Below are 57,671 nucleotides of genomic sequence, written 5' to 3'. Positions count from 1 at the left end.
AAGGTATTGATATCAAGAAAGCTATTGATTACAGAAATAGTAATAATGGAACCTTAGAGGGATTTGATGGAGCAGAGAAAATCGATGGAAAAGAAATATTGACTTTAAATGTGGATGTTTTAATTCCGGCTGCTATGGAAGATGTAATTACCCATGAAAATGCCAGTAGAATTCAAGCTAAATTGATAGTGGAAGGTGCTAATGGTCCGACCTCAGCAAGAGCCGATAATATCATTAACGAAAAAGGAATTATGGTAGCCCCAGATATTTTGGCAAATGCTGGTGGTGTTACAGTATCATATTTTGAGTGGGTACAAAACAGATTAGGATATAAATGGACTCGCGAGCGTGTGAACAGACGTTCTGATAGGATTATGAAAGACGCTTTTGAAGCCGTTTACAAGACCTCTCAAGATTATAATGTTCCAATGAGAATTGCGGCTTACATTGTAGCTATCGATAAAGTAGCACAAACTTATAAATATCGTGGGGGATATTAATTTATAATTCTAACCCATCTAATGATATTCAAAAGCGCAGTTTCCTGCGCTTTTTTTATGAATTGTAAATTTTCTATTTGCTTCGTTCTTTGCGTCATCACTTTGAAGAAAGGGATCTCTGTAAATTGAAGCTTTGTAACAATCATCTTTTTTCCTTGCGAGCAGTAAATTTGCTTTTTGCAAAAAAAGCCAATGGTTCCCTTCCTTCGGAGTATTGACGTCCTCATCTAATTTGGCAGTTAAAAATCATAGAATAATGGTTTCTGCATGAATTTTCCACATATTTATCAATTACCAATGAAATGAATTCATTAGTAATTATATTTGATTGTTTTTTAGCCGAAAGTAAGGCTTTTCAAAAAGGAGTAGGAGAGATTTTATTTTTCTCATTGATATTGTTTGTTGCTATATATTTGGGTTTTTATTAGCTGCTCCAAAGTGGATAATTGATTCTTTCTTAGTAGCACTACTCGTACTTTATCTGGTGATTTTACAATTTTTCTTAGTCCTAAATATATGGTAAAGGAAATGCTTTGGACCAGCCAATGGTGAAGTATTAGTTGTTGATAACACCGATGAGTAAGAATATTTTAATAGGAAAAAGTAGTTGTCCATTTTTATGTCACCAGTGAATGTTCGTGTGAATCCTAGCCATGTTTCTGGGGTAGTATAATTCTGCATATACCATCTAGGAAAACTTGGCGGCATGGCTAGAATAGAAAACGAAAGAAGCACCATAATTGTGGAAAACGAAAATGCTGTGGAAGTACTTTTTTGACAGAATGCTGGTCTAATGACCTGAAGAATAAAGTGTTTTTTAATAAAGTTGATCTGATCGAACTTGGAGGAGAATTTTCTTTCATCAGATTTAGTTCTCTTGTTGAGATATACTAACTATTAGCGTGTGGGAAAAGTGAATATTGGAAATAAAACTAAAGGCGGTACTACTGTTATTAAAGAGTTGAAATTATAATTTATTTTTTTTGAAGAAACAAAGACTGATAGGCAGAATTGATAAACTAGATTTACCCGAATTGAGCTTAGATAAAGTCCAGGCAAAAATTGATACGGGTGCTTACACCTCGGCTATCCATTGTTCAAAAATTCATATTGAAAAAGCTAAAGATGGGACTGAATTTTTGGTCTATACTATTAGTGGTAAGAGGCTCGGGCAAGGTATGAAAGCCAAAAAGTTTAAAACTTCTGAATTTAAATTAAAAAAAATCAAAAGCTCCAATGGACAAGTCCAGGAGCGTTATGTAATCAAGACCAAAATCAAGATTTTCAATAAAGTTTACAATACGGAATTTTCCCTATCTGATCGAAGTCACATGAAAAACCCGATTTTATTGGGTAGAAAATTATTGAGTGGTAGATTTGTAGTAGATGTAGCGGAAGAATACCTTTCTTATCAGTATCATCAAAAACAATCGGAACTAAGGACAAAATGAATATTAGAATCGGTACCCGGGGAAGTAAATTGGCTTTATGGCAGGCAGAATATGTTAAAGATAGGATTGAAAAAGCCGGACATACAGCTACCATAGAAATAATCCAAACGAAAGGAGACAAGATATTAGATGTAGCCATATCTAAAATAGGAAGCAAAGGCGTTTTTACGGAGGAAATTGAGGTGCAATTGGCAGAAGGAAACATCGATATTGCGGTGCACAGTGCTAAGGATATGCAATCTGAATTGCCAGAGGGATTTGAATTGATTGCCTTTACTGAAAGGGAAAAAGTGAATGATGTTTTGGTTTCTCATAAAGATTCCATTGATATCAGTGATAAAGAAAGCCCTATCATTATTGGAACTTCCTCTACTAGAAGGATTGCCACTTTAAAGCATTTTTATCCGCATGTTAAGACTGTGGATATTCGAGGAAATCTACAAACCCGAATCAGAAAAATGGAGGAAGGCTTATGTGACGCCATTTTACTGGCCTATGCGGGTGTTCATAGAATGGAATATGATGAAAAAATTAAGCTAGAACTTCCTACAAAGGAATTTGTACCAGCAGTAGGTCAAGGTTCAGTAGCTATCGAAGTACATAATAGCATCACATCAGAGAAAATAGATATGTTGCGATTTGCACTCAATCATAGAAATACGGAAGTTTGCTTAAAAGCAGAGAGGGCCTATTTGCGTTATTTGCAAGGTGGGTGTAGTATTCCTGTTTTTGGATTAGCTAAACTCAATACCAATTCTATTGAAATGGAGGCAGGAATAATTAGTTTGGACGGTCAGGAAAGAATTTCTATGAAGTTAACGGATGAAACTTCTAGAGCAGAGGAATTAGGAACTCTATTAGCACGACAGGTATTAAAGAAAGGCGGAGATAGAATATTAAAACAAATTAGGGAACAACTTTCAGAATAATAGTAAATATGAAAAATAAGAACAGTTTAATTTTAGCATTTTCAATTTTAATGTTTTTGGCTTCTTGTCAAACTTCAAAAGACTCAGTGGTAGTTTTCCATACACAATATGGTGATATGAAAGCCATTTTGTATGATGAGACCCCAAAGCATAAAGCTAATTTTATAGAGTTGGTAGAATCTGGAAAGTATGATAGTACCATTTTTCATAGAGTCATCGAAAACTTTATGGTTCAGGGTGGTGATGTCAATCAAAAAGAAGGGCTAGAGGAGGAAGATAAAATCAAATATACTATTGATGCCGAGATTGTTCCTGACTTTTGGCATGTAAAGGGCGCTTTGGCGGCTGCACGTCAAGGCGACCAAGTGAATCCTGAAAAAAAATCTAGCGGCTCACAATTTTACATTGTTCATGGACAAACTTTTGAAGAAAGTGACTTAACGCAAATGGCAGATGGTAGGGTGTTTCAGGAAATGCAATTAAAGCTGCGTGAGTGCTTAGCCATGAAAAAATATGCTCATATTAGAAATGAAGTAATGGAAATGCAGAAAGCTCAAGATATGGAAGGTCTACAAAATTTCATGGAGACTACTGCGGATTCTTTGGTAGAAAAGGAATTTGGTGAGATTGAAGCTTACACATTTTCTGATGCCCAAATTGAGGACTACAAAACCATAGGGGGTGCTCCACATTTGGATGGAGAATATAGTGTATTTGGTAGGGTAGTAGAGGGCTTAGCTGTAATAGACTCCATTGCTGCAGTAAGAACGGGGGGAGCCGATAAACCAGTGAAAGATATTTTTATGACCGCGGAAATAGAAAAGTTGTCAAAGAAGAAGATAACTGAGCAATATGGCTACGAATATCCTGAAGAAGAAAAATGAAAATTTTAATAACAGGTTCTAATGGATTATTAGGGCAGAAACTGGTTCAACTAATTACGCAAGAAAGTAATCATCAGCTTATTGCCACAGCAAAGGGAAAGAATAGACTTCCCTTTGAAGAAGGTTACATCTTCGAAAATCTTGATATCACAAATAAAACTCAAGTTGACAGCATAGTTGAAAAGTATCAACCTGAGGTTATCATCAACACTGCTGCTCTGACTAATGTTGACCAATGCGAAACCGAAAAAGAAGACTGTTGGAAATTAAATGTGACTGCAGTAGAATACCTTATTGAAACTGCTGCCAGGCATAATGCTTTTTTGTTACAACTTTCAACTGATTTTATTTTTGATGGGGCAGATGGCCCTTATCTCGAAGAGGCAACGGCTAATCCTATAAGCTACTACGGAGAAAGTAAGTTAGCGGCCGAGAAGCTGATAGTCGAAAGTAATATCAACTGGGCTATAGCTAGAACTGTATTGGTTTATGGAATTGCCCATGATATGAGTAGATCTAATATTATCCTATGGGTTAAAAAATCTTTGGAAGAGGGAAAAGAAATCCAAGTGGTGGATGATCAATGGAGAACTCCAACTTTGGCAGAAGATTTGGCAAAAGGTTGTTTGCTGATTGCAGAGAAAAAAGCAAAAGGGATATTTAATATTTCTGGAGATGATTTATTAACCCCTTATGAAATGGCAGTGAAAACAGCTGAATTTTTTAAATTGTCTCAGTCAAGTATGACCAAAACAGATAGCACCAAATTCAAGCAAACAGCTAAAAGACCTCCAAAAACAGGCTTTATTTTAGATAAAGCGAAAAAAGAGTTAGGCTACAGGCCGCATACTTTTGAAGAAGGAATAAAGATATTGGCAGAGCAGCTAAAATAAAAGCCCTAGCTATCACCAAATTATTTTTTGATCGCGCATAAAAACATGGAGAAAATTGGTACACACATATGGTATACCAGCTATGGTTCCAACATTTCTGAAGACAGATTCATGTGCTACATTCGAGGAGGTAAACCGGAAGGTGCTACAAGAACTTATGTCGGATGTAATGATAAAAATGCACCGATTGATCAAAAGCCAATTAATGTCCCTCACGAATTGTATTTTGCAAAAGAAGCACAGGTCTGGAATGGAGGAGGAGTCTGCTTCATTAATCCGGAACGAGAGGAGCAGGCAAATACACTCGGCAATATGTATTTAATCACTCAAGAGCAATTCTTAGAAGTCGTGCAGCAAGAAAATAATATTGCAGATCCAATCAAAATTGATTTTAATAAGACCTACAAAAACGAATCATCAATTGCACGAGAAAATAGCTGGTACGGCAACATACTGTATCTCGGCCAAGAAAATAACGCCCCTATTTTTACTTTTACAAATCAGCATTACCTAAAAAATGAGATCAATTTCCCTAATGAGCAGTACCTGAAAACCATCATGAAAGGATTGATTAAATCCCATAAACTGAAGTACTCAGAATTAGAGGCATATTTTCTCAATAAAACACCCACAAATCCCTCGATCATCAATAACGCAATCCGAAGTTTGCAAAAATAAAGTTAAATTACTGAACTATTTATGTTACTAATTCGTATAATAATACTATATTAGTAACATTAATTAAAATTAGTAACACTCTAAATGACTAAAAGTCAAAAAGCGATATTAGAAAGTGCCAAAGCTTTATTTTGGAAGTATGGTTTAAAGAAAGTAACCGTGGAGGAAATTTGCGAGCAGGCAGACGTAAGCAAAATGACCTTTTACAGGCGCTTTGTAAACAAAGAACATGCAGCGGAAGAGATTTTAGAAAGCATTTTAGAGGATAATTTACGGAGATATTCAGCCGTAATGAGCCAGAAGAAATCATTCCCAGAGAAGATCAGCGAGATTTTAAAGCTTAAACATCAAGAATCTAAAAATATAAGTAGGGAATTCATCGATGAAATCTTGACTGAAGATGGCTCGGCTTTAAGTGAGCTCATTCAGAAGCATACCTTAAAATCTTATAAAGTAATGATAGCTGATTTTGAAAAAGCTAAAAATGAAGGATGGGTCAGAAAAGATTTAAAAGCTGAATTTATTATGGATATGTTGGGCGTGATTCGAACTAAAATGCAAGATGAACATTTCCTGAAAATGTTTAAGAGCATCGATGAAGCTATAATGGAATTAAGCAATTTCTTTTTCTATGGGATTTTTGTCAAAAGATGACACATGAGGTGCACACTTATCATATTGCTAATGTTCGGCCCTTTTCTATTGAAAAGCCAGATTTCCTGGGATGGACAAGTATCTGCTTTTGGTAATATCAGCCCGAGTAATCAGTATTATTTATTCACGGGTGGGCGCTATATTCCCGAAGTCAATTACACTCATTCTTTAGATTCAGGACGAAGCTTTGATATTTTAGCTTCTGCTAATATCAGTGGCTCCATTCTTTCTGATCCTTTTCAAGATAATCAAAATGATGGAAATTTAGCACCATACCGACTCTGGGCTCGCTATGCAGGGCAAAATTATCAAATGAGAGTTGGCTTGCAAAAGCTAGATTTCGGGGTGGCGACTTTGCTCCGACCATTACAATGGTTCAATCAAATTGACCCTCGCGATCCTTTGGCTTTAACAAATGGAGTATATGGGATTATGGGAAATTACTATTTTCAAAATAATGCTAATATATGGCTTTGGGGTCTATATGGGAATAATAAAAGAAGAGGTTTTGATGTGGTTGCTACAAATGATAAAGTCCCTGAATTTGGAGGACGTGTTCAATTTCCACTTCTCACAGGAGAAATCGGCTTCACTTATCATCATAGAAAAGCGGATGCTAGTGAAGTTTTTAATGATAATACCTATGATAATATAGACGAAAATAGATGGGCGATAGATGTTAAATTAGATTGGGTAGTCGGACTTTGGCTAGAATCTACTTATATTCATAAAGCTGAAAATATTGGTGGTTTGACTAATCAAAATCTAATAAATCTCGGAGCTGATTATACATTAGGCTTAGGTAATGGACTCACAGTTATTACTGAGCATCTATTAATTGGGAATAGTGATAGTGGCTTTTCTGATAACTATGCTAATATCACGGCTACCAGTTTAAGTTATCCTTTAGGTTTTTTTGATAGCTTCAGTGGCTTGGTTTACTACAGCTGGGAAACGGAAAGCACTACCTTCTTTCTAAATTATCAGCATCAATTTAAAAGAATTATCGGCTATCTTATGGGATATTATAATCCTTCTGAATTTCAAGGGATTCAGCAAAACGAATTAGTCAATAACTTTTCTGGACCGGGAATTCGTATAATGCTGGTCTTTAATCACTAAATTAACTGCTTATGGAACCTATCATCAAAATTGAGAATGTCACCAAGAAATTTCCAGAAGGAGAAGGAGAATTTGTTGCACTTAAGGACATTAATCTTGAATTTCAGAAAGGGGAGTTTACGGGTGTAGTAGGACCAAGCGGTTCGGGAAAAACCACATTACTGAATATCATTGGTTCTTTAGATCAGCCAAGTAGTGGAAATGCCTGGGTGATGGATAAAAACGTTGCAGAATTAAGTCATAAAGAATCTGCTCAATTGAGAAATCTTCATTTAGGGTTCATTTTTCAGGTATACAATTTGTTACCTGTCTATACGGTTTTTGAGAACGTAGAATTTGCTTTACTCTTGCAAAACAAAACCAAGGAGGAAAGAAGGAAAGCAGTGATGCAAGCATTGGAATGGGTGGGTGTGGAAAATATACCTAATAAAAAGCCCTCAAAACTTTCAGGTGGAGAAGGCCAAAGGGTAGCCATTGCCAGAGCCATGGTAAAGGAACCTAAAATTGTTTTGGCAGATGAACCTACGGCCAATTTGGATGCAACTAATGCGCATGCGATCATTCAGACCATGAAGAAGCTCAATGAGGAGTTGGGGACTACTTTTTTGTTTTCCACGCATGATGAAAAGGTAATGCAGTACTTGAATCGAATCATTCATTTGAAAGGTGGTGAGGTTGAAAAAGATGAAATCATAACCGCTCAAAATTCAAAGTCATGAAATGAGCATAAATCTAGATTCCCTAATTTACCAACAGAGGGATGAATAGATTTATGGGAATTCCATGTGACAATTTAAAAACAAACACTATACACATGAAACTTGCATTTCAATTAGCATATAAAAATTTAGTCGGTGCGGGTTTGCGCAGCTGGTTAAATGTTGGAATTCTGGCTTTCACTTTTATTGTTATTATATTTTTTAATGCTTATCTGGATGGCTGGAATTTACAAGCACAGAGAGAAAGTATAAAATGGGAATATGGCCATGGTCAGTTGCGGCATCAAGATTACGATCCCCTTGACCCCTTTTCCATAAACGAAGCACATGGAAAATTAAATGCTTCCCAAAGTGAAAATTTAACAACTGTTTTGATCCAACAGGCATCACTTTATCCTGAAGGAAGAATGGTTTCTGTTTTGATGAAAGGAATAGATTCAGATCAGAAAATATTGGAATTGCCAACTGAAGCATTCGCCAAGTCCGATGCCAATATTCCAGCTTTGATCGGTAAAAGAATGGCCTCATCAAATAAACTGGAAGTTGGAGATCAACTGCTATTGAGGTGGCGAGATAAAAATGGGACCTTCGATGCCGCAGAAATTACAATTGCTGATATTTTTGAAACCGATGTCACTTCTGTTGACGCGGGTCAGATTTGGGTTCCAATTGAGAGGCTGTGGAACATGACCGGATTAAGGGGAGAGGCTACCTACTTTATAGCGAGTGAAAACTATTCTCATTCGCCCCTGGACAAGTGGTATTTTAAATCACAAGCAGAATTATTAAAGCAGTTACAGGAAATCATTGAAATGAAAAGTGCTAGTAGTTCTATCCTGTATTTTCTGCTCTTAGGAATAGCCTTGCTCGCTATTTTTGATACTCAAGTGCTATCGATTTTTAGAAGGCAAAAAGAAATAGGAACCTATATTGCATTGGGGATGACACGCTGGCAAGTCGTTCAATTATTTACAGTGGAAGGAAGTATGTATAGCATTTTGGCTAGCATAGTAGGTACAATAATTGGTATTCCGATATTTTGGTATTTTTCAACCTTTGGGATAGGGATGCCTGAATATGTTACACAGCAAGATATGGGGGTTACGATCGCGCAGCGCATATACCCAGCCTTCACTATCGGGCTTATCATGGGTACTATCGCACTAGTGGTATTATCCGCAACCATTGTTAGTTTCATTCCATCGAGGAATATAGCAAAAATGGACCCTGTAGATGCACTTAAAGGTAAAGTCCAATGATACAGTTTATTTTAAAAGGAATAGTAAGAGATAAGAACAGAAGCCTTTTACCCATAATCATTGTGGCATTAGGGGTTACTTTAACGGTATTTTTAAGCGGTTATTTAGCAGGCGTTTTTCAAGATGTTATTCAGCAAAATGCTCGATTTGAAACTGGCCATGTCAAAATAATGAGCAAAGCCTATGCTCAAAATAAGGATCAGCTGCCAATAGACCTAGCTCTTTTGGAAACAGACAAACTAAAGGATGAATTACAGGCTGAATATCCTGATATGCAATGGGTTCAAAGAATAAAGTTTGGAGGCCTGCTAGACGTTCCTGATGATGAGGGCAATAGTAGAAGTCAAGGCCCTGCTGCGGTGATGGCTGTTTCTCTTCTTTCAGAAAATACTCAGGAATTAGACCGACTAAATATCAGAAACTCCATTATAAAAGGTAATCTCCCTAAGGAGAATGGTGAGGTGCTGATTTCCAATGATTTTGCAGATAAATTAGAAATAGAGATTGGAGACGAAATCACCTATGTTGGCGCTACTATGTATGGTAGCATGGCATTTCAGAATTACACCATTTCCGGCACCGTGAAATTCGGGAACATTGGTTTTGATAGAGGTGCCGTTATCATGGATATATCAGATGCGCAGCAAATCCTAAATATGGAAAATGGAGCTACTGAAATATTAGGCTTTTTCAATAATGAGCAGTATCAAAGTGAAAGTGCGGAAGACATCGTCAAAAAGTTTAATGCTCAATATGAAAACACCGGGGATGAATTTGCTCCTGAAATGCAAAGCCTTGAAGATCAAAATGGATTAGGTGAAATACTAGCATATAGTAATTATATGTCGCAAATCATTGTAACAGTACTAATATTAGCAATGTCTGTAGTGCTATGGAATACAGGTTTATTAGGGGGACTCAGAAGATATAAGGAATATGGAATACGCCTCGCATTAGGAGAATCTAAAGGTAGTATCTACAGAAAATCGATAATTGAAGCCATTTTGATAGGAGCAATCGGAAGCATCTTTGGAACCCTTTTTGGTCTGCTCGCTACTTATTATATGCAGGAAGTCGGTCTTGACATCAGTGATTTATTAAATCAATCCAGTATGATCATGCCATCCACCATACGGGCTAAAATTATTCCAAGTCAACTATATATTGGCTTTATTCCTGGTCTGGTAGCTATGGTTTTAGGCAATATGCTATCTGGAATGGGAATTTACAAAAGAGAAACCGCTCACTTATTTAAAGAATTGGAAGTATGAAAACCTTGCTAAAAATATCACTGATTGGATTATTAATTTTGATTAGCTTCTTTGCCCAAGCTCAGATTACGGCAGATCAAGTATTGGATAAGGTTAAAGACAATATGAACGCTAACTCCACTATTACGGAATCTAAAATGGTCATTAGAGGAAAGCGGAATACCAGAGAAATTGTATCAAAAGGATATGCGGAAGGAAATGAGAAATCATTTACTGAGTACCTCTCTCCTGAAAGAGAAAAAGGCACAAAAATGCTAAAATTGGAGGATAAATTATGGATTTATAATCCCTCCACTGACAGGACTATTCAGTTATCAGGACACATGTTAAGGCAATCTGTGATGGGTTCCGATTTATCGTATGAAGATATGATGGAAGACAGAGAATTGAAGGAAATATATGAGGCGACAATTGTTGGCGAAGAAAAAATTGGTGATCGTAATTGTTATGTACTTGAACTAAATGCGATTGTAGAAGATGTTAGCTATCAAATAAGAAAAACCTGGGTAGATACTGAACGATTTGTTCCGCTCAAGGAAGACCTCTTTGCCAAAAGTGGGCAATTATTAAAAAGAGTTAAGCTGGAGGATGTAAAAGAAATCGATGGGCGTTGGTACCCAACAAAAATCAATTATAAAGACATGTTGATGAGTGGAGAAGGTACTGATTTTATCGTATTAGATATTCAATTTAATCCTGAAATTCCAGATTACATTTTTAATAAGGCTTCTTTGAAGAGGTGATTATAAATTAGCTTGATTTTTCAGAATGCCTTAGGTAATGTATTATTTTATCAATTGATTTCGGCTTTCCTCTTGCCTACACTATATATTCAGAGATGGAAGTATTAAATTACTAAACTTAGGTAAAAGGTTTATTTTACTTGCTGAGTTCATTAATAGCTAATTCCTCAATTTCGCCAGAAGCGAAAAAGCGGGTTGGAGAGTAAAAAGGCGGGCCTGCTTTTGCAGACAAGCCAGCGTTGGCAGTTGCGAGAAGAAGCATCATTTTACTTAGATTTTTTGCATACTTTTTTATCATTGGAAAAAGTATGAATGCTAAAGGAATACATATAATCTTGATTTTACTCTTTGAGGCATCAGAAACCAAAGAAAAAGTACTACTAGCCAATCAAACGCTCATTTAAACTTGACAGCGGAAAATGGAAGGTGATGATAAGATAGCCTAATTTCAACTAAATAAGGCTATCCTCATACTAACAACTAATCTTATCCACTCTTCTTCCATGTCTTCCACCTTCAAATTCAGTAGTTAAGAAAGTTTTAACGATTGATTGCGTTTTATCATAATCAATAAAACGAGCTGGGATACAAATGATATTGGCATTATTATGCTGACGAGTAAGTGCAGCTAGTTCATCTTCCCACGCAATACCTGCTCTGATTCCTTGATGCTTGTTGGCAGTCATAGCAACTCCGTTGGCACTTCCGCAAATTAAAATTCCTAATTCATACTCTCCTTTTTCAACAGCTTCTGACAAGGGATGCACATGATCTGGATAATCAACAGAGGCATCAGTATCCGGACCGAAATCTTTTACTTCATGTCCTTCTTTCTTAAGGAATTCAACTAATTTTTTTTTGTATTCAAATCCGGCATGATCGCCACCTATCGCTAATTTCATCTTGTTTTTAGTAAGTTTTAATTATTTATGCAAGACCTGACAGGTCTCATCTTTAATCACTATTTAATTTTTCTCCCAAATCCTGTCTGCCTTGCTTTCCTCAAAATGCTCAGTCAGGATTTTTTGTTCCACTTCATCCAATGCTTTATCTCTTCTCTGCATCACTTTATCCGCTACATCAAAAGCCTTTTTCAATTGGAAAGTGCTGAATCCTGCTGCTCCTCCCCAGGAAAAGGAAGGAATGAAATTTCTAGGAAAACCGCTTCCGAAAACATTAGCACTAACACCCACTACAGTTCCTGTATTGAACATGGTATTGATTCCGCATTTGGAATGGTCGCCCATCATCAATCCACAGAATTGTAAGCCTGTATCTTTAAATCCTCCTTTAGCATAATCCCATAGTTTTACGTTAGCGTAATTATTTTTCAGATTGGAGGTGTTAGTGTCTGCTCCTAAATTACACCACTCACCTACTACGGAGTTCCCAATAAAGCCATCATGCCCTTTGCTGGAATAGCCAAAGAAAACCGAATTGCTGACTTCTCCGCCAACTTTACAATAAGGACCTATTGTAGAATCTCCTTTTATTTTGGCGCCCATATTCACATGAGAATTATCCAGCATAGCAAACGGGCCTTTGATGATTGCGCCCTCGTGGATTTGAGCATTTTTGCCGATGTAAATCGGACCGTTTTCAGCGTTTAAAATAGCGGCTTTAATAGAGGCACCTTCTTCAATGAAAATATTTTTTTCTCCATAAATGGAAGTGTGTGGATCATTCACATGCTGTGAATTTCTTCCTGCAGTGATTAACTCAAAATCGCTTCTGATTTCAGCTGCATTTTTTTGAAAAATGTGCCAGCTCTGCGTGATCATGGTGATGTCACCATCATATTCAGCAGCTTCTTCCAATTTCTGCTTTGGGTCAAAAAAACCTATTTCTTCTTCTGTGGCTGCAGCAGATATTAAGATACCCTCCTTTTTTAAGCTTGCGCCAAGCTGAATTGCTTTTACTAGCTCAGGATTAGGGCAAACTGAACTATTGATTAAGATATTCTGTGATTCAGTATTTGCCGGATATTTCTCACTTAAAGAAGGAGTAGAAATATGAGACAAGGAAGCGTCTAAATGTTTTTCCCACTTTTCACGAATAGTTAAGATTCCCACTCGAATCTCCGAAATCGGACGAGTGAATGTGAATGGTTTAAGTTGATTTCTAAAATCGGCTTGTTCTATGAGCAAATAGTTCATTTTGCAAAATTACAAGCTTCCATGAAATATCAGTCAATTAATATAGGAAATTCAATTCGGTAATTTTTTTAAACATAAAAAAAGCCCTTGAATTTTTAATTCTAAGGGCTCATGAATATTAATGGATCTTATTGTTTACTCATTTACAAATTGCTGCAATAATGCCCTTACTTCCTCATTATTCTCCACTGCATATTTAGCATAGGAAAAACCACTGCCCACTTTTACGGTAAGAGCGCTATCAGGCAAGGCCTCAAAAGTATCTTCATCTGTTCTGTCATCTCCAAAAGCCATTACAAAATCAGTTTTCTCGCCTTTCAGTCTTTCAATTGCTGCTTTTCCTTTGTTGATTACTGAAGGTTTTACTTCCACTACGTGATCACCTTCAATCACATCTAAACCCTTATTAGTCATGAAATGCTTCAAATGACTTGATAATTCGCTAGACCTCAAATCTCCTAATCCTTTTTCCACTTTTCTGTAATGCCATACCAAGGTATGTTCCTTTTCTTCTAAGAATGAGCCCGGGGTTCTTTGGATATAGAACTCTAAAATGTCCCTAGCTTCATTTTTCCATTTATCATCTTGCAAATCGCCATTAACTTCCCATTTGGCACCAGCTCTTTTGGTTTTAATACCATGCTCTGCTATCAAATCTATATTGAATTCATCAAGCCATTCTTCCAATGTAGCGGCTTTCCTTCCACTTATAACCACTAATTTTGCTTTTACTGCTAGCTGATGTAGTATTTGCGATAATTCTGGATCAGGATTACAATCATCAGGGTTTTCATTAAATGGCATTAAAGTTCCGTCATAGTCTAGGAAAATAACAGGGTTCTTTGCCTTTTTGAAATCTTTGGTGATGGATTTTTTAAGGTCTTCATCTAGTCTTTTCGTTGCCATGGATTGCTGTCGGTCTTTTAGGTCTTTTAGGTTATTCATAAACAGATCCACCCATTGGAAGATAGTATATTTCTTAACTGTCTTTTGCATGATTTTCATCCTGCGCTTTTGTTCTGCCAACGGCATTTCCAGGGCTCTTTTTATAGCTTCCACCATCTCATTCTCATCATTTGGATTAACCAAGATAGCATCAGAAAGCTCTTTGGAAGCGCCAGCCATTTCGCTGAGAATTAAGACTCCATCCTCATTTTCGCGACTGGCTATAAATTCCTTACAGACTAAATTCATTCCATCACGCTTAGGCGTAATCATAGCGATTTTACACATTCTGTAAAAAGCTGATAAATCATCCAATGGAAAGCTTCTATAGTAGAAGTGAACCGGTACATAATTAATAGTCCCATATTTACCATTGACATGCCCAACCAAAAATTCTACCTTCTCCTTTAATGCTTTGTAACTAGCCACCTGATCACGTGAGGGCACAACTATAAGGAATAATGATACTCTACCTTGATATTCTGGATATCGCTCCAAAAACCTATCAAAAGCTTGCAGTCTGCCAGGAATTCCTTTGGAATAGTCCAATCTATCCATTGACAAAATAAGCTCTTGCTTGCCAAGCGAATCCCGGTATGAAATTTCCTTTGCTTTGGCCAGCTGGCTAGTGGCGGATTCTAAATATTTGTCATAATCGATTCCCATAGGAAGAGAATCTGCTTCAACCAATCTGTTTTTGACCAATATCTGATTTCTTTCATAGCTATAACCCGCCAATCTGTGGCAACTACTCAGGAAATGGCGCATATCATCGTAAGTATGAAAACCAATATAATCTGCACCTAGCACACCATTTAATAGTTTTTTCCTCCAGGGAATCATTCTGAAAACCTCGTAAGAAGGAAAGGGAATATGTTGGAAAAAGCCAATAGTGACATTCGGAAATTGCTTTCTCAACATATTGGGGACTAACATCAATTGGTAATCGTGTACCCAAATAATATCGTCTGGTTCCAGCCATTTTGAAATGGCATCGGCAAATTTTCTATTAGCATTATAATAGGCTTCCCATTCTTGATCCTTAAAACGCATGTGATGAATAAAGTAGTGGAATGCAGGCCATAAAGTCTGGTTGCTAAAGCCTAAATAAAACTCTTCTACGTCATTGTCAGTAAGAAAGACGGGGCGCATATTTCTATCAATAAGTTCCTTTTCAACCTCCTCTTCCTCTTCATGAGTTAAAGAAATCCCCGGCCAACCGATCCAAATATTATTGCCTTCTTTGTAAATTGAACCTAAGCCGGTGGCCAAGCCTCCTTCACTGGTTTTATATACTTTTTTCCCATCTTCCATCTCAATTCTGATGGGCAGTCTATTCGATACTATGATAGTTTTTGCCATTGTGTAAGAGTTTAACATTCAATTTAATTGATATGCCTTTTAATTCATAAGAGAAGAGGAATAGATTTACAGTAAAATTTGGATTTAAGTCAAATTTGTAGATACTTCAAAAAATCATTTCATCAAGAATTTGATCATTTTCATGCTATTTTGGTCGAAAGGAGGATACTTTTTCCTTAAATCGAACCAAGTTCCTGATTTTAGTATTGATTTTTCGTGTGAAAAAGCCATAAATCCTGATTTTCCGTGGTAATTGCCACTTCCACTATTTCCTACTCCTCCAAAGGGCAATTCTGGATTTGCCAAATGCACGATCGTGTTATTAATTGCTCCGCCCCCAAATCGAACTCTATCTAAGAAGAATTTTTCCGTTTTAGTATTAGAGGTAAAAAGATAGAATGCTAAAGGGTCAGGATTTTTTTGGATAATCTCTACAGCTTCTTCATTTTTAGAGTAAGTGAAAATAGGCAAGATTGGCCCAAATATTTCTTCTTGAAACAATCGATCATTTTCAGTAATCCCTTCAACTAAAGTGGGTTCAATTTTTCTTTTCTCATCATCAAAAGCACCTCCAAAAATCACTTTGCCTTCCTTCAAATAGGATTTTAGGGTGTCATAACGTTTTTGATTAACGATTTGAGTTAGATCTTTGCTTTCCGTTGGTGAGATTCCATAAAATTCCATAATAGTAGCCCTAAGCTCATCTAAAAAATCTTCTTTTATTTTTTTATGAACTAATAGGTAATCGGGTGCTACGCATGTCTGTCCTGAATTAATCAGCTTTCCAAAAGTAATCCTTCTTGCAGCGACTGTTAAATTTGTATGCTCATCTATTACTGCTGGTGATTTCCCTCCTAACTCAAGTGTTACTGGTACTAATTGTGGAGCGGCCAGTTGGGCTATAATTTTCCCCACAGGCACACTACCAGTAAAGAAAACGTGATCGAAGCGGTTATTTTCCATTAACTCAGGCACTACAACTCTTCCTTCTCCCATGATTACAGCTAAAAACTGCTCATCAAAATTTTGGCTAATTAAATCATGCACCAAATTGGAAATATGAGGAGTTTCTTCTGGGGGTTTTATCATACAGGTGTTTCCCGCTGAAATGGAGGCAATTACAGGAGCCAAAAGCAATTGAAATGGATAATTCCACGGCCCTATAATTAAGGTTACGCCTTTAGGCTCATAAATAATTTTACTTTTGGAAGGAAAATGAACCAATGATGTACTCACTTTTTTAGGCTTCATCCATTTTTTAAGGTTTTTGAGTGAGAAATTTATCTCATCATATAAAAACCCGATTTCCGTCACATAACTTTCAAATGGAGGCTTACCGAAATCATTGGCCAATGCATCCATTATAGCTTGCTCATTTGCCTTTATTAAGGATTTTAGCTTGAGCAATTGCGTTTTTCTAAACTGATAATCTTTTGTTTTTTGTCTATTGAAAAAATCTTTCTGAGCATTAAATACTGCCTTTTGTTTATCGATAGGGGTATTTTTTATTTCTATTGTATTAATCATGTCAATTTAAAATCTTAAATAATGAAAGTGCCGTTAATTCCTTTGTACGAATAAAATAGCGATTTGTACGTGATTTTTTTTAAAAACCAATATACAATAAAGTCCTATAATGAACTTTAGTTTTTAGCAAAAGCATTGATCATCCGAATTATTAAACTCAAACTAGCGCATGGGTTCTAGTCAGCAACTTCAAATAGATTTGTAATAGAGCCATTCAAACTTTTTTTTGATTATGAAAGCTTGATTCACTTAAGCCATTAACTTTGTGATATGAGTATTTTGAAAATATCAGGTTTTTTTATCATCGTTTCGATTTTCTTTATGTCGTGCGAATCAGATTATTATCCGAAACCAAAAGGATTTAATAGAATAGATTTGCCAGCGCATCAATATCAGGCATTACCTGATTCTTTTCCATTTAGCTTTGAGCATTCAGCTCATGCTAAAATTTTACCGGATTCTTCATATATACGCGAGAGATATTGGTTTGCTTTGTTTTATCCTGAATTTATTGCTGAAATCCATATTACCTATAAACCATTGCATAATAATCGTGATTCGCTTAGGTCAAATATAGATGATGCTTACAAACTGACTACTAAGCACCAAATTAAGGCTAGTTCCATTCAAGAAACGATAATGATCACCCCAAATGGAAAAAAAGTATCACTGGCCGAATTAAAAGGAGATGTCCCCAGTCAATTTCAATTCTATACCACAGATTCAAGCACTCATTTCTTGAGAGGTGCGCTTTATTTTAGGACTGCTACCGAAAATGATTCTTTAGCGCCCGTCATAGAATATGTCAAAAAAGATATTATCCACAGTTTAAATACTTTGGAGTGGAAATAGGATGGCTTCATTCTTTAAAACACCTATAGAGTTCTTGAAAGGAGTTGGCCCCCAAAAGGCCATCTTATTGAATAAGGAATTACAGATATTCACTTATGCTGATTTATTACAGCATTACCCTTTTCGCTACGAAGATCGCACTAAGTTTTATAAAGTTGGTGAGTTACATCAGCAGATGTCCAATGTTCAAATAAAAGGGCAAATCCGTTCTAAGCAGATCGCTGGGACCGGCAGAAAGCAACGGCTGGTTGCGCAGTTTGCAGATGATAGCGGTACTATGGAACTCACTTGGTTCAGTGGCATCAATTGGATTAGTCCCAAATTAAAATCAGGAGTTGATTACGTGGTTTTTGGACAACCAAACCGTTTCGGCAGCAAATTCAGTATTGCTCATCCGGAAATAGAAGTTTTGACCCCTGCTTTGGCTCAGCAGCAATTTTTACAGCCCGTATACTCCACGACTGAAACATTAAGAAGAAAATTCCTGGACAGTAAAGCTATTTTCAAGCTCCAAAAACTGTTGTTGAAAGAAGCTTACAATAGGATACCAGAAACACTTCCTGAGCATATTATTAAGCAGTATGCCTTCCTTTCTAAAAAAGATGCGGTGGCGCAAATTCACGTCCCGAAAAATCAGCAAGTGCTTCAAAAAGCTCGTTTTCGAATGAAGTTTGACGAGTTCTTTTTTATGCAATTACGTTTGCTGATGCAGAAGAAGATTAGACTCGAGAAGTTTAAGGGTCAACTTCTTCAAAAAACCGATCTCCTTACAGAGTTTTACCAAAATCACCTTCCTTTTGACTTGACCGGTGCTCAGAAAAAAGTAATCAAAGAGGTATTTTCAGATTTCAAAAGCGGGAAGCAAATGAACCGACTTTTGCAAGGAGATGTGGGGAGCGGTAAAACCATAGTAGCCTTTATTGCTTCGCTTATTGCTATTGATAGTGGAACTCAAGTGGCCTTAATGGCACCTACGCAAATTTTAGCTAATCAGCATTATGAAGGCTTAAAAGAGTTTGCTGATAAAATAGGAGTTAGGATTGCTTTGCTCACGGGCTCAACTAAAACTAAGGCAAGAAAAATTATCCATGAAGATTTAAAAACAGGGGAATTAAAGATTTTGGTGGGAACTCATGCCCTATTGGAGGAGGTTGTGCAATTTCAAAACTTAGGTTTGGCCATTGTGGATGAACAACATCGATATGGCGTGGCACAAAGGGCTAGACTTTGGAAAAAGAATGAAAATTTTGTTCCTCATGTGCTGATTATGACCGCAACGCCAATCCCAAGAACGCTGTCCATGTCCGTCTACGGTGATTTAGATATTTCTGTAATTGATGAGCTACCGGCAGGCAGAAAAGAAATTAAGACCTTGCATCAATACGATGCCAATCGACTAAAATTAAATGGATTTATAAAAAAAGAGGTAGAAAAAGGAAGACAAGTTTATGTTGTCTATCCTTTAATAGAGGAGTCCGAGAAATTAGATTTGAAAGATTTAATGGACGGCTATGAGAGTATTGCAAGAGCTTTTCCCGAATACCCGATTAGTATAGTCCACGGTAAAATGAAGCCAGCTGATAAAGATTTTGAAATGGCTCGATTTGTGAGAGGGGAGACCAAAATTATGGTGGCCACCACAGTAATAGAAGTTGGGGTAAATGTTCCTAATGCCTCGGTTATGGTAATAGAAAATGCAGAGAGATTTGGTTTGGCTCAATTGCATCAGCTAAGAGGCCGAGTAGGGAGAGGAGCTGAACAGTCCTATTGTGTACTGGTAACTAGCTATAAATTAAGCAAAGAAGCAAGAACTCGCGTAGAAACGATGGTACGAACCACCGATGGCTTTGAAATTGCTCAAGTTGATATGGAATTGAGAGGGCCAGGCGACATGATGGGCACGCAGCAAAGTGGGCAACTTGATTTAATGATAGGCGATTTACGAGAAGATGAACCTATACTTTCAATTGCCAGGCAAAGTGCGCAATTTATTATTTCGAAGGATCCTGAATTGAACTTAGAGGAAAACAGATTGATCAAGATTCAAGTTGAGCAGCAGAAAAAGAAAAATGTAAATTGGAGTAGGATATCTTAAGAATTACGAATTTCATATTTACGAATTGAAAATTGGTATAGAGATAGATTATGATTTGAAGTATGCTTTTATAGACCTCGTGAAAAATACCACATTGCCATCTAGCTAAACAAAATTTTAATCTTTGCGTGTGGGCGGGAGGACAAACCTGCCTGCTGGCAGGCAGGAATGCGAGCAAGAAGAGGAAGTGGGTGGAAGCTTATTTTTGTCTTGATTTTTTCTTTCTTTTTCATCAAGGAAAAAGGAAGGTGAAAAACTACATAATATAATTTGGCATTCTATATTGTGATTAAGCTTCAAAACCTTGGGTTTAAATTAAGACATGATGTTTTGTGGGTTTGAGCATTATTCAGTACTTTAAAAGGATATTTGTTTATTTCTATTTTAATATGCTTTTTCATTTATCAAGAGAAACTGCTTTTATAATGGTATAAAAATAGAAAAGCCTTTCGAAATTGCTTCCGAAAGGCTCTAAGAATAATAAACTAAATTAAAACTTATCCTCTTGGATCCAAAATCTGGTCAATTCTACTAACCAAATCTTGTAAATGATATCTTGACATTTCATCTCTCTGGCGCGCCAAACCTCTATTGATTTCCGCTCTCAAAGTTACTAAGTTACCCCTTGAAAGAGATGGGATATCAGTAATACGAATATCGTTATCTTCAATATTTACTAAATCACCTAACTTTTCAACAAATGCCTTTTGCAGGTTTCTTCTGTAGGTATCGATGCTACTGCCTGTTCTTAACTCAGAAAAGATACCATTTCGTAAATCGCCCATCATCTGAGTCGCTTTATAAGCATCATTTCCATTTAAGGATTCATTCTCAAGTACTCTTTTAACTCTATCAGCACTAAACAAGTTATTTAAAGTTCTAGCTTGTAAACCTTTGATTCTGTCTATTATTCCATCAGATTGAATTCTACTCAATATTTCCGTATCGATCAACCAATCTGGGGTTTCGAACAATTGTTCATTCAAAAATGCAACAGCTCTTTTCTGCTTATCTAAAGAGGCGTGAGTATATACGGCACCGTCCTGATCAGAAGTTTTATAGTATTCACTAATTCCTCCAACGTTGCCAGTTACATGTCCCATGTAACGATTATACTGGCCTAATACATTTCCGTATAGCTCAGTTAACTCATCATAGTTTTTGCCTTCTTCAGAACTCCATTCAATAAGTTTTTCTGCAATTCTTTTTAAGTTTTTGATTCCTAATTCAGAAGCAATCATAGAGTCATCTCCGATATCTTCTGTCTGAGCTGTATGATCTACCACGCCTCTTTGTTGACGACCGTATCGGTAAACTGGATCACCAGCTTTCTCTAAAATCCAACCGTTTAGAATTGCTTCTTCTTCATCAGCGGTATCGATATTAGGAATAGCTCTGTAGCCATATTCGATTGCCCATTTATCATATTCACCCACCATCGGGAAGAAATTCTCCATGTTGTCCTCTGGCTGAGCTACATAATTAAATCTGGCATAGTCCATAATGGATGGTGCAACACCATGAGTTTTCATGAATTCCGCATTTCTTAAAGAATCTATTGGATATGCAACACTTGAACCCATATTGTGCGGTAATCCTAAAGTGTGACCCACTTCATGTGCCGCCACAAATCTGATTAATTCTCCCATCAAGTCTTCTTCAAATTTTACTTTTTGTGCTTCTGGATTAACCGCAGCGGTTTGGATGAAGTACCAGTTTCTCAAAAGGTTCATTACATTATGGTACCATAATATGTCACTTTCAAGAATTTCACCAGTTCTAGGATCGTGAACATGTGGGCCTTGTGCATTTTGAATATCGGTTGCGATATAACGGATTACAGAATATCTAACATCTTCCGGACTCCAGTCTGGGTCTTCTTCTTTTGTTGGAGCATCTTTAGCTACTATGGCGTTTTTGAATCCAGCCGCTTCAAAAGCAGGTTGCCAGTCTTCAATACCTTTTTTGATATACTCTCTCCATTCTAATGGAGTTGCAGGGTCAATGTAATATTCGATCGGCTTAACAGGCTCTACTAATTCCCCCTTATTATATGCTTCCCAATCAGAAGGTTCTAATTTCCATCTCGTGATGAATCTATTGTCATCTGCTTTATGGGAATCTTTAGAATAATCTAATTGACGAATTGAAAAGTAACCCACTCTCTCATCAAAATTTCTTGGCACGATTGGGTTGTCAGGTAGCAAGATCATAGATTGATTCATTTCAATTGATAATGCATCTGTTAATTGATTATCGGGAAGTTCTCCTCCATTGTATGTAAGGATATGTCTGATTTCCACATTTTCCGGAAACGCTTTGCCGTGAACGATTATGGATCTACTTTTATCAACTCGAGAGATTTTAAAAGCTTTTCTTTGATAATCGTAAAGAGCTCCAATCATTGGAACATCAGAAGTAAAGAAATCCTCAATATCAATCACATAAGAAGAAGAGTCCTTGCCTAGAGCTTCAATTTTGAAACTATGGATAATAGGCTCAAAATTATTGTTTTTTACTGATTCATAAATTGGGTCCTCTTCATTAGCAACAGAATTATATGATACAGATCTTAGTAATAATTGATTGTCTTTCTTCTGGAACCTGATCACTTGCTGCGGACGTGATTTCATGCCAGCACCACCAAAATTCAGCCCTTTTACATGCCCTGAAATTCTCGAAACTATTAAGATCTCTTTTTCTAATAAGTCCTCTGGGATTTCGAAGTAGTATTTATCATCTACTTTGTGAAAAGTAAACAGTCCTTCGTCCGACTCTGCTTCTGAGGTAATTACTTTTGAATAGCTCTTGTATTTTGATTTAGATTCTCCATTTTCTTTAGGAGTTTCTTCCTTTTTCTTTTTGCCAAACAGCTGGGCATTAGATTCTTGAACTGAAAGTCCAATGAAAGCCAACAAGGCAATGCTTAATATTATTTTTTTCATTGTATGTACATTTAATTTTCTGCTAATCTAACATTATACCCCCATTTTGTTCACAATTTTAATCTCTTTTCCATGAGTGGAAAAATTGTCAATGTTAATGGAGTTCTCCACCATATGATTAATACTCAAAGCATTGAAATAAAAAAATCTACTTCAACCCAAACCGAAAGACAAAAATGCTTTGTTATAATTGAATTAAACCTTAGCTTTGCACCCTGAAAGAAGAGAGCAATTTTATTTTATTATAATTATTAAATCATGGCAAATATTGGTAGGATTACCCAAGTAATTGGCCCGGTAGTGGATGTGAGCTTTGAAGCAGAAGGCGCAAAATTACCTAACATCTTTGATGCATTTACAGTAAAAAAATCTGACGGTTCTGTAATCGTTCTGGAATGTCAGCAACATTTAGGTGAAGACAGGGTAAGAACCATCGCAATGGATGGTACTGAAGGTTTGACTAGAGGTATGGAAGTTATAGATACTGAAAAACCTATCTCAATGCCAACTGGTGAGGATATTAAAGGAAGGTTGTTTAACGTAATTGGCGATGCCATCGATGGTATTGAGCAGCCGGAAGGTAAAACAAAATTACCGATCCACAGAGAAGCACCAAGATTTGAAGATTTATCTACTTCTTCTGAAGTATTGTATACAGGAATTAAAGTTATCGACTTAATTGAACCTTATTCAAAAGGGGGTAAAATTGGATTGTTCGGTGGTGCCGGTGTTGGTAAAACTGTATTGATTCAAGAGTTGATTAATAATATTGCAAAAGGACACGGTGGGTTGTCTGTTTTTGCTGGTGTGGGTGAAAGAACCCGTGAGGGTAATGACTTGCTTAGAGAGATGTTGGAATCAGGTATTGTAAAATACGGTGATGAATTCATGCACTCAATGGAAGAAGGTAAGTGGGACCTTTCAAAAGTAGATAAAGAAGCTTTGAAAGAATCTAAAGCTACTTTCGTCTTTGGTCAAATGAATGAGCCTCCAGGTGCTCGTGCAAGAGTTGCATTGTCTGGTTTGACCTTAGCAGAGTATTACAGGGATGGAGATAAAGACAGTAATGAAACCGGAAAAGATATCTTATTCTTTATTGATAATATTTTCCGTTTTACGCAAGCAGGTTCTGAGGTTTCTGCACTTTTAGGTAGGATGCCATCTGCTGTGGGTTACCAGCCGACATTGGCAACTGAAATGGGTGCTATGCAGGAAAGAATTACTTCTACTAAAAATGGTTCAATTACTTCCGTACAGGCTGTTTACGTACCTGCGGATGATTTAACTGACCCTGCTCCAGCCACTACTTTCTCTCACTTAGATGCAACCACAGTATTGTCTCGTAAGATTGCTGAGTTAGGTATTTATCCAGCGGTGGATCCATTGGATTCAACGTCTAGAATTTTGGAAAGAAGTATCGTTGGTGATGAGCACTATGATTGTGCGCAAAGAGTAAAAGAGATCTTACAGCGTTATAAAGAACTTCAAGATATCATCGCTATCTTGGGTATGGATGAATTATCTGAAGAAGATAGACAAACTGTTTACAGAGCAAGAAGAGTACAGAGATTCTTGTCTCAGCCTTTCCATGTTGCAGAGCAATTTACTGGCTTGAAAGGGGTATTGGTTGATATCAAAGAAACTATCAAAGGTTTCAATATGATCATGGATGGTGAGTTAGACCACCTTCCAGAAGCAGCTTTCAACTTGAAAGGTACTATTGAAGAAGCCATTGAGGCAGGAGAGAAAATGTTAGCAGAAGCTTAAACTTAAAATCATGCTTTTAGAAATCATTACACCGGAAAAAAATGTGTTTAAAGGAAATGTAGATTCTGCTACTTTTCCGGGAAGCAATGGTTCTTTTCAGGTTTTGAATAATCACGCCCCACTTATCAGCTCATTGGACAAAGGAGATTTAAAGTTCTCCGATGGTAAAAACAAAACAACAATTGTAGTTGACGGTGGTGTAGTTGAGGTTTTAAATAATAATATTACTGTTCTAGCTGAAAAGGTGATTGAGGAATAGTTTAGTTAAATAATAATAAAATAAAGCCGATTTGCTATAATGCTAATCGGCTTTTTTCGTTTTGGAAGGATATTCAATTCTTATTAAGAACTATATCTCTTAAATTACATACAAATCTATATTTTAAATGAAAACTTATTTTAGGGTACTCTCATATGCAAGACCATTAGGCTGGTTAGCACCCCAATACTTAGTTTATGCGCTACTGCAGGCCGTTTTCAGTGTTTTAACATTGGGAGTTCTTGCACCTGTTTTAAATGTTCTGTTTGAGGTTGAAAAGCAAAGCAATATTCCGGAAGCCCTGCCAGAGTTCAGCTTAAATATAAACTACTTTAAGGAAGTATTTGATTATTATTTCTTGTCCTTAATGCAGGAGGATCAATTTGTAGCTCTTCAGTTCGTCTGTGTTATTTTGATTATAAGTATATTCCTGTCCAATATATTTAAATATTTATTAGCTGTTATTTCTGCTATAGTGAAAGCAAATGTAATTTCTAATTTAAGGAATGCTATATATGATAGATTAGTTAATATGCATATAGGGTTTTTTACGGAAGAGCGAAAAGGTAATATCATGTCAAAAGTGATGGCAGATGTGCAGGAAGTCGAAAACACTGTTGTAAATAGTTTAAAAGCATTAATTAAAGAACCTTTAATGCTCATCGGATATTTTGTTGCTTTATTTTTCATTTCCGCTAGGCTTACCCTTATCACGTTAATAATTCTGCCGGTATCTGGATTCATTATATCTTATATTGCTATTTCCCTGAAGAAAAAAGCCACGAAAAGCCAAGAAACCATAGGTAGAATCTCTGATATTTTGGACGAAACCTTAAGTGGGATGCGAATTATCAAAGCATTCAACGCGATAAGCTTCTCTAAGAATAGATTTCAAAAAGAGGTAAATAACTATGCTGAGTTTAATGTTAGCATGCAAAAAAGACAGGCCTTAGCAGGGCCTACCTCGGAGTTTTTAGGGGTATTTGTGGTAGTAGGTGTATTACTAATTGGCGGTGGGATGATCCTCGAAGGAAATTCAGAACTTGAAGCGAGTAGTTTCATAACTTTCATTGCTATTTATTCTCAACTTATTGTTCCAGCTAAGCAATTATCCACAGCATTTAGCAACGTTCAACGAGGATTAGCTTCTGCAGAAAGAATTTTTGGCATTATTGATTTAGAGCCAGCAATAAAAGATAAAAGCACAGCCAAAAAATTGGAAAAATTTGAAAATGCAATAAGCTTTAAGAACGTTACTTTTGCTTATGGTAAGGATAAGGTATTGAAAAATATCGATATCAATATACCAAAAGGGGATACAATAGCTTTGGTAGGGCCTTCTGGAGGAGGGAAGTCAACCCTGGCGGATTTGATTCCACGCTTTTATGATCCAATTTCTGGGGATGTACAGATTGATGGTATTTCCTTGAAGGATTTAACGGTTGATTCTGTAAGAGCCAGGATGGGCATTGTGAGTCAGGAATCCATTCTTTTTAATGACTCTATATTTAATAATATTGCTTTTGGAAAACCAGAATGCACCTTAGATGAAGTGATCCAAGCTGCAAAAATTGCCAATGCCCATGAATTTATCTCTCAAATGGATGGTGGATATCATGCCAATCTAGGCGAAAGAGGAACAAAATTATCGGGTGGTCAAAGACAAAGAATCAGCATTGCAAGAGCCATTTTGAAGAATCCAGATATTCTCATATTAGATGAAGCGACCTCAGCTTTGGATTCTGAATCTGAAAAATTGGTGCAGGATGCACTAGCTAATTTGATGAAAAATAGAACTTCAATAGTTATAGCTCATAGGCTCAGTACTATCCAAGAAGCCGATAAAATTTATGTGATGCAAGATGGTGAAATCATAGAGGAAGGCAAGCACGAGCGATTAATGGAAACTGGTGGAGTGTATAAAAAATTGATTGAAATTCAGTCAGTATCATAATTTTTTTAGGTGTTGATTCATTCAAAGCATGACAGTAGTTGTTAAATAATTTCTATATTTGTTTATATTCATAATCAAAACCATCACAACATCATTTTTATGAAGACTTTTAAAACTATTCTCTTTGTGGCTTTGCTCATCTTTCATATTGCCACAGTAGTGATTATTTCTATAGGGAAAAATGACCTTAATTTCTTATTTGATTTGTTTAAGCAGATGGATTTGGTTCAGTATAGTGCTATAGCTGGGCTAGTGTTATTTCTAGTAGTAATTTTACTTTTTAAGCAGGAAGAAAAAGCAAAGTCAAAATTGATTGAAAAACATGAAAATGAAGTCAATCAAATTAAAGCTAAATTATATGACAAGAAAGAATCGGAAAGTTCACCTGCTCCAAAAACAGATTCGAAACCAGAAATAGGTGAAAAGACTTCTTCGGTAGATCAAGAATCTGATAGCACCAAAACCGATGATGAAAATACCCATTCCTAATAAATCTTCATGATTAACCTGATTAAAAACGAACTCAATTCAGCTCAAGAAACACTAGAAAATTTTTTAAATCAACCGGAACAATTAGCCAATATTGAAACAGCTGTTGATTTGATGGTAGATTCCTTCAATCAGGAAGGGAAAGTAATGAGTTGCGGAAATGGCGGCTCTCATTGTGATGCAATGCACTTTGCGGAAGAATTAAGTGGTAAGTTTCGTGAAGCCCGTCCTGCAATAGCTGCGATGGCAATATCTGAGGTAAGCCATGTGACATGCGTAGGGAATGATTATGGTTTTGATTATATTTTCAGCAGAGCTGTTGAGTCATTAGGTAAAAAGGGAGATGTCCTATTAGCCATTAGCACCAGTGGCAATTCAAAAAATATCCTTGAGGCTTGCAAATCGGCTAAAGCAAAAGGCATGAAAATTATTGGATTGACAGGGAAAGATGGTGGAAAATTAGCGAATGAATGTGATGTGGAAATCCGAGTTCCACATGATGGGTATGCTGACAGAATTCAAGAAATTCATATTAAAATTATTCATATTTTTATTTTACTGATTGAAAAGAGATTAGGGTATGCTAGCTAAATCTTATGGAAGTTCAGTTTACGGAGTAGATGCCAATGTAATCACCATAGAAGTGAATGTAAGCCAAGGAATGAAATTTTTCATGGTTGGTTTACCAGACAATGCAATAAAAGAAAGTGAGCATCGGATTGATGCGGCAATAAAATACAGTGGATATAGGATGCCACGACAAAAAGTAGTGATTAATTTGGCTCCCGCTGATGTTAAGAAGGAGGGATCAGCTTACGACTTACCTATTGCTCTAGGAATATTAAAAGGCTCGGAGCAAATTTTTACTGAAGATTTAGAACACTATATGATAATGGGAGAGCTTGCTTTGGATGGTACGCTCAGACCCGTAAAAGGTGTTTTACCTATTGCCATAGAAGCCAGAAAGAAAGGTTTTAAGGGGTTTATTCTACCGAAAGAGAATGCTGCTGAGGCGGCCATTGTAAATAACTTGGATGTTATTGGTGTTCAAAACCTAAAAGATGCAATCGGTGTTTTGGAAGGCACTTCTAATATCAAGCCTGAAGAAGTAGATACTCGAGATATTTTCTTCACTAACCTGAACGACTATGAAGCTGATTTTGCAGATGTGCAAGGTCAGGAAAATATTAAAAGAGCCTTGGAAATTGCTGCCGCTGGTGGACATAATGTGATTATGGTTGGCCCACCCGGTGCAGGGAAAACTATGCTGGCCAAAAGATTCCCTTCAATTTTACCACCTCTTAGTTTGACGGAAGCACTAGAAACTACCAAGATTCATTCGGTTGCTGGAAGACTAGGAGCTAATGCTTCATTGATTGCCACAAGGCCCTATCGAGCCCCGCATCATACTATCTCGGATGTAGCCTTAGTAGGAGGAGGTGGGATTCCTCAACCTGGTGAAATATCTTTGGCCAATAATGGTGTCCTGTTTTTAGATGAACTGCCAGAATTTAAAAGAACTGTCCTGGAAGTAATGCGTCAACCATTAGAAGAACGCAGAGTAACAATTTCTAGGGCTAAAGTATCAGTGGATTTTCCTGCTAATTTTATGTTACTTGCCAGTATGAATCCTTGTCCATGTGGATACTATAATCATCCTGAAAAGGAATGTGTTTGCCCGCCCGGTTCGGTGAAACGATATTTGAATAAAGTTAGTGGTCCGTTATTGGACAGAATTGATTTGCACGTGGAAGTAACCCCTGTTTCCTTTGATCAAATGACAGCCGACCGAAAGGCCGAAAGCAGTGAAACCATTCGCAAGAGGGTAATTGCTGCCAAAGAAATTCAAGAAAAACGATTCACGGATATGGCTGAAGTACATTCTAATGCTTTAATGCCGTCCCAAATGGTGAAGGAAGTGTGCGTAATAAATTCGGCTGGTAAGACGTTACTAAAGAATGCTATGGAAAAGCTAGGGCTTTCTGCTAGAGCATATGATAGAATCATGAAAGTTTCTCGGACCATAGCAGATTTGGCTGGAAGTGAAGATATAAAGATTGAGCATTTGGCAGAGGCAATTCAGTATAGAAGTTTAGATAGAGAAGAATGGGCAGGTTGAAAGTATTTTTTGTTGTATGTTTTTTATCAATGCTTGGTTGCAATCTATATGCCCAAGAATTGGTTTATGATGTTTCCATACAAGGCAAACCAGTTGGGAATATGTTGGTTACTAAGAAATTGTTGGACAGTGGAAAAGTATACTATTCAGCGGTAATGGATTTAGAGTATAAACTGTTTAGACCAACTCAGATGGTACAATTAATGGAGGCCATTTATCAAAATGATACACTGATCCAGGCGTATTTCGTAGACAAGAGAAATAATGAAATAGTTGAAGAAGCCAAAATTGAAAAACTTCATGAGCGAAAGTATTATAGGACTACTGTGGATACGGTAAGAGATTGGCATGAAAAAGCAGTTTTAAAAAGTACTTTGAAACTATATTTTACTCCTCCTGACAAAAGAGACTCTGTTTTTTCTGAAAACAACCATAAATATCAAAAAATAGCTAAACTTCCTGAAGAAAATCGCTTCATGATGATGAATAATGAAGGTGAAAAGACAATTATTAGCTACAACGAAAAGGGGATTTGTACTCAACGAGAATTTAATATTGGATCTGTAGAATACAGTCTGAAATTAAGTGAAAGGGAAGAGTAAAGTAAAAGTAGTCCCTTTATCGATCTCACTGTTCACTTGTATTTTTCCACCTAGTATTTCCATCTGACTCTTCACAAGATATAAGCCCAAACCTTTTCCTTCCACATGAGTGTGAAATCGCCTATACATTCCGAAGAGTTTATCTTTATTTTTCTCCAAATCTATGCCCATGCCATTATCAGCAAAACTTATGATTTTTTTGTCTTCATAGATTTTAGTACCAATCATTAGTTTTAATTTTCTTTTATAGGATCGATACTTTATGGCATTCGAGATTAAGTTGTAAAATATGCTATCAACATAGGTAGGATTGCATTCTATTTCGTTAAATGCACTGTTGTCAAAATTAATTTCAGCGCCACTTAATTCAATTGAATTTTTCAATATTCTTTTTGTTTGTGCTAAGGTCCTGCTTAAATCTATCCACTCTTTGTCTTCTTCTACTTCTTTTCTTAGATCGAGGATGGCATTAAGATCTTTAATTACTGAGTCTAAACTATCACCTTCTTCTTTAATTTTCGATATGATATCCAGCCAATCTGACTTTTCAGTATCAGGGCTGATTTCGAGCAGATGTGTTAGTCCCAATAATCTAGCGACAGGGGCTCTGAGGTTGTGTGCCGTCATAAATGCATATTGCTCTAATTTCTGCACATTTTGTGCTAATTCGGCATTGGTTGATTCCAAATCACTGGTTCTTTTGGCTACTTGAGCCTCCAAATCGTCCGTGTATTCTTTTAGCTTTGTGTTTTGTGCTTTAATTATTTGTTGAGCTTCTAATAGACTTTCATTTTTTGAGTTTAACTCTTCGTTTTGTGTTAAAATTTCTTCTTGTTTTTGTTCCAACTCAGCTGTTCTTAAGCTTACCTGTCTTTCCAATTCTTCATTTTGCTCCTGTACCAATTTTTGACTTTGAGCCATTAAATCCATCGCATTTTCTTGAGCGGCCTTTTTATCGGTCTCCAGCAAGCGGTACTTATAACCTAGCGATACAGATAGCAAAATCACTTCAGCAATTGCTCCAAACTCCAAAACATGTGATGTTATTGAAGTCACGGGAAGAAACCCCAAGTTTCTTAGAGTATAAAGTAAAACCCCAATTAAATATACGGACCAAGCTAAGGTGAAAATGCCGGCCACCTTTACTTTCTTTGACCAAAAGTAGATGCCACTAAATAGCAGGACTAAACAATTTATGAGGAGGGAATAATTGGCAACTTTTAAACTAATAGCGTAATCAGCAGTGAAAGCCAAAATGATGATAACGATTGCTACCAATTTCATGAATCTAAATACCCAGTGGTATCTAGGGAAGTATTTTTTAGTCTCCAAAAAGCTTAATGCAAATTGATTACTGGCTAATATCCATAGACCAATACCAAAAACAATAACATGATTTGCCCACCATGACAGATCGTACCACAAGTACATAAAAGCATGACCATTTAATGCCGAGAGGGTGAGTAGATTTCCCGTTATAATTCCAACATAGTAAATATAACTGATAGAGCGGGCTGAAAAGGCTAAAAGCAGGTTGTATAACAACATTACTAACATTATTCCATAAAAAATACCGTAGGATATTTCTTCTGAGATATCTTCTGCAAACAGCTGTTCCTTAGTTTTGATACTGATCGGCAGGATAATGGAACCTTTATTTCGTATTTTCAAATATATACTAGTCCTATTTCCCTTATTTAATTCTAATGGGATGATAAAGTTCTTATGGCGGATTTCTCGCTCTGAAAATTTAATTCTATCGCCCAGGAAACCCTCATCTATTATAGTGGATTCTTGCAGTATGAAGTAGGTAATGGAGTCAAATGTAGGATAGCCAATTTCCAATACATAAGACGTTTCGAATTGATCGAAGTGTTCAATTTCTATCTTTACCCATAGCGTTAAATCTTTTAGTCCGTAAGTAGGAATTTCCTGTTTGCCATACTTGAAAAGAGATTGATATTTAGGGGATAATATTTCTTGAAAAGTAAGTTGATGTTCAATGTCCTCCAAAAACTGTATTTGCTTTCCTAGCCTGTCAAAGGATTCATTTGGCTGGATAGATATGTTATTAAGAGCAAAGGATTCACAAATATTTGAGATAAACAAAAGGGCAAAAAGAAACCTCCAGTATGTGGATATCATATCGGTTGAAAAAATTATTTAAGAAAACTAATGATTTCAACCGATGTAAGCAAAGAATATAAAATAATGTTTTGACGAATTTGCTACGACATAGATATAAAAAAACCTCCATATTGAGAGAATCAACATGGAGGTTTTAGAACTAAATATTATAATTTATCTTCTTAATCATTTTCTGTTAATGGAACTGGAAATTCGGAGAATACTTGATCTCCGGCTCTGTCGATTGGTAAATTGTTGGCATTTAATCGTCCATATCTCCTAAGGTCAACCATAGCATGGCCTTCACACCATAAAGAGTATTGTCTTTGCTTTAACAATTCATCAGTTACAGCATTTTCAGTTTCTGCTCCACTGTACGGATCCAGACCTGCATAGTCTCTGATAATATCTAGATCAGCTATGGCTCCTGGGATATCTCCATTTTGCAGCTTGGCTTCAGCAGAGATTAACACCAGCTCTTCGTTTCTAATGATATCGATCGGTGAGGTAGGAGACGGATATAATGCTGTTTCGTACTCACCGTTCAATCCGTCTTGAGAAGCAGCGTTTTCTCTTTCAGTCATTTTTCTCGCAATTCTTAAATCGCCAGCTTCTGCATTTTCAATAAATCTGTCATGCACTACGATCATATCTCCATTATTACCCGGAATCTTAAATAACCCGTTCAATTGGTCACCAGAAGCTGTTGAAAAGCTATGCTTTGGTCCAACAGTTAAATCACCACTTGGATCAAAAAATGAATCAGTTAGCAATCCTGCCACTGACCCCCATTCTTCCCGATAAATTGCAACCCTAGCCGCCAAAGCTCTGTTAAATTGGGTAAATGTTGCCGGAGTATCAAATCCGTCAAATCCAGTTGATAAATCAAAAGGGAAAGTAGAGCCAGCATTCCCTAATTGGGTATTAGCTGTATTTAATAGATCTGCAATATGAGCTAAAGCAGCCTCCTTGCTAACAAACGGTCCTAAGTCATCTGGGTCAGCAACATCAATCCGTATGCCATTTTCATCCAACATATTCAATACCCGTAATTCCTGAAGTGCAATCACAGTGTTAGCAAAGCCACGGTAGCCTGCTTTTTCTTGATCTGAAACAAATTCAGTATTATCTAGGGCATTTAACAATATATTTGCATTTTTCACATTTGTATAACTGCCATTATAAGGCCCATTCAAATAGAATACATTGTTGTCTAGTTGTCCACCATTTTTGCCCAATAGATCTTCTGTATTCCTTGGATCAGCATTGAAAAGATATAGCTCTCTGGCAATAGTCCCTGTCGAAGTTACATATAATGCTAAACCGTTGCGCATTCCTGACTCCATCCCAACAACTATGTTGTTTAATTCGTTGACTGTGGCGTCTTCATTGTATTGCTGTAAATTTGGATTGTTAGGATCTACCTGATCTTCAAATTCACACGAAAAGAAGAGCAGCATAGAGAAAGCCATTAATCCAGATATTATTGATTTCATATTAATATTTTTCATAATTTCTTAGTTTAAAATTCTAATGCTAAGTGAAAATAAACTTGTTTGGTAGAAGGGAAAGGGTTCACATCCAATCCTGTGGAAAGCCCTGTGCCACCTTTAGCTGATACCTCAGGATCATAACCTGTGTAAGGTGAAATTGTCCAAAGGTTACGACCTGAGGCGCCAATTTTTATTTTATTTACCGCTCCGTTAAATACGCTTACTGCGGATTCAGGCAATCTATAGTACAAAGCAATTTCTCGTAATCTCATGTAGGAAGCATCTTCAATAAACCGGTCTGTGTTAGGGTTTGAAGTTCGTTCCTGACCAGAAGCGTCATCTAGATCTCCAGTTAGTGCTGCAAGGTCAGTCAAGAAAGTTGTTAGGTTTAAGTTATTTCCTCCTTGCTTTACATGAATTAAGAAGCTAAAGTCGAAATTTTTGAAAATTGTAAAGTTGTTAAAGAAAGACGTTTGGAAATCAGGTTCTGCATCTCCTACTGTCACAACTTCACCGTCAATTGTACCTTTCAACTGGGTAACTGGCTGGCCTTCCTCAATGAAAGCTGTTCCCAAGCCTAATCCAAAACCCGCACCAGCTGGTGCAAATGCTGGAACATCTAACCTTGTTACTTTAGATCTATTAAACCAAAAGTTAGTTGTGGAGGTCCAAACAAAATTCTCATTTTGGACAGGACTTGCGTTTAACGCCAACTCTAGCCCCTGGTTTTGCAAGTCAGCTAAATTCGTAACTTCCAATGCAAAGCCAGTTGACGGTTGCAAAGCTCTTTGAAGAATTAAGTCATTAATATTTCGATTATAGTAAGTTGCAGTTAAAGACAACTTATTGTCTATAAGAGTCATATCGATACCAGTTTCGAATTCTGAGGCAGTTTCTGGAATGAGATCTTCACTTCCTCTTAAACCTCCAACAGAAACGCCAGGTGACCCTCCTATATTAACTGCTTGGAAACTTGTATAGAGTGAACCGAAGGTAGCACTTGAGCCTGTTTCACCATAAGCGGCTCTCAATTTAAACTGATTAAATAGATCTAATGCCCAAAAATCAAAATTCGCTAAATTTAAGGCTACAGATGCCTTAGGGAAATAGTAAAACTGGTTTTGGTCTGAGTTTAATGTGGATTTATCAGCTCTTATTCCTAGAGTCGCGATTATTTTGTCTTCGAAATTTACTTCTTGCTGTGCAAAATATCCGAATTCCTTAACGTTCTCTAAGGTCTGGTCAAGTTCCTGTGTACCTGATTGCCCCAAGGTGGTTTGCCCTGGAATTAATTGAGTGGCTTGGTTATACACTAAATCTCTGTCAAATGTGAGGTAGGTGTAACCAACTTGTGATGTTAATTGCAATGAACCACCACTTAAGTAGTTGTCCCAAACTAAGAAACCTTGGTTGTTGGTATTGAAAATGCTGTTTTTACCAACTCCAATAAATCCATTTTGTAGTCCTCTTTGAGCTTGATGATATTCTGGCACGTAGACGTAAGTTTCTAAATTGTAACTGTCAAATCCACCATTCCATTTAAATTTCAAAAATGACTGGTCCGTTTCGTACAAGCTTACATCAATGCTAGCACCCTGAATAAAGCGATTTATCACCTCGTCATTTATTGCCTGATCTCTAACTAGCAGCATGTTTCCAGCCGCATTTGGATTGTCTGGATAATTACCGAACTCATCCGGGAATAGATTAGCCCATGGTCTAGTAAAGGCCATGTTATATCCCATACTTAAACCACCTTCATTTTCATTTCCGGTAAATCCTCGTTGAGTAGTTGAATTCACAAAATTACTAGACGTAGTAAACTTTATCCTATCGTTAAATTGATGGTCAATGTTGGCACGAACACTTGCCCTAGTATAGCCTGTGTTTTTTATAATCCCTTCCTCATCCCTTAAGGATGAGCCAACATAAAATTTAGTTTTCTCACTACCGCCAGTTGCACTTATTTTCGTATCCGTGATTAGGCCTGTTTCCCCATAGATCTCTTCTTCGTAGTCAATTAATCCACGTCCATTTACTGCAGCATTGTATCTTGCTACTTCATCAGTACCAAATGTTTCTTCAACTAAAGAAGGCGTCCAGTCTCTTTGACCTATTCCCACTTTTCTTTGAATTGTGCTGAAGCCAATATCTTGAGTAAGATTAACTCTAGTTTCACCTCTTTTACCTCTTTTAGTAGTTATAATTACCACTCCAGCATTAGCACGAGCACCATAGATTGCGGCTGCTGAAGGTCCTTTTAGTACTTCAATATTCTCTATGTCACTTGGTGCCAAATCAGCTATTCTGTTGGAGGCGTTTTCCTCATTTCCTGAATTAGCTCCGGATGCATTTCTCAAGCCGCTTGGTACCTCTGCATTACTAACATAAACACCATCAATAATAAATAATGGTTGATTGTTTCCGGTGATAGAAGTTACACCTCTAAGCCTCATAGCAATTCCTCCACCTGGAGCTCCTGAACTTGAAGTAATGTTAACCCCAGTGACTTTCCCATAGAGAGCATTGTCCATGGTGGGCTGATTTGTAATGCCCGTAAGCTCTTCGGATGAAACAGTAGCCACCGCGTTACCTAAATTAGACCTTTTTACGCTAGAAGCTAAACCAGAAACTACTACTTCATTTAGTTTAGTAATATCTTCTTCCAAGCGAATGATTAATTCCCCTGATTGATCTAAATTAACTGCTACTTGTTTTTCTGCAAAGCCTATAAATGAAATTACTAAAATTTCTGGTTCAGAGATTTCAACTTTAAATTTTCCATCTAAATCAGTTGTAGCACCTGATGTAGAACCTTTTTTCACGACCGTTGCACCAATTAATGGTAATCCATCACTGGCACTAACCACTGTTCCTTCTATTACTTTCTCTTGAGCGTATGAAAACGACCCCATGAGGAATAGAATAATCATAACTAGATACTGTTTTTTCATAGATTTTATATTTTGGTTTATTGTTAATATCAGAAATATTATTGACTAAACTGGTTATATAACCAAATATGTTATCAGTTTGTTGAAAAAATGATATATATTCTTTGTAAATGAAAAAATAGGTAGAATTAACAAACGAATGCTTGTTAGCTTTTTTTTAGTATAAAACTGGATTGCATAATGCTATTGCAAGCTCTCCTGTACTTGCTTTATGGTTAATTTTGCACTCCTTCCCACCCCAATTAAAGTTGCAGATGCAAAACCGGTCCATCCACCATAACCTACCAGCCAAAGATTTTTTTCTTCAATTGATCGTGTTCCTGTGGTTTTGATTTTTCCTTTTTCGTCCTTAGCTACAATGTTTTTTAAGTGTTCTGTGCCGTACCCGAAACCAGTGCACCAAATAACCGCATCGAAGGATTCTTTTTTACCTGATTCCCAGATCACTCCTTTTTCAGTAAATGATGTGAACTGCCCTTCTGAGTGTAAAACATCTCTATTTCGGGCTTCCTTTACAGAAGGAACCATTACTATATTGCCTAAATTATACTTAGACATATCAAACTTCTCTCCCTTTTTCTCAGCATAATATTTAGCTGTTGCTTGATCGAATAATACTCGACCATCTACATCATCAGGCAAAAATTCTGGTGAATTTCGAGTTGCCCATTTGGTATCGGCTACCTTTGAAATTTCAGCTAAAATCTGGGCTCCTGAATTGCCCTCGCCCACTATCAATACTTTTTTCCCTTCAAAATCTCTTGAACTTTGATAGAAAGCGGAATGTAATTGTGTTCCCTGAAAAATATCTTTTGCAGCTACATTGGGAATAAAAGGTTTATCCCAAGTTCCGGTAGCAGAAATCAACCTTTTACTATAATAGGTGGCCTGATTTGTAATAATTTTAAAGTAATTAGATTCCTTCCCTACTTCTTTTACCTCAACGGGTCTTTCAACTGGGATTTTATATCGTTTTTCGTATTGACAAACATAATCAATGACCTCTTTTTTGCTAGGAAATTCATTTTTAGATTGAGGCATCAACCAGCCGGGCAAAGAGCTGTGTTCGGCAGGAGAGAAAAGTGTTAATGAGTCCCAAGCTTTTTGCCAAGCACCACCGCATTCTTCTTGATTATCCAAAATAATGTAATCGAGTCCCGTTCTTCGAAGGTAGTAGCCACAAGCCAAGGCACTTTGACCGCCTCCAATGATAATCAGATCATAAATATGTTTATTTGACATCAATTAGTAGTTTAATCCGTTAGTTGAAGAAATTTTAATATTTTTCTAAAATATGCATAAAGCCTGCTTTTTCATGTTAATTATGGAAATAAAACCTGTCAGACTTGGACAATAGAACAAATATGACAAAGCGGGGTTAATCTGAAAAATCAAATATTATGAAAGCCATTTGGAACGATCAAGTAGTAGCAGAAAGTGATGAAACTATAGTTATTGAGGGGAATCATTATTTCCCGCCAGAAGCAATTAAAAAAGAGTACTATCACAAAACAGACTACCATACAGTTTGCCCTTGGAAAGGAACTGCTTCTTATTTTAGCCTAAAGGTAGATGGAAAAGAGAATAAAGATGCGGCCTGGTATTATCCTGAAACGAAAGAGATGGCCAAGAAATTTGAGAATTACGTAGCATTTTGGAAAGGAGTGGAGGTTACTGAATAAGAATTTCCTTCTTTTTAGTTAAATTCCAGCATGCAACCAGCTATAAGGAAACTTATTTATGCTTTCTTGATGATTATGACCAGTATTTTGCTGGGCGGTGTGGGGTATATGATTATTGAAAGCTACGGTTTTAAAGACGGTGTGTATATGTCCGTTATCACTTTTTCAACTGTTGGATTTAACGAGGTTCAGCCTTTGAGCGATAAAGGAAAGCTTTTTACTGTATTTTATATTATTATTAATTTAGGGTTATTTGCTTATACCGCTTCCGTTATTTCTTCTTTCTTATTTGAGGGAAGATTCAGAGAAATTTATAAAACTTATACAGATAAAAAAGCATTGAAGAAATTAAATAATCATATTGTAATATGTGGATTTGGTAAGAATGGAGAGATAGCTGGAAATGGGCTAGGTGTCTCTAAAAGAGATTTGGTATTCATAGAAAAGAATGCTGATGTTATTAATAATTACAATAACGAAAAAGGCTATCAGCTACTGCATGGTGATGCTGTCCTTGAGTCTGTATTGGTTGAAGCAGGTGTTGAAAGAGCAAGTACCATTATAACCACCTTACCCAGTGATGCGGATAATGTATTTATTACCCTTACAGCAAAAGAGCTTAATCCACAAATACAAATAATAGCCAAGGCAACAGAAAGAAATACCGAGAAAAAATTAAGAAGAGCTGGAGCAGATCATGTAGTAATGCCGGATAGAGTAGGAGGCTCTTATATGGCATCCTTGGTTACAAGACCAAGTGTAGTACAGTTTTTAGAAATTCTCAATGGAGATCATGATTCTGAATATTCATTAGAAGAAATTAATCACAATTTGTTAAAGGATAAATTCAAAAATCTTTCTTTAGGAGAAATGGATGTGAAAAACAAAACGGGTGCTACTGTTTTGGCTTTTAAAGATAAAAAGGAGGGTTTTGTTTTCAATCCTAATTCCGATGCCATTTGTGATGAGGGGGATGTTATTATCTTGTTAGGGAATAAAAAATCCATCCAATCCTTTAGGGAGGAGTTTGTGAAATGAAATGGTTTTAAATTTTAAAATTATTTAGAATCTGAAACTTAAGTATACATCTTCCTAAAAAACCCCATCATTCAGTCTCTTCAAAGCCTCCGTTTTATAGCGCGTATCCACCACTATAGAAATATTGTGTCTGCTACCTCCGTAAGAAATCATGCGAACCGGAACATCTTGAAGGGCCGCAAAAATTCTACTCACCAATCCTGGTTTTTCGGCTACCATATTGCCTACTAAGCAAATAATACTTTGCTCCTGATCTACTTCCACTTCCCCGAAAGGCCGTAACTCACTTAAAATACTATCTAAATAATAGATATTATCAATCGTTACCGATATGGCTACCTCCGATGTGGTAATTACATCGATAGGAGTCTTGTATTTCTCGAAAATTTCAAATACTCTTCTCAAAAATCCATAGGCCATGAGCATGCGAAGAGATTTTACTTTGATAGCAATTATGCCATCTTTAGCAGCAATCGCCTTGATACCTTCTCCTGCGCCCTCCTTAGTATGAATTAGCGTGCCCGCTGCTTCAGGCTTCATAGTGTTTTTCAAGCGAACAGGAATCGTTCTTTTTTGTGCAGGTCTTATACAAGAAGGATGTAAAATCTTCGCACCGAAATAAGCCAACTCGGCCGCTTCTTCAAAAGAAAGCTCTGGTATGCTAAAGGTTTTCTCGACCACTCGCGGATCATTATTATGCATGCCATCAATATCCGTCCAAATCTGGATTTCATCTGCATTCAATGCGGCACCTACGAGGGAAGCTGTATAATCACTTCCCCCTCTTTTTAAATTGTCAATATGGCCTTCTGCATTCCGACAAATATATCCTTGGGTAATGATGAGATTGGTTTCAGCGGGTTGCTTCATCAAAATATCAGATAATTCTTTATTGATGAAAGCCTCATCAGGTTCAGAAAAAGCATCTGTTCTCACGAAATCCAAGGCATTAATCAAAGCACTGTTTAACTTATGCTCTTGCAAATGCAAATTAAAAATATTGGTGGACATCAATTCGCCTTGTGCCAATAATTCCTTATCAATGGAATTGGTAAAGGGTTTTTCTAGGCAGGATTTTATGAAATCCATGCTTTCTGAAATAATGGCAATGGCTTTACTTTTGAAAACCTCCGTTTCAAATAAGTCAGCTAAAAATTCATCATATCGCTTCTGCAGCTTTTTAATTACTTTAGAAGCTTGCTCATGTTCCTTTTTTCGTAACCTTTCACCTATTTCAACCAAAGTATTGGTCACTCCACTGAGGGCGGAAAGGACTACTAATTTTTTATTGTTGTCTTTCGTGATGATTTCACGAATCTGATTCATTCCTTGAGGCGTGCCGACAGATGTTCCGCCAAATTTTAATACAATCATAATCCTTTTGCTAATCCTAACATTTTTAATGCGGTAAATGCAGCTTCATCTCCTTTATTGCCGTGTTTTCCTCCAGCTCTGTCTAAAGCTTGCTGCTGCGTATTAGGAGTCAGAACCCCGAAAATAACCGGTTTGTTGTATTTTAAGCTCACATTAGTAATCCCGTGAGCCACTGCATCACAGATGAAATCAAAATGTTTGGTTTCTCCTTGAATTACACACCCGAGGCAAATCACTGCATCAATGTCTTTTCTTTCTGCCATCCATTGGGCTCCTAAGCTTAACTCAAAGCTTCCGGGTACATAATGCTTTTCAATATTTGCTTTCGGGATGCCGTTTTCCAGCAATGTTTCATAGGCTCCACTATATAAGGATTCCGTTACTTCCTCATTCCATTCTGAAACTACTATTGCAAAGTTTTTATCTTGCAATCCTTTCATGTTTTTACCGGAATGTTCACTAAGGTTTTTAAGATTTGATGCCATATTTCTTGAGTATTTTCCAACAAAAAAGGGACAGGTTTTTAAAACCTATCCCTTTTCCTTTATCACTTTTTTCTAGTTAAATTATTTTTGAGCCTCTAATCGGGATAGGTATTTTTGAGCTTCAGTTTTCTGTTTAGAGTCACTAAAGTCTTCAGTAATCTTTCGGTAACTACCCATGGCCGCTTCTAGATCGTTTGCTTTTTCAAAAGCCAAACCTTGCTTCATGAAATAAACAGGACTAAATTCTCCATTGCTTTTGTAATTCGCGGCTTTTCCGTATTGATCCGCAGCCAAGGAAAAATTTCCCAACTCCATGTATGCATCACCGATCAAGGCATAAGCTCTAGCTTGAACCAATAAGTCGTCACTGCTAAAATCGTCTAAATAATCAATGGCAGTTTCAAATTGCCCTTGCTGCATGTAAATGCTACCCAAATAGAAGTTAGCTAAATTGCCTGACTTCGTTGAGCCATAATCTTCTACTATTGCTAAAAAGCCATAGTTATTGCCATCACCATTCAAGGCCAAATCATATTCTTCATTTTCAAACCAATATACGGCTTGGAACATTTCTTTCTGAGCCTCCTCATTAAGATTGTTCATATAGTATCGGTAACCGAAAAAGGCTACAATGATTAAGGCGATTACTCCCCCTAAACCAAATACTACTTTTTTATTGTTTTCAATGAATTCTTCTGTTTTAGAAAGTTGCTGAGCTAATACCTCAGGGTTTTCATAAAACTCGGAACTTTGTTTCTCTTTAGATTTTGTTTTTGCCATTGCCACTATTTTAAGACCGCAAAGCTATAAAAATTTATTTATTATTACCCAATTCCATCATTTAATAGTTTAAAGCTTTGGGATTTAAACTAATAAACATTAAATGGTCGGTTCTCCACCAACCATGGTGCTAGGCACGGTACTAAACCCTGTCAGGTTTTCACTAGTAATTATTACTGCTATATTTAATAGCTTGAAGATTTTTCAAATTGAAATCTGACAGGTTTAGCATTGAAGCCTTTAATCCACTATAAAAGGATAATCCTCTTGAGCGTAAACATCTCTGTAAACTTCATCAACATGAGGGAAATCAGATTCTTCGGCAAACTTCACGCATTCTTTTACGATTTCTTTTTGCTCGTTATCGATTTCTTTCAATTCATCCTCAGAAGCGTATTTATTTTTCAAAATGGCTTCCTTAGCTTGCTCAATAGGATCTTTACCTTTGTATTCTTCTAGCTCCTCTTTAGTTCTATATTTAGCGGGGTCAGACATAGAATGCCCTTTATATCGATAAGTTCTGAATTCCAATAAAGTTGGACCATCCCCTTTCCTTGCTCTTTCAGCTGCCTCTGCCACGGCATTGTGAACATTTTCCACATTCATAGCATCTACCCCTTTTGAAGGCATATCATATGCTTCACCCAAGGTATGTAATTCGGTCACGTTAGAGGTTCTTTTCACAGAAGTTCCCATGGCGTAACCATTATTTTCTATAGCAAAGATTACAGGTAATTTCATGCTCATTGCCATATTTAAAGCTTCGTGGAAAGCTCCCTGACGAACAGCACCGTCACCCATATAAGTAATGCACACATTATCTGTTCCTTTGTATTGCTCAGAAAATGCGATTCCTGCTCCCAAAGGAATCTGTCCACCTACAATCCCATGTCCACCAAAAAAATGATTCTCTTTATCGAACATGTGCATGGAGCCTCCTTTTCCTTTGGAAACCCCCGTTTCTTTACCAAAAAGTTCAGCCATTACTGCCTTCGGATCAGTTCCTAAACCGATCGGATGCGCATGGTCCCTATAAGCAGTGATATATTTATCGCCTTTTTTTAATGCACTAACAGCACCAGCTACGCAAGCCTCCTGTCCAATGTAAAGGTGGCAAAAGCCACTGATTTTCTGCTGACCGTATAGTTGCCCAGCTTTTTCCTCAAACCTTCTCATTAAGGACATGGACCTGAACCATTCCATATAAGTTTCCTTATCGAAACTCTTTTTATTGGCAGTTTTTGATTTCTTTGTAGCCATAATGCTTTTTCTTTTTTTGATGTATTTCTTCCGTCACAAAAGAATAACTTAACTTTGTTCATCTTGTTACGGGATGCGAAAATAACGAAAAAACCCACAAGTGCGAAAAATGAAGCTCCAAAATATTCGATTAGCCCAATTCAAAAACTATCCGCAAGCAGATTTCTCATTTGTGGATGGCATTAATTGCTTTTTGGGACGAAATGGAGTGGGAAAAACAAACTTGCTTGATGCGATTTATTATTTGGCTTTCACCAAAAGTGCTTTTAATGCGGTGGATAAGGATAATATTTTGCATGAAGAAGCTTTTTTTTCTATTAAAGCCAATTTTGAGGTGGAGGATAAGAATGTGGAAATGCTTTGTGCTGTCCGTTTAGGAGAAAAAAAAATGGTAAGATGGGCAGGAAAAGAATATGATAAACTGAGCGAGCATATTGGTAAACTCCCATTGGTAATGATAATCCCGCAGGATACAGATATAGTTAGGGAAGCCAGTGAAATGAGGAGAAAGTTCTTTGATAATCTGCTCTGTCAATTAGACCAAGAATACTTGAAATTATTGGTGAAATATAATCATCTCTTAAAGCAAAGGAATACATTGCTAAAGTCATTTTTAGAAAGAAGCAGATTTTCAGCTGATCAGTTGGCTCCTTATGATGAACTAATGATTCCATTGGCTTTAACTATTTCTGAAGAGCGCAATACTTTGATGGAAAATTTCTTACCTATTTTTAAGGAATTTTATCAAGAGTTATCGGATGGTCAGGAAGAAGTCAATATAAATTATGAAACCCGAGTAACAAATGCTTTCGAAACGGATTTCAGATCACAACAGCAAAAAGATTTTCGACAAGGGAGGACGACATTGGGAATTCATAAAGATGATTATGTGTTTCTCTCGGAAGGAAAGCAAGTCAAGAAATTTGGTTCTCAAGGACAGCAGAAATCATTTGTAATTGCCTTAAAATTAGCGCAATTTGAATTATTGAAAGTCGCTAAAAATCAAAAGCCACTACTTTTGTTAGATGATATTTTTGATAAATTGGATGATAAAAGAATAGCTTATTTGTTGAAAATGATGGCGGACGGAAGGTTTGGTCAGATATTCTTGACCGATGCCAGACCCGAAAGAAGTAAAGATTATTTGAAAGATATCAATACAGAAAAGAAATTTTTTGAACTAGACCAAAATAGAGCCAATTAGGCAATTACAAGAGAAAGGCTTGTATCGATCTGATATTATGTACCGAAAAGCAATTTGTACGATTAACTAATAGATTCCACATAAGAACTCAAGAAAATGTATAAAAAGAAAAATCCACATCCCGCCAGCATCAGAAAATCGGAGGCTACTCCTTTGGGTCAGGTCATTAATGAGATGTTTGATGCTTATCGCTTAAATAGAAAGGTTGACCAAACACAGGTGGTGAATTTATGGCCGAAATTAATGGGGAAAGCAATCGCAAGTAGAACTAAAGGAGTTTTTATGAAGGAAAGCAAGCTTTTCGTAACGGTTGAATCCAGTGCTCTAAAACAGGAACTTCATATGAGCAAGGAAAGAATTATACATTTGTTCAGAGAAGAGCTTGGAAAAGAGGTGGTAAAGGAAATTATTTTGTTATGAGTTTTTTGGGGGGTTGAAATGAAATACTTATAATCACAAATTAGAAATTCAAACAACTTTTTAATTTGGCGATAGACTTTATTATGTTTTCTCTATCTGATGTAAGTATTTTTTGGTTCTTATTATTTAGTGTCTAAAGATTTGCCTATCTTATTATTATTTAAAATGAAAACACTATGCATTTTTCCTATTTCATTCAGCAAAAGTTAAAATTGGCATCTGCCCTTATTGTTATTTTAGTATTAGTGCTAATTAATAATCGTTGGGAAAATAAAAACATCAATGAATTGGGTGAAACTTTTAGTTCTGTCTACAAGGATAGGCTCTTAGTTGAAAATTATATTTTCAAATTAGCTACCGCTACTCAGGAGAAGAAATATTTGTTGACTGATTTTGGACAAAAGCAAGGTATAGATATTGATGATGAGTTTGCACTTATAAATAAACAGGTTGATTCCCTATTATCGGATTATCAAATGACTTATTTAACAGTGGCAGAGAAAACTGTATTTAAAGATTACCTTGATAATTATGAAAAGCTCAGAGTAGTTGAGCAAAATCCAAAAATAGGAGTTTATAAGTTAAATAACTTGTATGATGAAAATATAGAATTGTTAAATAAGTTGTCAAGCATTCAAATGAAAGTTGGAGAAGATTTATATAATAATTCTCGATCTATAGTTACCAGCAATGCTAGTCTTTCCTACTTAGAACTGGGACTTTTGATAATTCTTGGCTTAATAACTCAAGCATTAATTTTTACCTCCAAGTCGATGAAAGGAAACCTTACCAAAGATGAAAATAACCTACCATTAAATTGAGTGAAGGTTAAGATTTTTGAATAAATATGGAAAGAATTAATTTTTTTTTACCTGAGATTGCTGTGCTTTTTCATAGCCTTTATTAAAAGCATCAATATATTTTTGATGATTGAGAGCAAAATCGAAAATTAATACAGCAAGTATTCATACAAAAAAACCGATAAAATGCTCTTTCTTGATTTTTTCCATTATTTTAAAATAATTTCGATATCGTTCCTGCGAGCTAACCCAATCCATAAGCTAATACTATTGCACCCGCAAAAATAGAAATGGTTAATAATAGATAATATCTTGATTCGGGTATAAGCTTGTATTTCATCTTATTTAATAAAATAATTTTCAATTAATGCATATAAAGCACCAAAGCCAAAAGGTATTGCTCTAAGTAATACAATTGCACTAAGAAGAATTAAAGAGAATTTCGCAATTTTGTAATCTTTGTAGGGGACAAGCTTGTATTTCATTTCTTAAAGATTGATTGGTTCTTGATACTAATATAAAAATTAAGATTTTAGTGTGAAAAATTTTATGCCAAATTACGTCATATTGGAAATGAAATTAAAATTCTTACTTTTGTAGAACCTTTCCAAGATCTCCGCACGAGGAATCTGACCAATTTCAAAAAATATAAATTTCTAAATCATGCAAAAGTGGAAAAAACTATCTCAACTAGAGATTAGAAAAAGGATATTTTCTGCCCTTTCAGAAAATGTAGATTATTATACCGAAAATATTATAGGATTGCCAGCATCCCATTTGGATGACAAGGTATTTTATCAAAATGCACCTTTTTTGGAAGATGCTCCCTACCTATCCACTTTAATTCACAATCCGAATCATATAGGTTGTCATACTTTAGGCGAGTCAGAAAGCTTTTTCAGAGGCACTCAGGAACTTGAAAAGGAAGTAATCAAGGTTTGTGCAGAAGATATTTTGCATTGCGATACAGAATATGACGGTTATGTAGCTTCTGGAGGCACTGAGGCCAATATGCAAGCTGTATGGATCTATAGGAATTATTTCATGCAAGAGCACCTAGCAAGTATTGATGAAATTGCGTTGATTAGCTCTTCCGATGCTCATTATTCATCTGCAAAAGCATCCAATGTGTTGAGAGTGAATTTTTACAAAGTAGAAGTCGATGAAAATGACCGTTCCATTAGTCAGGAAGCTTTAGAAAGCACTATTGATCAAGCACAGGAAGATGGAAAGAAGTATTTTATTATAATGGCCAATATGATGACCACAATGTTCGGTTCTGTGGATGATGTCAGTATATACACAGATACCTTTATTGAAAAGGAGATACCATTCAAACTTCATATTGACGGGGCTTACGGAGGCTTTTTCTACCCCTTTGCAAAACCTGAAAATAATTTGAATTTCAGCAACCCACATGTGAATTCTATTACTCTTGATGCCCATAAAATGCTTCAAGCACCTTATGGAACAGGAATCTTCTTAATTCGCAAAAACTGGATGCATTTTGCCAATACACAAGAAGCTAGCTACGTGGAAGGTCAAGATTTTACTTTGATAGGTTCTCGATCTGGAGCAAATGCCATTGCTATTTGGATGATTTTAATGACTTACGGGCCCAATGGTTGGTTTGAAAAAACCTTGGTTTTAAACCATAGGACTGAATGGTTATGTAAAGCCTTAAATAAAAAGGATATTGACTATTATCGATATCCTGATGCTAACATCGTCACCATCAAAGCTCAATTTCTACAAAAAGAAGTTTGTAAAAAATATGGCTTGATTCCTGATAGTCATAAAAGTCCGCAATGGTATAAAATAGTGGTTATGGATCATGTAACCATCGAAAAGTTGGAGAAGTTCTTGGATGAAGTTTAAGCCCTTTTTTCATTTGGTGGGAGAACAGTCTCAGGCTGGTTCCCCCCCCCCAATAAAATGCTTTAGTTATAAGGAATAATCTCTATTGGTAATCTGCACAGATTAGCAAAATCTTCACCGATTTCCATCATATCATCATCAGCTTCTCTATAAAACCATTTGATTTTCACGTCTTTGCCGTCTTCATCAATTAAAGATTCCATTTTGTGGATCATATCCAACATTAGTTTGGAGGTACTTGTATTAAAATAATCTAGACGGAAATGTAATTCTGTTACAGGTAATGGATTTTCCATATATCTATTCAAATGATCGAAAATGGGAGTGAAAACATCCATAGGGTTCTCTGGAATTGAAGAACCTGAAATTTCAAAAAAACCCTTTTCTATATCTATTACTACAGTGGGTCGCTGATGTGTGCCTGACATTCTAAACATATACCGCCAAATATGATAACAAAATACGTTAACTTCAAAATCTTGTAATAAATTTCGATAGTTATTAGTTTTTTCACTTTAAATATTAGTTTTTTAAGTGCAGACTAAAGTTAATCAATTACTAGTAAGTTAAGCTAATTTCATTTAACTAATTTAGTCTTCGTTTTAATTTATATGAACCTAAAGGATAATTCAATATTAAGCCCCATTGTCAAATGAGAAAAACAACTCTACTATTTTTCATTGTTATAGGCTTGCTTTCTTGTAATGAAAATAAAGAAATGAAAAAGAATAGAATTACCACAAACGATTTAATGCAAAAAGACGATCATTCATTTTCTAAGCCGCAGGAAGCTGTTATAACCCATTTGGAATGGGATGCTAATGTTGATTTTGAGACTAAAACAATTGTAGCAGTAGCAAAATTTGACATTCGAAAATATCCGAGCACTAGTGAAATAATTTTGGATACTAAAAATTTACAAATTGAAAAAGTATGGAGAAATCAGAATGATACGGTGGACTTTTTTTTGAATAAAGCGGATGAAGTTTTAGGCCAGGCTTTGCATATTCCTTTGTCTGAAGATTCCAAAACAATCAGTATTCAATACAAAACTTCTCCAAATGCAGAAGCTTTACAGTGGTTAAGTGCGCAACAAACAGCAGGAAACGCACCATTTCTATTCACCCAATCGCAGGCCATTTTGTGCCGTTCTTGGATTCCAATTCAGGATTCTCCTGCTATTCGGTTTACTTACGAGGCAGAGGTTAAAGTGGCAGAGGGAAATTTAGCAATAATGAGCGCTGAAAATCCTCAAGAAATTGATAGCACTGGAAATTATTCCTTCAAAATGCGACAACCTATTCCTGCCTATTTAATGGCCTTGGCAGTGGGCAATTTGGAGTTCCATAAAACAGGAAAACAAACAGGGATTTATGCCGAGCCAGCTACTATGGCAAAGGCTGTGACTGCTTTAGAAGATTTACAATCTTTTTTAGAAACCGCTGAAAAATTATATGGAAAATACCGTTGGGAGCAATTTGATGTGTTGGTTCTTCCTCCTAGCTTCCCCTTTGGTGGAATGGAGAATCCTAGACTAACTTTCGCTACCCCAACGATTCTATCTGGTGACAAATCTTTGGTATCCTTAATAGCGCATGAATTGGCTCATAGCTGGTCTGGAAATTTGGTGACTAATGCAAGCTGGAATGATTTCTGGCTAAATGAAGGCTTTACGGTTTATTTTGAGTACCGTATTATGGAAGAAATGTATGGGAAAGATTATGCTGAAATGCTTGCTTCCATTTCTTTTAAGGAACTAACGGAAGAATCTCGGGAATTAATTGAAAATGGTAACGTAAAGGATACTCATTTGAAATTAGATTTAGAGGGCAGAAATCCAGATGTTGGTATGACTTCCATAGCTTATGATAAAGGCTATTTCTTCCTGAGGTTACTAGAAGAAATTTCTGGTAGAGAAGCGTTTGATGCATTTTTACAACAGTATTTTAAAGAATATGCATTTAGAAGTATTAATACTGAACAGTTTCTCATATATCTAGAACAAAATTTATTTGGTAAAAATGAAATTGTAGTACCTAAGAAGTTATTTTCCGATTGGGTTTATGGTGCCGGTATACCTACTAGTATTCCAAAGCCATATTCGAATAGGTTTAAATCAGTAGAAGAATCAGTGCAAAGGTGGCTGGATACTGGAAATATCGATACTTTAAATGCTGAAGATTGGAGCACGCATGAATTTCTCCATTTTTTCCATCAATTACCAGATTCTCTTGAGTATAATCACCTAAGTATACTAGATGATAAGTTTGATTTCACCGATAGTGAAAATGCTGAAATATTGTCGGAATGGTTTCTTCTGGCAATAAAAAAGGACTACAGACGAGCTTTTGGAGCAATGGAAAACTTTTTAGTCAATACTGGAAGAAAAAAATTCTTAATGCCAATTTATGGGGAACTAATAAAACGCGAGACACACAAAAGGGTAGCGCTCAGTATTTATAGAAAAGCTAGACAAAATTACCACTTTGTCAGCTACAATTCGTTAGATAAATTATTAAATTACACTTCCGACTAATATTTGAAATAAACTGAACTGAAAATGTATAAATTAGAGAGACTCTTAGTTGCACTGGATCTTACAAAAATGGATGACATATTGATAAAATATGTATCACATTTAGCTGAATTCTTGAAAAGTGATAAAGTATATTTTGTCCATATATCTAGGAATTTAGAACTGCCGGAAGAACTGAGAAGAAATTATCCTGATTTGATGGCTCCAAGTGATGAATCCATTACAGATTCTATTCAAAAGGTGATTAGCACAGCTTGGGAAACGGATTATGATTGTGAAAAGGTAATAGAAATCAAAGAAGGTGATCCTTCAGAACAAATTCTCAAGTGGGTCAATATTAAGGATATTGACATGATGGTAATGGGTAGAAAAAAGGAATTAAAAGGGGGTGGAATTGTACCTCAGAAAATTGCCAAAGTAGCTCAAACCTCCTTAATGTTAGTGCCGGAAGATTTTGTATTTAAGCTAAATAAAATCGTGGTATCTGTGGATTTTTCAAAACATGCAAAACTGGCAGTAGAAGAAGCCCTGGCAATATCAAATGAGAAAAACATTAGCTTAAGCTTAGTAAATGTTTTTAAAGTGCCTTCAGGCTACCATAAAACAGGCAAAAATTATGATGAATTTGCTTTAATAATGAAAGGGCATGGTAAAACAGATTTTAGAGAGTTTGTCAAGAAGAATAATTTCCCAGAAGATTTAGATTGCCAGTTTGTATTGGACAATGATGATTCTCCAGCTGACAAAATATTTGATTTTGCTTCTGACCAGAAAGCAGATATGATAGTGATGGGATCAAAAGGCAGAACTGGTTTGGCTTCTATTCTATTGGGAAGCGTTGCAGAAAAAGTGGTAAAATACGATAATGAAATTCCTTTGATGATTGTGAAAGAAAAAGGAGAAAACATGGGCTTCTTAAAAGCATTACTAAAATTATAATTAACTCCAAACAAACTTTTCCAAAGTGCTGCACTTTGGAAAAGTTTGTTTTTTAGTACTATCCAACCGTCTTCTTTTCATAAATCTCAGCCACGGCATCTACCGCAGCATCGATATCATTTGATGTGTTATATTTGCTAAAAGAAAACCGAACATTGGGTCTTTCAGCGGCTTTTCCTAACTCGGCAATAACGTGAGAACCCACATCACTTCCACTGCTACATGCAGAACCTCCACTAGCTGAAATTCCTTTAATGTCTAAATTGAACAATAACATATCGCTCATATCTGAGGGAGGCAAACAGACATTCAAAACAGTGTAAAGACTATTATCCGGATCAGCACTTAAACCATTGAATGCAACGCCCTCAACTTTAGTCTTTAGTTTTTTAATCATCCTGTCCTTTAATCCTTGAATATGGTTTTGATGCTCTTCCATATCTCTATAAGCAATTTCCATGGCTTTGGCCAAACCTACTATTCCATATACATTTTCAGTTCCCCCACGCATATTTCTTTCTTGTGCACCACCATGAATAAAAGGGTGAATTTTATGTTCACTATTAATATACAAAAAGCCAACTCCTTTCGGTCCGTGAAACTTATGTGCTGCGCCCACGATGTGATGAGCCTTAATTTCCTGTAAATCGTGAGAGTAGTGAGCCATGGTTTGGACGGTGTCAGAATGGAAAATTGCACCATGTTGTTTGCATATCCAGCTTACTTCTTCGATATCTAGAATATTGCCAATTTCATTATTTCCATGCATCAAAGAAACAAGGCTGTTGGGATTTTTGCTCAACCATTCTTTTAAAGCATCAATTTTTACACTTCCGTTTTCATCCAGTTCCACATAATCTAACTCAATATGTCCTCCTTTTTCCAAATGCTGAAGAGTGTGCAAAACTGCATGATGTTCAATTTTTGAAGTCAATACTTTTTTGATTCCTTTCTGCTCAATACTGCATCGTAAAGCAGTATTATCAGCCTCTGTTCCTCCTGATGTAAAGAATATCTCAGAAGGAGAAGTATTTAGCAATTCAGCAATAGTCCTTCTAGACTTTTCAATTGCTGTTCTCACCTCCCTGCCATGGGTATGAATCGAAGAAGGATTGCCGTAATGATTAAGCATATAAGGCTTCATAGCTTCAAAAACTTCCGGATCCAAAGCAGTTGTTGCTGCATTGTCTAAATAAATCCCCGCCATAATATTTAATGTTCTTTAAATGAAATAATCTCTTTAATATCAGATATCATCTTTTGCGCCAAATGTTCTGCTTTGGATTCAGAATCGGATTCTGAATAAATTCTTATTATTGGTTCCGTATTAGATTTTCTTAAATGAACCCATTCCTTATCGAACTCTACTTTTACTCCGTCTATAGTGTTGATCGGTTGATTTTTATAACGCTCCTGAATTGCTTCTAAAATCCCATCAACATCAATTTCAGGAGTTAATTCTATCTTATTTTTAGAAATATGATAGCTTGGAAAGCTAGCCCTCAATTGTGAACAAGATTTACCTGATTTTGCCAAATGCGTTAAAAATAATGCAATTCCCACTAAAGCATCTCTTCCATAATGCAATTCAGGATATATGATGCCGCCATTTCCTTCACCGCCTATAATGGCATCAGTTTCCTTCATTTTTGTTACAACATTGACTTCTCCAACGGCAGAAGCTTCGTAATTACCACCTCTTTTTTCGGTTACATCTCTTAATGCTCGAGTACTAGAAAGGTTGGAAACTGTATTCCCTTTTTTCTGACTCAAAATATAATCTGCTACTGCTACCAAAGTATATTCTTCACCAAACGGAGTTCCATCTTCATTCACAATAGCCAATCTATCTACATCAGGATCGAGAACAAAGCCTAAATCATATTGACCATTTGCCAATTCATTGCTGATGTGTGTAATATTCTCTGGCAGAGGCTCAGGGTTATGAGGGAAGTTACCATCAGGATAACAGTACAATTCTCTCACTTCTGCTACTCCTAAAGATTTCAACAATTTGGGTATTACAATACCTCCTGTGCTATTAACGGCATCTACGACTACTTTAAATTTACGTTCACGAATTGCCGCTACATCCACTAATGGTAAATCAATTACCATATCAATGTGTTTTTGAATGTAATGGTCTTGGGTAGTGTATTTGCCAATTTTTTTAACTTCGCTAAAATTGTAATCGGCACTTTCAGCTAAATCCAGAATAGCTTGTCCATCTTCACCAGAAATGAATTCCCCTTTTGCATTTAATAGCTTTAAAGCATTCCATTGAACAGGGTTGTGGCTGGCTGTTAAAATAATTCCACCTGCAGCTTTTTCCAAGACAACAGCAATTTCTACCGTTGGTGTAGTTGAAAGCCCCAAATCAACAACGTGCATGCCCATGCCTTGCAAAGTTGCAGATACTAATTTTGACACCATTTCTCCTGTAGGTCGTGCATCTCTGCCGATTACCACTTTATTATTATCGCTTTGTGTTCTAAGCCACGCAGCATATGCACTACTGAATTTCACTATATCAACGGGCGTTAATCCGTCTCCTGTTTTTCCTCCGATGGTTCCTCTAATGCCGGAAATTGATTTTATTAAGGTCACTTATTTTTTCATTTGTTACAATCGGCAAAGGTACTAAAAAATGGAAAGCCAATGAATAAAAAAACAAATTCAAAGAAAGAAAAGGTCTGTTAGTCGTATTTTTGGATAAATACCAACTTTATTTTTTAATTTGGGTTCAACAAGCTTAACTCAATTCTAGAATTGCTGAGAAATATTAAATACTGGACCAAAGCAGGAATCCATTCCGAGATGGATGACGACCAGAAGAGAAAGGTATTTCTCACTAATGCCATGTCTCTGTTTTTGGCAGCCGTCATGATATTGGTTGGCTTAAATGATATTTTAAATACCGAAAACTATTTGGCAGCATACAGAAGGGGGGGAGTATTGGTGCTTATGCTATTAATACCTTACTTGAATCATAAACGCTTTTACAATTTATCTAAAAGCATTTTTCTGTTCTTCCCTAGTATTATTCTTTTAGGGATTCCGATCTTGATTGGAGACTTTTATCCAGGACAATTCATTTGGTTTCAGTATGCATCTGCTGTATTTTGTTCTGTTCCTTTTCTATTGTTTGATTTAGAAAAACATGCAGGATACATAACAGTATTTTTTATCTATTATTTAACCGTCACTCTTTTCATTGATAAATTATTGCTTTTCTACAGTGAGCCACCGCAAGCCATGGTTGAGTTGGTAAGCAATTTTACTGATTTTAAGTTACCACCTCTGTTTGTAGCATTTTTTTCAACAACCACTCTCTTATGGTATAATCGCAGTAATTCAAAATATGAGAAAAAGTTGAAATCCACTAACCAAGAGTTGGAAGAAACTCAGGAGGAGTTAATTGCAAAAAATGAGGAGTACGAAGCAATTAACAGAAATTTGGAAGCTTTAGTTGAGGAGAGAACTAAATTAATTGAATCTAAAAATCGACAGATTATAGATTATGCTAATATCAATGCACATAAAGTTCGTGGTCCTTTAGCTAGAATAATGGGTTTGATTAATGTTTCTCAATTTTCTAGGGATCCTGATGATCTAAAAAGTTTATTTGAAAAACTCGGGCCACCATCGGAAGAATTGAATCTGATTATTGGCGAAATCAATAAAACCTTAGAACAGGTTGATGGGGACGATGTTGAGGAAGAATAATAAAGTTAATTTTTCTTATTTTTTCTTTTTTCAAGTTCATCGATGATAGTCTTATTTCCAAGGTGTGTTTTTCTTTCGTGAGCCTCTTTTCCAAATAAATGAGAAGAAACAGGGGTTGTCAAGAGCAATAGAAATCAAAGTCTATTGATGTTCTAAAAATAGACAACCACAACTAATAATTTTGCGTTTTCAAAAATACATCGTAATATTGCAATATAATAAAATATGATATGGGCGTAACGAAATCCGATTTATTCACTGCAGAGCAAAATGACTTGGCTAATGTTGCCAAAGCTTTTGCGCATCCTGCAAGATTAGCTATAATACAGTATTTGCTGAAATCCAATGCTTGCATAAATGGGCATTTAGTTTCTGAATTGGGATTGGCACAAGCCACCATCAGTCAGCATTTAAAAGCATTAAAGGAAGTAGGGATAATTCAAGGCACTATTGAGGGCGTTTCGATTAGTTACTGTATAAATCCAAGACGCTGGGAAGAAGTTAAAAACCTATTCAGTGGAATGTTTGAATTGTATCATAACCCGAATCAGCAGGACTGCTGCTGATATTTTTTTGCGATAGATCATCGTAATATAGCAATATAATAATATTGAGCTTTGAAAAATAAACTAAAAAAAATAAAAACATGCAACTTTCTGAAATCAAATCAGCACTCAATGACTTGAGTAAAGTGAACTTTCAATTACCAAATGGAGATTTCGTCCCACCGCATTTTCACATTACAGAAGTGGGAATCATCACACGTAACTTTATCGATTGTGGCGGAACGATGAGAAACGAAAAAACAGTAAACTTTCAACTATGGGAAGATGGGGATTATGACCATAGATTAGGAGCTAAAAAACTTTATGATATCATTACCTTATCTGAGGATAAATTGGGAATTGATGAACATATGGAAGTAGAGGTTGAATATCAGAGCAACACTATTGGCAAATACAAGCTAGATTTTAATGGAGAGCATTTTGTATTGGTCAATACTCAGACTGATTGTTTGGCAAAAGATAAATGTGGAATTCCAGCTTCAAAACCTAAAGTGCAATTAGCAGATGTTTCCGGTACATCAGCAAATGCTTGTGCTCCTGGAAGTGGATGTTGTTAAGACATATAAAGTAGTTGTCATCACTATGCAGTAGAATATTTCGAATAAAGCACTTGACTTTTTCTGTATGTCAACCTCGCGAAGGCGGGGATCTTTTGATTTTAACTTACGGTTAAAATGTGATGGTTTGTTGGTAGATGAAATAAGAATATAAAAAAGGTTAACCCGACTATACAAATGTTCCAAAGACTAACTGAATACATCAAAATACTGGATATTGAATCGATTTCCAATGAAAGGAAGGATGTTCTTACGCCTTTTATAAGCTATTTAAAAGCAAAACTCAATTCGGGAGAAAAGATTACGCTGAATTTCATTTGTACCCATAATTCTAGAAGGAGTCACCTTTCCCAAATATGGGCACAGGCTATGGCGGAATATTTTCAATTGAACCAAATCCAATGTTACTCAGGAGGCACAGCTTCAACTGCAGTTTATCCTATGACTATTCAAGTGTTAGTAGGTGCGGGCTTTGAAAGCATAAAACTTTCTCAAGGAGAAAACCCCGTTATTGGGATAAAATATAGTGAAGATACTCATCCTGTTATCGCTTTTTCTAAAACTTTTGACCATCCATTTAATCCATCAATTGGGTTTGCTGCGCTCATGACTTGTTCTGATGCTGATGAAAATTGTCCTTTTATTCCAGGAACGGAAAAAAGAATAACATTGAATTATCATGATCCTAAAGCTTTTGACGACAGTCCGGAAAAAGAACAAAAATATGAAGAGCGTAGCAGACAGATCGCTACAGAAATGTTTTACGTATTTTCAAATCTTAAAAAATCATGACTGAACAATCAGGGAAAAAGAAAATGGCATTTTTCGAACGTTATTTGAGCGTTTGGGTAGCCTTATGTATTGCTGTCGGAATCCTTATTGGATATTTAGCTGGAGAGGATATCACTATCCTTAGCGAGTTGGAAATTTATAAAGTTAACTTACCAATCGCCATTTTAGTATGGATGATGATTTATCCAATGATGCTGCAAATCGATTTCTCCAGCATAAAAGGTGTGGGAAAAGCGCCAAAAGGATTGATTATGACAGTTATTATCAACTGGCTCATCAAGCCTTTTACAATGGCATTTTTCGCTTGGATATTTTTTGAGCATTTGTATTCAGCCTTTATTGAGCCTGAAATGGCTGGAGAATATATTGCAGGAGCTATTTTATTAGGTGCGGCACCTTGTACGGCTATGGTTTTCGTATGGTCATATCTAACCGATGGCGATCCCAATTATACGCTAGTGCAAGTTTCGGTTAATGACCTGATAATTTTAGTTGCTTTCATTCCTCTAGTAGGTTTTCTTCTAGGTATTACAAATGTCTCCATCCCTTATGGAACATTGGCAGCAAGCATCATAATTTTTGTGGTAATCCCTTTGGTAGCTGGAGTAATTACCAATAAAATCATAGTGGCACAAAAAGGTGAAAAGTGGTTTCAAGAAATATTTTTACCAAAATTCAAGCCTGTTAGCATAATTGCTTTGCTTTTGACCTTGATTCTTTTGTTTGCATTTCAGGGACCGAACATATTAGATAATCCTATCATTATTTTATTGATTGCTGTTCCACTAATTCTTCAGACCTATTTGATATTTTTCATTGCTTGGTTTGCAGGAAGGAAATTAAAATTATCACATGCGGTTTGCTCACCAGCAGCTATGATCGGGG

General features: G+C 36.3%; 51 protein-coding genes (2 of these 51 running past the window's edge). 34 read left to right on the top strand and 17 right to left on the bottom strand.

Features of this window, described 5'->3' with window-relative positions; all coding sequences use genetic code 11:
* The 12 genes from AAC601_RS06270 to AAC601_RS06215 form a co-directional block, all read left to right on the top strand.
* Positions 1-500: the 3' end of a Glu/Leu/Phe/Val dehydrogenase gene (locus AAC601_RS06270; RefSeq protein WP_303271074.1), read on the top strand. Its footprint begins 775 nt before the window's first position; 500 of the gene's 1,275 nt are visible here — the last part of the coding sequence; its start codon lies off the left edge, out of view; its stop codon occupies positions 498-500.
* A gap of 983 nt (positions 501-1,483) precedes the next feature.
* Positions 1,484-1,951, top strand: a complete 468-nt coding sequence (locus tag AAC601_RS06265) for a RimK/LysX family protein (protein WP_303271073.1) — start codon at positions 1,484-1,486, stop codon at positions 1,949-1,951.
* Positions 1,948-2,880, top strand: a complete 933-nt coding sequence (gene hemC / locus AAC601_RS06260) for a hydroxymethylbilane synthase (protein WP_340152802.1) — start codon at positions 1,948-1,950, stop codon at positions 2,878-2,880. The genes AAC601_RS06265 and hemC overlap by 4 nt, the downstream gene beginning before the upstream one ends.
* 8 nt (positions 2,881-2,888) lie before the next feature.
* On the top strand, positions 2,889-3,764 hold the full coding sequence (locus tag AAC601_RS06255) for a peptidylprolyl isomerase (protein WP_340152801.1): 876 nt from the start codon (positions 2,889-2,891) through the stop codon (positions 3,762-3,764).
* Entirely contained in the window at positions 3,761-4,657 is an 897-nt protein-coding gene (locus AAC601_RS06250; RefSeq protein ID WP_340152800.1) for an NAD(P)-dependent oxidoreductase, read from the top strand. Before AAC601_RS06255 ends, AAC601_RS06250 begins: the two co-directional genes overlap by 4 nt.
* A gap of 45 nt (positions 4,658-4,702) precedes the next feature.
* Positions 4,703-5,335 carry a hypothetical protein gene (locus tag AAC601_RS06245; protein WP_303271069.1) on the top strand — a complete coding sequence of 211 codons (633 nt, stop codon included), beginning with the start codon at positions 4,703-4,705 and terminating at the stop codon, positions 5,333-5,335.
* Positions 5,336-5,419: 84 nt separating this feature from the next.
* The gene (locus AAC601_RS06240; RefSeq protein ID WP_303271068.1) at positions 5,420-5,989 is read left to right on the top strand and encodes a TetR/AcrR family transcriptional regulator; all 570 of its coding nucleotides are present in this window, start codon (positions 5,420-5,422) and stop codon (positions 5,987-5,989) included.
* Between the two features lie 3 nt (positions 5,990-5,992).
* Positions 5,993-7,111 carry a hypothetical protein gene (locus AAC601_RS06235; RefSeq protein ID WP_340152799.1) on the top strand — a complete coding sequence of 373 codons (1,119 nt, stop codon included), beginning with the start codon at positions 5,993-5,995 and terminating at the stop codon, positions 7,109-7,111.
* A gap of 11 nt (positions 7,112-7,122) precedes the next feature.
* Positions 7,123-7,830, top strand: a complete 708-nt coding sequence (locus AAC601_RS06230; protein WP_340152798.1) for an ABC transporter ATP-binding protein — start codon at positions 7,123-7,125, stop codon at positions 7,828-7,830.
* A gap of 95 nt (positions 7,831-7,925) precedes the next feature.
* Positions 7,926-9,089 carry an FtsX-like permease family protein gene (locus AAC601_RS06225; protein ID WP_340152797.1) on the top strand — a complete coding sequence of 388 codons (1,164 nt, stop codon included), beginning with the start codon at positions 7,926-7,928 and terminating at the stop codon, positions 9,087-9,089.
* Positions 9,086-10,360 (top strand): FtsX-like permease family protein, encoded by a 1,275-nt coding sequence (locus tag AAC601_RS06220; RefSeq protein ID WP_340152796.1) that lies wholly within the window; start codon positions 9,086-9,088, stop codon positions 10,358-10,360. The genes AAC601_RS06225 and AAC601_RS06220 overlap by 4 nt, the downstream gene beginning before the upstream one ends.
* Positions 10,357-11,103, top strand: a complete 747-nt coding sequence (locus AAC601_RS06215) for an outer membrane lipoprotein-sorting protein (protein WP_340152795.1) — start codon at positions 10,357-10,359, stop codon at positions 11,101-11,103. The genes AAC601_RS06220 and AAC601_RS06215 overlap by 4 nt, the downstream gene beginning before the upstream one ends.
* Positions 11,104-11,239: 136 nt before the next feature.
* Here the strand turns inward: AAC601_RS06215 and AAC601_RS06210 are convergent, their stop codons facing one another.
* The 5 genes from AAC601_RS06210 to AAC601_RS06190 form a co-directional block, all read right to left on the bottom strand.
* Complete coding sequence (locus tag AAC601_RS06210; RefSeq protein WP_340152794.1) at positions 11,240-11,368, bottom strand: hypothetical protein; 129 nt, start codon at positions 11,366-11,368, stop codon at positions 11,240-11,242.
* 208 nt (positions 11,369-11,576) lie between these two features.
* Positions 11,577-12,005 (bottom strand): ribose 5-phosphate isomerase B, encoded by a 429-nt coding sequence (gene rpiB / locus AAC601_RS06205; RefSeq protein WP_303271061.1) that lies wholly within the window; start codon positions 12,003-12,005, stop codon positions 11,577-11,579.
* Between the two features lie 63 nt (positions 12,006-12,068).
* Complete coding sequence (locus tag AAC601_RS06200; RefSeq protein ID WP_303271060.1) at positions 12,069-13,259, bottom strand: GlmU family protein; 1,191 nt, start codon at positions 13,257-13,259, stop codon at positions 12,069-12,071.
* Between the two features lie 135 nt (positions 13,260-13,394).
* Positions 13,395-15,566 (bottom strand): bifunctional alpha,alpha-trehalose-phosphate synthase (UDP-forming)/trehalose-phosphatase, encoded by a 2,172-nt coding sequence (locus AAC601_RS06195; protein WP_303271059.1) that lies wholly within the window; start codon positions 15,564-15,566, stop codon positions 13,395-13,397.
* A gap of 114 nt (positions 15,567-15,680) precedes the next feature.
* A complete protein-coding gene (locus AAC601_RS06190; RefSeq protein ID WP_303271058.1) occupies positions 15,681-17,093 on the bottom strand; it encodes an aldehyde dehydrogenase family protein in 1,413 nt (470 codons plus the stop codon).
* A gap of 270 nt (positions 17,094-17,363) precedes the next feature.
* Here AAC601_RS06190 and gldD point away from each other — a divergent pair, with 270 nt between their 5' ends.
* Together gldD and recG are read left to right on the top strand one after the other, a co-directional pair.
* Entirely contained in the window at positions 17,364-17,945 is a 582-nt protein-coding gene (gene gldD / locus AAC601_RS06185; RefSeq protein WP_303271057.1) for a gliding motility lipoprotein GldD, read from the top strand.
* A gap of 1 nt (position 17,946) precedes the next feature.
* Positions 17,947-20,040, top strand: a complete 2,094-nt coding sequence (gene recG / locus AAC601_RS06180) for an ATP-dependent DNA helicase RecG (RefSeq protein ID WP_340152793.1) — start codon at positions 17,947-17,949, stop codon at positions 20,038-20,040.
* Between the two features lie 497 nt (positions 20,041-20,537).
* Here recG and AAC601_RS06175 read toward each other — a convergent pair whose 3' ends face one another.
* On the bottom strand, positions 20,538-22,985 hold the full coding sequence (locus AAC601_RS06175; protein ID WP_340152792.1) for a zinc-dependent metalloprotease: 2,448 nt from the start codon (positions 22,983-22,985) through the stop codon (positions 20,538-20,540).
* 258 nt (positions 22,986-23,243) lie between these two features.
* On the opposite strand from AAC601_RS06175, the gene atpD reads away from it, so the two are divergent.
* The 7 genes from atpD to AAC601_RS06140 all read left to right on the top strand — a co-directional run bounded on the left by atpD (position 23,244) and on the right by AAC601_RS06140 (position 30,175).
* Positions 23,244-24,752, top strand: a complete 1,509-nt coding sequence (gene atpD / locus AAC601_RS06170) for a F0F1 ATP synthase subunit beta (protein ID WP_303271055.1) — start codon at positions 23,244-23,246, stop codon at positions 24,750-24,752.
* Positions 24,753-24,762: 10 nt separating this feature from the next.
* Positions 24,763-25,011, top strand: a complete 249-nt coding sequence (atpC, locus tag AAC601_RS06165) for an ATP synthase F1 subunit epsilon (RefSeq protein WP_303271054.1) — start codon at positions 24,763-24,765, stop codon at positions 25,009-25,011.
* Between the two features lie 127 nt (positions 25,012-25,138).
* Positions 25,139-26,965 (top strand): ABC transporter ATP-binding protein, encoded by a 1,827-nt coding sequence (locus AAC601_RS06160; RefSeq protein ID WP_303271053.1) that lies wholly within the window; start codon positions 25,139-25,141, stop codon positions 26,963-26,965.
* A 99-nt stretch (positions 26,966-27,064) separates the two neighbouring features.
* Positions 27,065-27,454 carry a hypothetical protein gene (locus AAC601_RS06155; protein WP_340152791.1) on the top strand — a complete coding sequence of 130 codons (390 nt, stop codon included), beginning with the start codon at positions 27,065-27,067 and terminating at the stop codon, positions 27,452-27,454.
* Positions 27,455-27,463: 9 nt separating this feature from the next.
* Complete coding sequence (gene lpcA / locus AAC601_RS06150) at positions 27,464-28,045, top strand: D-sedoheptulose 7-phosphate isomerase (protein WP_303271051.1); 582 nt, start codon at positions 27,464-27,466, stop codon at positions 28,043-28,045.
* On the top strand, positions 28,035-29,573 hold the full coding sequence (locus tag AAC601_RS06145; protein ID WP_340152790.1) for a YifB family Mg chelatase-like AAA ATPase: 1,539 nt from the start codon (positions 28,035-28,037) through the stop codon (positions 29,571-29,573). Before lpcA ends, AAC601_RS06145 begins: the two co-directional genes overlap by 11 nt.
* 29 nt (positions 29,574-29,602) lie before the next feature.
* Positions 29,603-30,175: a DUF6134 family protein gene (locus AAC601_RS06140; RefSeq protein ID WP_340152789.1), complete on the top strand. Its 573-nt coding sequence runs from the start codon at positions 29,603-29,605 to the stop codon at positions 30,173-30,175.
* Here the strand turns inward: AAC601_RS06140 and AAC601_RS06135 are convergent.
* The 4 genes from AAC601_RS06135 to AAC601_RS06120 all read right to left on the bottom strand — a co-directional run bounded on the left by AAC601_RS06135 (position 30,155) and on the right by AAC601_RS06120 (position 37,991).
* Complete coding sequence (locus tag AAC601_RS06135) at positions 30,155-32,320, bottom strand: 7TM diverse intracellular signaling domain-containing protein (RefSeq protein WP_340152788.1); 2,166 nt, start codon at positions 32,318-32,320, stop codon at positions 30,155-30,157. The two genes, AAC601_RS06140 and AAC601_RS06135, sit on opposite strands and share 21 nt — an antisense overlap.
* A gap of 164 nt (positions 32,321-32,484) precedes the next feature.
* Positions 32,485-33,813, bottom strand: a complete 1,329-nt coding sequence (locus AAC601_RS06130) for a RagB/SusD family nutrient uptake outer membrane protein (protein ID WP_340152787.1) — start codon at positions 33,811-33,813, stop codon at positions 32,485-32,487.
* Positions 33,814-33,824: 11 nt separating this feature from the next.
* Positions 33,825-36,749: a SusC/RagA family TonB-linked outer membrane protein gene (locus tag AAC601_RS06125; RefSeq protein ID WP_340152786.1), complete on the bottom strand. Its 2,925-nt coding sequence runs from the start codon at positions 36,747-36,749 to the stop codon at positions 33,825-33,827.
* 183 nt (positions 36,750-36,932) lie between these two features.
* The gene (locus AAC601_RS06120) at positions 36,933-37,991 is read right to left on the bottom strand and encodes an ArsO family NAD(P)H-dependent flavin-containing monooxygenase (RefSeq protein WP_340152785.1); all 1,059 of its coding nucleotides are present in this window, start codon (positions 37,989-37,991) and stop codon (positions 36,933-36,935) included.
* A 158-nt stretch (positions 37,992-38,149) separates the two neighbouring features.
* Between AAC601_RS06120 and AAC601_RS06115 the strand changes: the two genes are divergently transcribed.
* Positions 38,150-38,431: a DUF427 domain-containing protein gene (locus tag AAC601_RS06115; RefSeq protein WP_340152784.1), complete on the top strand. Its 282-nt coding sequence runs from the start codon at positions 38,150-38,152 to the stop codon at positions 38,429-38,431.
* A 30-nt stretch (positions 38,432-38,461) separates the two neighbouring features.
* A complete protein-coding gene (locus AAC601_RS06110; RefSeq protein WP_340152783.1) occupies positions 38,462-39,469 on the top strand; it encodes a potassium channel protein in 1,008 nt (335 codons plus the stop codon).
* Positions 39,470-39,523: 54 nt separating this feature from the next.
* Here the strand turns inward: AAC601_RS06110 and AAC601_RS06105 are convergent, their stop codons facing one another.
* The 4 genes from AAC601_RS06105 to pdhA all read right to left on the bottom strand — a co-directional run bounded on the left by AAC601_RS06105 (position 39,524) and on the right by pdhA (position 43,368).
* Positions 39,524-40,843 carry an aspartate kinase gene (locus AAC601_RS06105; protein ID WP_340152782.1) on the bottom strand — a complete coding sequence of 440 codons (1,320 nt, stop codon included), beginning with the start codon at positions 40,841-40,843 and terminating at the stop codon, positions 39,524-39,526.
* The gene (gene ribH, locus AAC601_RS06100; RefSeq protein WP_303271040.1) at positions 40,840-41,328 is read right to left on the bottom strand and encodes a 6,7-dimethyl-8-ribityllumazine synthase; all 489 of its coding nucleotides are present in this window, start codon (positions 41,326-41,328) and stop codon (positions 40,840-40,842) included. The genes AAC601_RS06105 and ribH overlap by 4 nt, the downstream gene beginning before the upstream one ends.
* An 81-nt stretch (positions 41,329-41,409) precedes the next feature.
* Positions 41,410-42,108, bottom strand: coding sequence for a tetratricopeptide repeat protein (locus tag AAC601_RS06095; protein ID WP_303271039.1), 699 nt, complete (start codon positions 42,106-42,108; stop codon positions 41,410-41,412).
* Between the two features lie 240 nt (positions 42,109-42,348).
* Entirely contained in the window at positions 42,349-43,368 is a 1,020-nt protein-coding gene (gene pdhA, locus AAC601_RS06090) for a pyruvate dehydrogenase (acetyl-transferring) E1 component subunit alpha (RefSeq protein WP_340152781.1), read from the bottom strand.
* A gap of 109 nt (positions 43,369-43,477) precedes the next feature.
* On the opposite strand from pdhA, the gene recF reads away from it, so the two are divergent.
* The 4 genes from recF to AAC601_RS06070 all read left to right on the top strand — a co-directional run bounded on the left by recF (position 43,478) and on the right by AAC601_RS06070 (position 47,670).
* Positions 43,478-44,572, top strand: a complete 1,095-nt coding sequence (recF, locus tag AAC601_RS06085) for a DNA replication and repair protein RecF (RefSeq protein WP_340152780.1) — start codon at positions 43,478-43,480, stop codon at positions 44,570-44,572.
* A 96-nt stretch (positions 44,573-44,668) separates the two neighbouring features.
* On the top strand, positions 44,669-44,992 hold the full coding sequence (locus AAC601_RS06080; RefSeq protein WP_340152779.1) for a DUF721 domain-containing protein: 324 nt from the start codon (positions 44,669-44,671) through the stop codon (positions 44,990-44,992).
* A gap of 176 nt (positions 44,993-45,168) precedes the next feature.
* Positions 45,169-45,813, top strand: a complete 645-nt coding sequence (locus AAC601_RS06075; protein ID WP_340152778.1) for a hypothetical protein — start codon at positions 45,169-45,171, stop codon at positions 45,811-45,813.
* 642 nt (positions 45,814-46,455) lie between these two features.
* Entirely contained in the window at positions 46,456-47,670 is a 1,215-nt protein-coding gene (locus AAC601_RS06070; RefSeq protein ID WP_340152777.1) for a pyridoxal-dependent decarboxylase, read from the top strand.
* Positions 47,671-47,732: 62 nt separating this feature from the next.
* Here AAC601_RS06070 and AAC601_RS06065 read toward each other — a convergent pair whose 3' ends face one another.
* Positions 47,733-48,107: a DUF1987 domain-containing protein gene (locus AAC601_RS06065; RefSeq protein ID WP_303271033.1), complete on the bottom strand. Its 375-nt coding sequence runs from the start codon at positions 48,105-48,107 to the stop codon at positions 47,733-47,735.
* Positions 48,108-48,322: 215 nt separating this feature from the next.
* On the opposite strand from AAC601_RS06065, the gene AAC601_RS06060 reads away from it, so the two are divergent.
* Both AAC601_RS06060 and AAC601_RS06055 read left to right on the top strand, forming a co-directional pair.
* Positions 48,323-50,206: a M1 family metallopeptidase gene (locus AAC601_RS06060; protein WP_340152776.1), complete on the top strand. Its 1,884-nt coding sequence runs from the start codon at positions 48,323-48,325 to the stop codon at positions 50,204-50,206.
* A 24-nt stretch (positions 50,207-50,230) separates the two neighbouring features.
* Positions 50,231-51,145: a universal stress protein gene (locus AAC601_RS06055; protein WP_340152775.1), complete on the top strand. Its 915-nt coding sequence runs from the start codon at positions 50,231-50,233 to the stop codon at positions 51,143-51,145.
* A 58-nt stretch (positions 51,146-51,203) separates the two neighbouring features.
* Here the strand turns inward: AAC601_RS06055 and AAC601_RS06050 are convergent, their stop codons facing one another.
* Entirely contained in the window at positions 51,204-52,352 is a 1,149-nt protein-coding gene (locus AAC601_RS06050) for a cysteine desulfurase family protein (RefSeq protein ID WP_340152774.1), read from the bottom strand.
* A 5-nt stretch (positions 52,353-52,357) separates the two neighbouring features.
* Positions 52,358-53,752 (bottom strand): phosphoglucosamine mutase, encoded by a 1,395-nt coding sequence (gene glmM, locus AAC601_RS06045; RefSeq protein ID WP_340152773.1) that lies wholly within the window; start codon positions 53,750-53,752, stop codon positions 52,358-52,360.
* A 162-nt stretch (positions 53,753-53,914) separates the two neighbouring features.
* On the opposite strand from glmM, the gene AAC601_RS06040 reads away from it, so the two are divergent.
* The 5 genes from AAC601_RS06040 to arsB form a co-directional block, all read left to right on the top strand.
* A complete protein-coding gene (locus AAC601_RS06040) occupies positions 53,915-54,871 on the top strand; it encodes a hypothetical protein (protein ID WP_340152772.1) in 957 nt (318 codons plus the stop codon).
* Positions 54,872-55,101: 230 nt separating this feature from the next.
* Positions 55,102-55,437, top strand: coding sequence for a metalloregulator ArsR/SmtB family transcription factor (locus tag AAC601_RS06035; RefSeq protein ID WP_340152771.1), 336 nt, complete (start codon positions 55,102-55,104; stop codon positions 55,435-55,437).
* A gap of 80 nt (positions 55,438-55,517) precedes the next feature.
* Positions 55,518-55,994, top strand: coding sequence for a DUF6428 family protein (locus tag AAC601_RS06030; RefSeq protein ID WP_340152770.1), 477 nt, complete (start codon positions 55,518-55,520; stop codon positions 55,992-55,994).
* Positions 55,995-56,171: 177 nt separating this feature from the next.
* The gene (locus AAC601_RS06025) at positions 56,172-56,786 is read left to right on the top strand and encodes a protein-tyrosine-phosphatase (protein ID WP_340152769.1); all 615 of its coding nucleotides are present in this window, start codon (positions 56,172-56,174) and stop codon (positions 56,784-56,786) included.
* On the top strand, positions 56,783-57,671 hold the 5' portion of the coding sequence (arsB, locus tag AAC601_RS06020; RefSeq protein WP_340152768.1) for an ACR3 family arsenite efflux transporter. Its footprint extends 149 nt past the window's final position; only the first 889 of its 1,038 coding nucleotides appear in the window; its start codon is at positions 56,783-56,785; the stop codon falls past the right edge of the window. Before AAC601_RS06025 ends, arsB begins: the two co-directional genes overlap by 4 nt.

The organism is uncultured Marivirga sp., assembly GCF_963974845.1.
GTDB lineage: Bacteria > Bacteroidota > Bacteroidia > Cytophagales > Cyclobacteriaceae > Marivirga > Marivirga harenae.
Note: the sequence above shows the minus strand (reverse complement) of the source record. Positions and strands in the feature narration are given on the sequence as shown.

Bases quoted from the DNA above. Each gene is read 5' to 3' on its own strand.
- hemC (WP_340152802.1), top strand. From the start codon at position 1,948: ATGAATATTAGAATCGGTACCCGGGGAAGTAAATTGGCTTTATGGCAG.
- AAC601_RS06255 (WP_340152801.1), top strand. From the start codon at position 2,889: ATGAAAAATAAGAACAGTTTAATTTTAGCATTTTCAATTTTAATGTTT.
- AAC601_RS06250 (WP_340152800.1), top strand. From the start codon at position 3,761: ATGAAAATTTTAATAACAGGTTCTAATGGATTATTAGGGCAGAAACTG.
- AAC601_RS06245 (WP_303271069.1), top strand. From the start codon at position 4,703: ATGGAGAAAATTGGTACACACATATGGTATACCAGCTATGGTTCCAAC.
- AAC601_RS06240 (WP_303271068.1), top strand. From the start codon at position 5,420: ATGACTAAAAGTCAAAAAGCGATATTAGAAAGTGCCAAAGCTTTATTT.
- AAC601_RS06235 (WP_340152799.1), top strand. From the start codon at position 5,993: ATGAGGTGCACACTTATCATATTGCTAATGTTCGGCCCTTTTCTATTG.
- AAC601_RS06230 (WP_340152798.1), top strand. From the start codon at position 7,123: ATGGAACCTATCATCAAAATTGAGAATGTCACCAAGAAATTTCCAGAA.
- AAC601_RS06225 (WP_340152797.1), top strand. From the start codon at position 7,926: ATGAAACTTGCATTTCAATTAGCATATAAAAATTTAGTCGGTGCGGGT.
- AAC601_RS06220 (WP_340152796.1), top strand. From the start codon at position 9,086: ATGATACAGTTTATTTTAAAAGGAATAGTAAGAGATAAGAACAGAAGC.
- AAC601_RS06215 (WP_340152795.1), top strand. From the start codon at position 10,357: ATGAAAACCTTGCTAAAAATATCACTGATTGGATTATTAATTTTGATT.
- AAC601_RS06210 (WP_340152794.1), bottom strand. From the start codon at position 11,368: ATGATGCTTCTTCTCGCAACTGCCAACGCTGGCTTGTCTGCAAAAGCA.
- rpiB (WP_303271061.1), bottom strand. From the start codon at position 12,005: ATGAAATTAGCGATAGGTGGCGATCATGCCGGATTTGAATACAAAAAA.
- AAC601_RS06200 (WP_303271060.1), bottom strand. From the start codon at position 13,259: ATGAACTATTTGCTCATAGAACAAGCCGATTTTAGAAATCAACTTAAA.
- AAC601_RS06195 (WP_303271059.1), bottom strand. From the start codon at position 15,566: ATGGCAAAAACTATCATAGTATCGAATAGACTGCCCATCAGAATTGAG.
- AAC601_RS06190 (WP_303271058.1), bottom strand. From the start codon at position 17,093: ATGATTAATACAATAGAAATAAAAAATACCCCTATCGATAAACAAAAG.
- gldD (WP_303271057.1), top strand. From the start codon at position 17,364: ATGAGTATTTTGAAAATATCAGGTTTTTTTATCATCGTTTCGATTTTC.
- recG (WP_340152793.1), top strand. From the start codon at position 17,947: ATGGCTTCATTCTTTAAAACACCTATAGAGTTCTTGAAAGGAGTTGGC.
- AAC601_RS06175 (WP_340152792.1), bottom strand. From the start codon at position 22,985: ATGAAAAAAATAATATTAAGCATTGCCTTGTTGGCTTTCATTGGACTT.
- atpD (WP_303271055.1), top strand. From the start codon at position 23,244: ATGGCAAATATTGGTAGGATTACCCAAGTAATTGGCCCGGTAGTGGAT.
- atpC (WP_303271054.1), top strand. From the start codon at position 24,763: ATGCTTTTAGAAATCATTACACCGGAAAAAAATGTGTTTAAAGGAAAT.
- AAC601_RS06160 (WP_303271053.1), top strand. From the start codon at position 25,139: ATGAAAACTTATTTTAGGGTACTCTCATATGCAAGACCATTAGGCTGG.
- AAC601_RS06155 (WP_340152791.1), top strand. From the start codon at position 27,065: ATGAAGACTTTTAAAACTATTCTCTTTGTGGCTTTGCTCATCTTTCAT.
- lpcA (WP_303271051.1), top strand. From the start codon at position 27,464: ATGATTAACCTGATTAAAAACGAACTCAATTCAGCTCAAGAAACACTA.
- AAC601_RS06145 (WP_340152790.1), top strand. From the start codon at position 28,035: ATGCTAGCTAAATCTTATGGAAGTTCAGTTTACGGAGTAGATGCCAAT.
- AAC601_RS06140 (WP_340152789.1), top strand. From the start codon at position 29,603: ATGCTTGGTTGCAATCTATATGCCCAAGAATTGGTTTATGATGTTTCC.
- AAC601_RS06135 (WP_340152788.1), bottom strand. From the start codon at position 32,320: ATGATATCCACATACTGGAGGTTTCTTTTTGCCCTTTTGTTTATCTCA.
- AAC601_RS06130 (WP_340152787.1), bottom strand. From the start codon at position 33,813: ATGAAAAATATTAATATGAAATCAATAATATCTGGATTAATGGCTTTC.
- AAC601_RS06125 (WP_340152786.1), bottom strand. From the start codon at position 36,749: ATGAAAAAACAGTATCTAGTTATGATTATTCTATTCCTCATGGGGTCG.
- AAC601_RS06120 (WP_340152785.1), bottom strand. From the start codon at position 37,991: ATGTCAAATAAACATATTTATGATCTGATTATCATTGGAGGCGGTCAA.
- AAC601_RS06115 (WP_340152784.1), top strand. From the start codon at position 38,150: ATGAAAGCCATTTGGAACGATCAAGTAGTAGCAGAAAGTGATGAAACT.
- AAC601_RS06110 (WP_340152783.1), top strand. From the start codon at position 38,462: ATGCAACCAGCTATAAGGAAACTTATTTATGCTTTCTTGATGATTATG.
- AAC601_RS06105 (WP_340152782.1), bottom strand. From the start codon at position 40,843: ATGATTGTATTAAAATTTGGCGGAACATCTGTCGGCACGCCTCAAGGA.
- ribH (WP_303271040.1), bottom strand. From the start codon at position 41,328: ATGGCATCAAATCTTAAAAACCTTAGTGAACATTCCGGTAAAAACATG.
- AAC601_RS06095 (WP_303271039.1), bottom strand. From the start codon at position 42,108: ATGGCAAAAACAAAATCTAAAGAGAAACAAAGTTCCGAGTTTTATGAA.
- pdhA (WP_340152781.1), bottom strand. From the start codon at position 43,368: ATGGCTACAAAGAAATCAAAAACTGCCAATAAAAAGAGTTTCGATAAG.
- recF (WP_340152780.1), top strand. From the start codon at position 43,478: ATGAAGCTCCAAAATATTCGATTAGCCCAATTCAAAAACTATCCGCAA.
- AAC601_RS06080 (WP_340152779.1), top strand. From the start codon at position 44,669: ATGTATAAAAAGAAAAATCCACATCCCGCCAGCATCAGAAAATCGGAG.
- AAC601_RS06075 (WP_340152778.1), top strand. From the start codon at position 45,169: ATGCATTTTTCCTATTTCATTCAGCAAAAGTTAAAATTGGCATCTGCC.
- AAC601_RS06070 (WP_340152777.1), top strand. From the start codon at position 46,456: ATGCAAAAGTGGAAAAAACTATCTCAACTAGAGATTAGAAAAAGGATA.
- AAC601_RS06065 (WP_303271033.1), bottom strand. From the start codon at position 48,107: ATGTTTAGAATGTCAGGCACACATCAGCGACCCACTGTAGTAATAGAT.
- AAC601_RS06060 (WP_340152776.1), top strand. From the start codon at position 48,323: ATGAGAAAAACAACTCTACTATTTTTCATTGTTATAGGCTTGCTTTCT.
- AAC601_RS06055 (WP_340152775.1), top strand. From the start codon at position 50,231: ATGTATAAATTAGAGAGACTCTTAGTTGCACTGGATCTTACAAAAATG.
- AAC601_RS06050 (WP_340152774.1), bottom strand. From the start codon at position 52,352: ATGGCGGGGATTTATTTAGACAATGCAGCAACAACTGCTTTGGATCCG.
- AAC601_RS06035 (WP_340152771.1), top strand. From the start codon at position 55,102: ATGGGCGTAACGAAATCCGATTTATTCACTGCAGAGCAAAATGACTTG.
- AAC601_RS06030 (WP_340152770.1), top strand. From the start codon at position 55,518: ATGCAACTTTCTGAAATCAAATCAGCACTCAATGACTTGAGTAAAGTG.
- AAC601_RS06025 (WP_340152769.1), top strand. From the start codon at position 56,172: ATGTTCCAAAGACTAACTGAATACATCAAAATACTGGATATTGAATCG.